Annotated in this window: 52 protein-coding genes and 1 tRNA gene (2 of these 53 only partly in view); 34 read left to right on the forward strand and 19 right to left on the reverse strand. The window is 42.7% G+C overall.

Annotated features, from left to right (window positions below; translation table 11 throughout):
- The 3 genes from BMX56_RS09125 to BMX56_RS09135 all read left to right on the forward strand — a co-directional run.
- Positions 1 to 140, forward strand: partial view of an HAD-IIB family hydrolase gene (locus BMX56_RS09125; protein ID WP_090644895.1) — the final stretch only. 610 nt of this gene lie to the left of the window's left edge; only the last 140 of its 750 coding nucleotides appear in the window; its start codon lies beyond the left edge, outside the window; its stop codon occupies positions 138 to 140.
- Between the two features lie 164 nt (positions 141 to 304).
- Positions 305 to 1,189, forward strand: a complete 885-nt coding sequence (locus BMX56_RS09130) for an oxidoreductase (RefSeq protein ID WP_090644898.1) — start codon at positions 305 to 307, stop codon at positions 1,187 to 1,189.
- Positions 1,190 to 1,255: 66 nt separating this feature from the next.
- Positions 1,256 to 2,062: an AraC family transcriptional regulator gene (locus tag BMX56_RS09135; RefSeq protein ID WP_090644901.1), complete on the forward strand. Its 807-nt coding sequence runs from the start codon at positions 1,256 to 1,258 to the stop codon at positions 2,060 to 2,062.
- 207 nt (positions 2,063 to 2,269) lie between these two features.
- On the opposite strand, the gene BMX56_RS09140 is transcribed toward BMX56_RS09135, so the two are convergent.
- A complete protein-coding gene (locus BMX56_RS09140) occupies positions 2,270 to 3,034 on the reverse strand; it encodes an SDR family NAD(P)-dependent oxidoreductase (RefSeq protein ID WP_090644903.1) in 765 nt (254 codons plus the stop codon).
- A 283-nt stretch (positions 3,035 to 3,317) separates the two neighbouring features.
- Between BMX56_RS09140 and ccsA the strand changes: the two genes are divergently transcribed.
- From ccsA to BMX56_RS09160, 4 genes are all read left to right on the forward strand, one after another.
- The gene (gene ccsA, locus BMX56_RS09145) at positions 3,318 to 3,992 is read left to right on the forward strand and encodes a cytochrome c biogenesis protein CcsA (protein ID WP_090644907.1); all 675 of its coding nucleotides are present in this window, start codon (positions 3,318 to 3,320) and stop codon (positions 3,990 to 3,992) included.
- Positions 3,992 to 4,201 (forward strand): CcmD family protein, encoded by a 210-nt coding sequence (locus BMX56_RS09150; RefSeq protein ID WP_090644910.1) that lies wholly within the window; start codon positions 3,992 to 3,994, stop codon positions 4,199 to 4,201. The genes ccsA and BMX56_RS09150 overlap by 1 nt, the downstream gene beginning before the upstream one ends.
- A 152-nt stretch (positions 4,202 to 4,353) precedes the next feature.
- Positions 4,354 to 5,790, forward strand: coding sequence for a Glu/Leu/Phe/Val family dehydrogenase (locus BMX56_RS09155; protein ID WP_090644913.1), 1,437 nt, complete (start codon positions 4,354 to 4,356; stop codon positions 5,788 to 5,790).
- Between the two features lie 371 nt (positions 5,791 to 6,161).
- On the forward strand, positions 6,162 to 8,567 hold the full coding sequence (locus BMX56_RS09160) for an ABC transporter permease (protein ID WP_090644916.1): 2,406 nt from the start codon (positions 6,162 to 6,164) through the stop codon (positions 8,565 to 8,567).
- A gap of 444 nt (positions 8,568 to 9,011) precedes the next feature.
- Here the strand turns inward: BMX56_RS09160 and gap are convergent, their stop codons facing one another.
- The 3 genes from gap to pfkA are packed head-to-tail and all read right to left on the reverse strand — an operon-like array spanning position 9,012 to position 11,855.
- Positions 9,012 to 10,007, reverse strand: a complete 996-nt coding sequence (gene gap, locus BMX56_RS09165) for a type I glyceraldehyde-3-phosphate dehydrogenase (RefSeq protein WP_090644921.1) — start codon at positions 10,005 to 10,007, stop codon at positions 9,012 to 9,014.
- A gap of 6 nt (positions 10,008 to 10,013) precedes the next feature.
- Positions 10,014 to 10,862: a hypothetical protein gene (locus tag BMX56_RS09170; protein WP_090644924.1), complete on the reverse strand. Its 849-nt coding sequence runs from the start codon at positions 10,860 to 10,862 to the stop codon at positions 10,014 to 10,016.
- 6 nt (positions 10,863 to 10,868) lie between these two features.
- Positions 10,869 to 11,855 (reverse strand): 6-phosphofructokinase, encoded by a 987-nt coding sequence (gene pfkA, locus BMX56_RS09175; RefSeq protein ID WP_090644927.1) that lies wholly within the window; start codon positions 11,853 to 11,855, stop codon positions 10,869 to 10,871.
- Between the two features lie 128 nt (positions 11,856 to 11,983).
- On the opposite strand from pfkA, the gene BMX56_RS09180 reads away from it, so the two are divergent.
- Positions 11,984 to 12,676, forward strand: coding sequence for an NUDIX hydrolase (locus BMX56_RS09180; RefSeq protein ID WP_369829634.1), 693 nt, complete (start codon positions 11,984 to 11,986; stop codon positions 12,674 to 12,676).
- Between the two features lie 158 nt (positions 12,677 to 12,834).
- On the opposite strand, the gene BMX56_RS09185 is transcribed toward BMX56_RS09180, so the two are convergent.
- A complete protein-coding gene (locus tag BMX56_RS09185) occupies positions 12,835 to 13,695 on the reverse strand; it encodes an N-acetylglucosamine kinase (protein WP_090644932.1) in 861 nt (286 codons plus the stop codon).
- Positions 13,696 to 14,017: 322 nt separating this feature from the next.
- Positions 14,018 to 14,953, reverse strand: coding sequence for a Nif3-like dinuclear metal center hexameric protein (locus BMX56_RS09190; RefSeq protein ID WP_090644935.1), 936 nt, complete (start codon positions 14,951 to 14,953; stop codon positions 14,018 to 14,020).
- Positions 14,954 to 15,057: 104 nt separating this feature from the next.
- Between BMX56_RS09190 and BMX56_RS29840 the strand changes: the two genes are divergently transcribed.
- The 4 genes from BMX56_RS29840 (at position 15,058) to BMX56_RS09205 (ending at position 16,672) form a co-directional block, all read left to right on the forward strand.
- Positions 15,058 to 15,252, forward strand: coding sequence for a hypothetical protein (locus BMX56_RS29840; protein WP_143065409.1), 195 nt, complete (start codon positions 15,058 to 15,060; stop codon positions 15,250 to 15,252).
- A gap of 4 nt (positions 15,253 to 15,256) precedes the next feature.
- Positions 15,257 to 15,994 carry a DUF4184 family protein gene (locus BMX56_RS09195; protein ID WP_090644937.1) on the forward strand — a complete coding sequence of 246 codons (738 nt, stop codon included), beginning with the start codon at positions 15,257 to 15,259 and terminating at the stop codon, positions 15,992 to 15,994.
- A gap of 306 nt (positions 15,995 to 16,300) precedes the next feature.
- Positions 16,301 to 16,492, forward strand: a complete 192-nt coding sequence (locus BMX56_RS09200) for a hypothetical protein (protein WP_090644940.1) — start codon at positions 16,301 to 16,303, stop codon at positions 16,490 to 16,492.
- A gap of 106 nt (positions 16,493 to 16,598) precedes the next feature.
- Positions 16,599 to 16,672: transfer RNA gene (locus BMX56_RS09205), tRNA-Arg, on the forward strand.
- 54 nt (positions 16,673 to 16,726) lie between these two features.
- Here BMX56_RS09205 and BMX56_RS09210 read toward each other — a convergent pair.
- The gene (locus BMX56_RS09210; protein ID WP_090644943.1) at positions 16,727 to 19,447 is read right to left on the reverse strand and encodes a PAS domain S-box protein; all 2,721 of its coding nucleotides are present in this window, start codon (positions 19,445 to 19,447) and stop codon (positions 16,727 to 16,729) included.
- A 515-nt stretch (positions 19,448 to 19,962) separates the two neighbouring features.
- Between BMX56_RS09210 and BMX56_RS09215 the strand changes: the two genes are divergently transcribed.
- Together BMX56_RS09215 and BMX56_RS09220 are read left to right on the forward strand one after the other, a co-directional pair.
- On the forward strand, positions 19,963 to 21,525 hold the full coding sequence (locus BMX56_RS09215) for a hybrid sensor histidine kinase/response regulator (protein WP_090644946.1): 1,563 nt from the start codon (positions 19,963 to 19,965) through the stop codon (positions 21,523 to 21,525).
- 20 nt (positions 21,526 to 21,545) lie between these two features.
- Complete coding sequence (locus tag BMX56_RS09220) at positions 21,546 to 23,363, forward strand: PAS domain S-box protein (protein ID WP_090644949.1); 1,818 nt, start codon at positions 21,546 to 21,548, stop codon at positions 23,361 to 23,363.
- Positions 23,364 to 23,498: 135 nt separating this feature from the next.
- Here the strand turns inward: BMX56_RS09220 and BMX56_RS09225 are convergent, their stop codons facing one another.
- Both BMX56_RS09225 and BMX56_RS09230 read right to left on the reverse strand, forming a co-directional pair.
- The gene (locus BMX56_RS09225; protein ID WP_090644952.1) at positions 23,499 to 23,858 is read right to left on the reverse strand and encodes a response regulator; all 360 of its coding nucleotides are present in this window, start codon (positions 23,856 to 23,858) and stop codon (positions 23,499 to 23,501) included.
- A 49-nt stretch (positions 23,859 to 23,907) separates the two neighbouring features.
- Positions 23,908 to 24,318 carry a response regulator gene (locus tag BMX56_RS09230; protein WP_090644955.1) on the reverse strand — a complete coding sequence of 137 codons (411 nt, stop codon included), beginning with the start codon at positions 24,316 to 24,318 and terminating at the stop codon, positions 23,908 to 23,910.
- A gap of 308 nt (positions 24,319 to 24,626) precedes the next feature.
- Between BMX56_RS09230 and BMX56_RS09235 the strand changes: the two genes are divergently transcribed.
- Both BMX56_RS09235 and BMX56_RS09240 read left to right on the forward strand, forming a co-directional pair.
- Positions 24,627 to 25,139 (forward strand): hypothetical protein, encoded by a 513-nt coding sequence (locus tag BMX56_RS09235; protein WP_090644959.1) that lies wholly within the window; start codon positions 24,627 to 24,629, stop codon positions 25,137 to 25,139.
- 399 nt (positions 25,140 to 25,538) lie between these two features.
- Entirely contained in the window at positions 25,539 to 28,004 is a 2,466-nt protein-coding gene (locus tag BMX56_RS09240; RefSeq protein ID WP_090644963.1) for a TonB-dependent receptor, read from the forward strand.
- Positions 28,005 to 28,018: 14 nt separating this feature from the next.
- On the opposite strand, the gene BMX56_RS09245 is transcribed toward BMX56_RS09240, so the two are convergent.
- The gene (locus BMX56_RS09245) at positions 28,019 to 28,777 is read right to left on the reverse strand and encodes a hypothetical protein (RefSeq protein ID WP_090644966.1); all 759 of its coding nucleotides are present in this window, start codon (positions 28,775 to 28,777) and stop codon (positions 28,019 to 28,021) included.
- A 327-nt stretch (positions 28,778 to 29,104) separates the two neighbouring features.
- On the opposite strand from BMX56_RS09245, the gene BMX56_RS09250 reads away from it, so the two are divergent.
- Positions 29,105 to 29,995 (forward strand): ankyrin repeat domain-containing protein, encoded by an 891-nt coding sequence (locus tag BMX56_RS09250; protein WP_143065410.1) that lies wholly within the window; start codon positions 29,105 to 29,107, stop codon positions 29,993 to 29,995.
- Positions 29,996 to 30,148: 153 nt separating this feature from the next.
- Positions 30,149 to 33,232: an AsmA family protein gene (locus BMX56_RS09255; protein ID WP_177183761.1), complete on the forward strand. Its 3,084-nt coding sequence runs from the start codon at positions 30,149 to 30,151 to the stop codon at positions 33,230 to 33,232.
- Between the two features lie 209 nt (positions 33,233 to 33,441).
- Here the strand turns inward: BMX56_RS09255 and BMX56_RS09260 are convergent, their stop codons facing one another.
- Both BMX56_RS09260 and BMX56_RS09265 read right to left on the reverse strand, forming a co-directional pair.
- The gene (locus BMX56_RS09260) at positions 33,442 to 33,702 is read right to left on the reverse strand and encodes a (2Fe-2S) ferredoxin domain-containing protein (protein WP_090644975.1); all 261 of its coding nucleotides are present in this window, start codon (positions 33,700 to 33,702) and stop codon (positions 33,442 to 33,444) included.
- Positions 33,703 to 33,794: 92 nt separating this feature from the next.
- Positions 33,795 to 34,943: a DUF3095 family protein gene (locus BMX56_RS09265; protein WP_090644978.1), complete on the reverse strand. Its 1,149-nt coding sequence runs from the start codon at positions 34,941 to 34,943 to the stop codon at positions 33,795 to 33,797.
- A 211-nt stretch (positions 34,944 to 35,154) separates the two neighbouring features.
- Here BMX56_RS09265 and BMX56_RS09270 point away from each other — a divergent pair, with 211 nt between their 5' ends.
- From BMX56_RS09270 to BMX56_RS09290, 5 genes are all read left to right on the forward strand, one after another.
- On the forward strand, positions 35,155 to 35,511 hold the full coding sequence (locus BMX56_RS09270) for a glyoxalase superfamily protein (protein ID WP_090644981.1): 357 nt from the start codon (positions 35,155 to 35,157) through the stop codon (positions 35,509 to 35,511).
- 208 nt (positions 35,512 to 35,719) lie between these two features.
- A complete protein-coding gene (locus BMX56_RS09275) occupies positions 35,720 to 36,289 on the forward strand; it encodes a thermonuclease family protein (protein WP_090644984.1) in 570 nt (189 codons plus the stop codon).
- 39 nt (positions 36,290 to 36,328) lie between these two features.
- Positions 36,329 to 38,770 (forward strand): penicillin acylase family protein, encoded by a 2,442-nt coding sequence (locus BMX56_RS09280; protein ID WP_090644986.1) that lies wholly within the window; start codon positions 36,329 to 36,331, stop codon positions 38,768 to 38,770.
- A 4-nt stretch (positions 38,771 to 38,774) separates the two neighbouring features.
- Positions 38,775 to 39,122, forward strand: a complete 348-nt coding sequence (locus BMX56_RS09285) for a hypothetical protein (protein WP_090644989.1) — start codon at positions 38,775 to 38,777, stop codon at positions 39,120 to 39,122.
- 1,024 nt (positions 39,123 to 40,146) lie between these two features.
- On the forward strand, positions 40,147 to 41,145 hold the full coding sequence (locus BMX56_RS09290; protein WP_090644994.1) for a fumarylacetoacetate hydrolase family protein: 999 nt from the start codon (positions 40,147 to 40,149) through the stop codon (positions 41,143 to 41,145).
- A 79-nt stretch (positions 41,146 to 41,224) separates the two neighbouring features.
- On the opposite strand, the gene BMX56_RS09295 is transcribed toward BMX56_RS09290, so the two are convergent.
- The 3 genes from BMX56_RS09295 to BMX56_RS09305 form a co-directional block, all read right to left on the reverse strand.
- Entirely contained in the window at positions 41,225 to 41,899 is a 675-nt protein-coding gene (locus BMX56_RS09295) for a lipid-binding SYLF domain-containing protein (RefSeq protein ID WP_090644997.1), read from the reverse strand.
- A gap of 245 nt (positions 41,900 to 42,144) precedes the next feature.
- Complete coding sequence (locus BMX56_RS09300) at positions 42,145 to 42,816, reverse strand: lipid-binding SYLF domain-containing protein (protein ID WP_090645001.1); 672 nt, start codon at positions 42,814 to 42,816, stop codon at positions 42,145 to 42,147.
- An 88-nt stretch (positions 42,817 to 42,904) separates the two neighbouring features.
- Complete coding sequence (locus BMX56_RS09305; protein WP_090645004.1) at positions 42,905 to 43,384, reverse strand: DUF1203 domain-containing protein; 480 nt, start codon at positions 43,382 to 43,384, stop codon at positions 42,905 to 42,907.
- Positions 43,385 to 43,594: 210 nt separating this feature from the next.
- Between BMX56_RS09305 and BMX56_RS09310 the strand changes: the two genes are divergently transcribed.
- Both BMX56_RS09310 and BMX56_RS09315 read left to right on the forward strand, forming a co-directional pair.
- Positions 43,595 to 44,581, forward strand: coding sequence for a LuxE/PaaK family acyltransferase (locus BMX56_RS09310; RefSeq protein ID WP_090645007.1), 987 nt, complete (start codon positions 43,595 to 43,597; stop codon positions 44,579 to 44,581).
- 59 nt (positions 44,582 to 44,640) lie between these two features.
- Positions 44,641 to 45,345 (forward strand): PH domain-containing protein, encoded by a 705-nt coding sequence (locus BMX56_RS09315; RefSeq protein ID WP_090645009.1) that lies wholly within the window; start codon positions 44,641 to 44,643, stop codon positions 45,343 to 45,345.
- A gap of 148 nt (positions 45,346 to 45,493) precedes the next feature.
- Here BMX56_RS09315 and BMX56_RS09320 read toward each other — a convergent pair whose 3' ends face one another.
- From BMX56_RS09320 to tyrS, 3 genes are all read right to left on the reverse strand, one after another.
- Entirely contained in the window at positions 45,494 to 45,949 is a 456-nt protein-coding gene (locus BMX56_RS09320) for an RES family NAD+ phosphorylase (protein WP_090645011.1), read from the reverse strand.
- A complete protein-coding gene (locus BMX56_RS09325) occupies positions 45,949 to 46,443 on the reverse strand; it encodes a type II RES/Xre toxin-antitoxin system antitoxin (RefSeq protein ID WP_090646173.1) in 495 nt (164 codons plus the stop codon). Before BMX56_RS09325 ends, BMX56_RS09320 begins: the two co-directional genes overlap by 1 nt.
- A 133-nt stretch (positions 46,444 to 46,576) precedes the next feature.
- The gene (tyrS, locus tag BMX56_RS09330; RefSeq protein ID WP_090645014.1) at positions 46,577 to 47,860 is read right to left on the reverse strand and encodes a tyrosine--tRNA ligase; all 1,284 of its coding nucleotides are present in this window, start codon (positions 47,858 to 47,860) and stop codon (positions 46,577 to 46,579) included.
- Between the two features lie 169 nt (positions 47,861 to 48,029).
- Here tyrS and BMX56_RS09335 point away from each other — a divergent pair, with 169 nt between their 5' ends.
- The 9 genes from BMX56_RS09335 to BMX56_RS09385 all read left to right on the forward strand — a co-directional run bounded on the left by BMX56_RS09335 (position 48,030) and on the right by BMX56_RS09385 (position 56,372).
- Positions 48,030 to 48,701 (forward strand): hypothetical protein, encoded by a 672-nt coding sequence (locus BMX56_RS09335; protein WP_090645017.1) that lies wholly within the window; start codon positions 48,030 to 48,032, stop codon positions 48,699 to 48,701.
- A gap of 190 nt (positions 48,702 to 48,891) precedes the next feature.
- A complete protein-coding gene (gene rpsA, locus BMX56_RS09340; protein WP_090646178.1) occupies positions 48,892 to 50,871 on the forward strand; it encodes a 30S ribosomal protein S1 in 1,980 nt (659 codons plus the stop codon).
- Positions 50,872 to 50,991: 120 nt separating this feature from the next.
- Positions 50,992 to 51,207, forward strand: coding sequence for a hypothetical protein (locus BMX56_RS09345; RefSeq protein ID WP_090645020.1), 216 nt, complete (start codon positions 50,992 to 50,994; stop codon positions 51,205 to 51,207).
- Complete coding sequence (locus BMX56_RS09350) at positions 51,186 to 51,578, forward strand: type II toxin-antitoxin system VapC family toxin (RefSeq protein ID WP_090645023.1); 393 nt, start codon at positions 51,186 to 51,188, stop codon at positions 51,576 to 51,578. Before BMX56_RS09345 ends, BMX56_RS09350 begins: the two co-directional genes overlap by 22 nt.
- A gap of 73 nt (positions 51,579 to 51,651) precedes the next feature.
- Entirely contained in the window at positions 51,652 to 52,197 is a 546-nt protein-coding gene (locus tag BMX56_RS09355; protein WP_090645026.1) for an RNA 2'-phosphotransferase, read from the forward strand.
- An 8-nt stretch (positions 52,198 to 52,205) separates the two neighbouring features.
- Positions 52,206 to 52,601, forward strand: a complete 396-nt coding sequence (locus BMX56_RS09360; RefSeq protein ID WP_090645029.1) for an ACT domain-containing protein — start codon at positions 52,206 to 52,208, stop codon at positions 52,599 to 52,601.
- A gap of 171 nt (positions 52,602 to 52,772) precedes the next feature.
- Positions 52,773 to 53,318 (forward strand): bifunctional pyr operon transcriptional regulator/uracil phosphoribosyltransferase PyrR, encoded by a 546-nt coding sequence (gene pyrR / locus BMX56_RS09365; protein ID WP_090645032.1) that lies wholly within the window; start codon positions 52,773 to 52,775, stop codon positions 53,316 to 53,318.
- Between the two features lie 138 nt (positions 53,319 to 53,456).
- Positions 53,457 to 54,383: an aspartate carbamoyltransferase catalytic subunit gene (locus BMX56_RS09370; protein WP_090467170.1), complete on the forward strand. Its 927-nt coding sequence runs from the start codon at positions 53,457 to 53,459 to the stop codon at positions 54,381 to 54,383.
- A 558-nt stretch (positions 54,384 to 54,941) separates the two neighbouring features.
- Positions 54,942 to 56,372, forward strand: coding sequence for a serine hydrolase domain-containing protein (locus BMX56_RS09385; RefSeq protein WP_090645041.1), 1,431 nt, complete (start codon positions 54,942 to 54,944; stop codon positions 56,370 to 56,372).
- 123 nt (positions 56,373 to 56,495) lie between these two features.
- Here the strand turns inward: BMX56_RS09385 and pruA are convergent, their stop codons facing one another.
- Positions 56,496 to 57,671: the 3' portion of an L-glutamate gamma-semialdehyde dehydrogenase gene (gene pruA, locus BMX56_RS09390; RefSeq protein WP_090645044.1), read on the reverse strand. 462 nt of this gene lie beyond the right edge of the window; only the last 1,176 of its 1,638 coding nucleotides appear in the window; its start codon lies beyond the right edge, outside the window; the stop codon is at positions 56,496 to 56,498.

Consider the following 57,671-nt stretch of genomic DNA (forward strand, 5'->3'; position numbering starts at 1 on the left):
TGCTGTTTATGGGCGATGCCTTGTTTGATGGCGGTAACGATTACCCGGCCCGCACTACCGGCGCCGATTGCATACAGGTGCGCGATCCGGAGGAAACAAAAAGGGTGATTGAGGGTGTGGTGGCCTGTTTGAAAAAATAGGATCACAAGTTTAATTCAACAGCTATTTTGATCAACTGGCAATTTTTGCAGATTTGATATGCCCGGACATTCTGCACCTTTCAACAAAGCAATTTGAGCTTTACAACAAAATGTGGCCCCGGTGTTCTCCCGATATTTGTATTAACAAACAAATAAAAAGAGACATGGAAAAAATATGGTTTATAACAGGCAGTTCCCGCGGATTGGGGCGCAGCCTTACAGCAGCAGTATTAGCCAAAGGCGATAAGGTAGCCGCCACAGCACGCAACCCCGAACAGTTACAGGATTTTATAGATAAATACCCAAACCAGCTGCTCCCTATTCAATTGGATGTAACAAGCCAGCAACAAATAAATGCCGCTATTGAAAGTACTATACAGCATTTTGGCCGCATAGATGTATTGGTAAACAATGCCGGCTTCGGTATTACCGGTGCTGCCGAAGCTTATACCGATGAGCAGGTGCACAGCCAGCTGGATACCAACCTGTGGGCGCCTATAGCAATTACCCGCGCGGCGTTGCCTCATATGCGTAAACAACGGTCGGGGCATATTTTGCAAATAAGCTCCATTGGCGGCAGGGTAGGCAGCGGTGGTGTAAGCATTTACCAGGCAGCAAAGTTTGGCTTGAGCGGCTTTAGCGAAGGCCTTGCACAGGAAGTGGCCCCATTGGGTATCAAAGTAATTGTGATTGAACCGGGTGGTTTCCGCACAGATTGGGCCGGCGACTCGATGACCTACGCAAAATCAATTGAAGGGTATGAGGCTACAGTTGAAAAAAGGGCTGCCTTTTTCAAGAGTGGCAATTTTAAACCGGTTGGCGACCCTGATAAGGCAGCAAAAGTAATGCTTGAAATTGTTGATCATCCGCAGCCGCCATTGCATTTAATATTGGGCAGCGAAGGCCTGGCTATTGTAAAAGCATCCGACACCGCAAAAATGGCCGAGCTTGACAAATGGGCCCCATTAAGTATTTCAACCGATCATGATGAATCGGAGAACTTCTTTGAATCAGAACAAGGCAAAGCATACCTCACGCTCAAAAAATAAGGATCACGAATAATAGCTGCGCAGGTTTATTTTACAGGCGCAGCTATTATTGTAAATTTGAATGATATGCTTAAACAGGATAAGGAACCCATTTTACAGCAAATAAAGCACTCCTGCTACATTGCCAGAAGCAGGGAGGGCGAACAGTTTGTGCCCGAGCATGTTTTTAGCTACCAGATAGCCGGCTCTATCCAGATAACCGACGGAGAGCATACTTATCATGTTAAAGAGGGGGATTTTAGGTTAAGCAAGCGCAATCATCTTATCAAATTTATAAAGTCGCCGCCACCCAATGGCGAGTACAGGGCTTTATCCATCTATCTCGACCAGCAAACCTTGCGTAATTTTAGTATGGAATACGGCCTGAAATCGGAAAAGCATGATACCGACGGCCCTTTTATTACTTTAAAGCCTAACGCCTTGTATAAAAGCTTTATGGAATCACTGCTGCCTTACCAGCAAAGCGGACATACCATTAGCAACGAGTTACAACGGTTAAAACTGCGCGAAGCTATATTGATATTATTGCAAGGCAATCCCGAACTTAAAGATGTACTGTTTGATTTCAGCGAGCCAGGCAAAATAGACCTGGAAGGCTTTATGAACAAAAATTACCAGTTTAATGTAGAGCTAAAACGCTTTGCCTACCTAACAGGACGTAGTTTGGCCACGTTTAAACGCGATTTTGAAAAAACCTTTCATACAAGCCCCGGCAAATGGTTACAGCAACGCAGGCTGCAACAAGCCCACTACCTGATTAAGCAGAAAAAGCAAGCCCCATCTGAGGTTTACCTCGAACTGGGTTTTGAAGACCTTTCGCACTTCTCGTTCGCGTTTAAAAAAGCATTTGGAGTAGCGCCTTCTAAAGTTTAAAATATGCGTTCGGCAGCCAAAGTAACCGGTGGGTAATCAATTTGTATTGAGTTGTTTAAATAAATAAAAAAACTAATTTTTAACGTAACCATTACGTTTAGGTTCACGTACAAAAAGATGTAAAAGGTTAGTTATTTATTGGTTTGAATTTTTGTTTAGAAACTCCCGGCTGCCAACCGGGAGTTTTTTTTGTGATAGTAAATCACATTAAACGTTCATACCGCCTGATATCTCAATGCGTTGCGCATTTATCCAACGCGCATCCTCTGTGCACAAAAACGCTACTACACCGCCAATATCATCGGGCACGCCAACACGGCCAAGGGCGGTTACACCGGCAATCATTTTGTTTACCTGCTCATTATCGCGCACCACGCCGCCGCCAAAATCAGTTTCAATGGCGCCAGGGGCCACGGTATTTACCGCTATGCCGCGGGCACCCAATTCTTTGGCCTGGTAACGGGTTAATACCTCAATGGCGCCCTTCATGGCTGCGTAAGCAGCGTATCCAGGGTTACTGAAACGCGCCAGCCCGCTTGATAGGTTGATAATGCGGCCGCCATCATTAATCAGGGGCAGCGCTTTTTGGGTTAAAAAGAAAACCCCTTTTAAGTGTACGTTAACCAGCAAATCAAAGTCTTCTTCATTGGTATCGGCAAAGGGGGCATGTATACCAATTCCGGCATTGTTAATCAAAAAATCAAAATTGGCGGTGTTAAACTTATCCGTTAAAACCGTTTTTAATTGGTCGAAAAAGCTATCGAAGCTTTTAATATTTCCGGCATCTAATTGCAGGGCAGCGGCTTTAACGCCCAGGTTTTCGACCTCGGCTACTACGGCCTGTGCTTCATCTTGTTTGCTGTGATACGTGAGTATTACGTTGATGCCTTTTTTGGCCAGGGCAAAAGCCATGTTTTTACCCAAACCACGGCTGCCGCCGGTAACAAGGGCTATTTTATTTGTTGGTTCCATTTGTGTGTTTTAATTTAACAGTACAAAGGTAACGCGCCAAGTTACGCCCGGTTTGCGCAATTCAATCCGAAGTTTACCAATATCAAATTTTATTAGTTTATTGGTTCGCTGGTTCATTAGTTCATTGGTGGTTGGCGGCTAATTAGCTTGTTTGATAAGAGTGGTAATGTGTTTTATTTGGGCTATTTATCTCCAGCTATTCCCGTAACCAACTATGCCACCAATCAACAAATGAACTAATGAACTAATAAACTAATTAATTACCTTTGCCCATCCGAATAATATGAAGTTTATTTATCAAACCTGGTGGAAGGTAGTAACCGTAATTGTGATTGTTTACACACTTATTGCGGGCTTATTACTTGGCGTGCCAACCATGCCCATCCTGCACGAAACTATCCGTAATACTTATTTCCACGTACCTATGTGGATGGCCATGTTTACCGTGTTTACCATATCGGTTTACTACAGTATCAAGTACCTGCAAACAGGTAAAGAGGAGTACGACCTGATAGCCGTAGAAAGCGCTAACACGGGCCTTTTCTTTTTTGTTATAGGGCTTATAACCGGCATGCTATGGGCCAGGTACACCTGGGGCGCTTTCTGGAGTAACGATCCTAAGCAAAACAGCGCGGCCATTGCGTTCCTGTTGTACTGTGCCTATTCGGTATTGCGCAACTCTATTGATGAGGAACAAAAGCGGGCCAAAATTTCGGCCATTTATAACATCTTCGCGTTCCCTATCATGATTGTGCTCATTATGGTATTGCCCCGGATGACAGATTCATTGCACCCCGGCAACGGCGGTAACCCCGCATTCGGTAAGCTGGATATGGATAACCGCATGCGTATGGTATTGTACCCGGCATTTATTGCCTGGAGCGCTATGGGCGTGTGGATAGCATCGGTACGGTACCGCATCCGTTTAATTGAATATAAAAAGAACCAAATAAATTAATGAAAAAGTTAACATTAATGTTAATGTTGTTGCTGAGCTTTGCTACTGCTTTTGCACAACAAAATGGTCCGGTTGAAATGGCCGACGTATTGCGCAGTTCGGGGAAAATATACGTTGTAGTGTGTACTATCGTGATCGTTTTTTTAGGCCTGGCCATTTATCTGTTTTCTATCGACCGCAGGCTTAGAAAAATAGAAAAAAATCAATAATAAAAAAGATAGCCCTATTTCGTTTAAACACTGATTTTGCTATGCATGCATAGTGTGTACCTGAAACACTAACTATAATATATTTGCAATATTGATAAAAATTGTACCAAATTTGCACACTTTTTTAAGAGTTTAATATTTATACAATAATTATGGATACCAATATTTTAGTTGCCGACCAGGAGACCCACTTTTTTGGCGACGTATGTAAAAACTTTGATTACGCAGCACAGTTTACTAAACACGACGCTGGTTTGCTCGATCAGATTAAGTCGTGTAACAGCGTTTACCGTTTCCGTTTCCCCATCCGCAGGGGCAATGGTTTCGAAGTAATTGACGCCTGGCGCGTTGAGCACTCGCACCACCAATCGCCAACCAAAGGCGGTATCCGCTACAGCGAAATGGTGAACGAGGATGAGGTAATGGCCCTTGCTGCCCTCATGACCTATAAGTGCGCTATCGTAAACGTCCCCTTCGGTGGTGCAAAAGGCGGTATCAAAATAAACCCTAAAAACTACACTGTAAGCGAACTGGAAAATATTACCCGCCGCTATACTGTAGAACTCATCAAGAAAAACTTTATAGGCCCCAGCATTGACGTACCCGCACCGGATTACGGCAGCGGCGAACGCGAAATGAGCTGGATAGCCGATACGTATGCCACCATGAACCCCGGTCAACTGGATGCTATGGGCGCTGTTACCGGCAAACCCATTGCTTTGCATGGTATTGCAGGCAGGAGGGAAGCAACAGGTCGCGGTGTGGCTATCGCCGTTCGCGAGTGTGTTAGCTTTGGCGATGATATGCAAAAAATTGGTCTGTTGCCCGGCTTATCGGGCAAAAGGATAATTGTGCAGGGTTTAGGTAACGTAGGTTACTACTCTGCAAAATTCCTGGCCGAGTTTGGTGCCATCATAGTTGGCCTTTGCGAATTTGAAGGCGCCATCTATAACGAAAACGGTCTCGACGTTGAAGCCGTTTTCCAGCACCGTAAAGCAAGCGGATCTATTTTAGGTTACGCAGGCGCGGCACAGGAATTTAAAAACACCATGGAAGGCCTGGAACAGCCATGCGATATCCTGGTACCGGCGGCTTTAGAAAACCAGATAACCGAAAGCAACATCCGCAACATACAGGCAAAAATCATTGCTGAAGGCGCAAACGGCCCAACATCGCCCGAGGCCGAAGCTATATTTTATGCCAACGGCGGTATCATTATCCCGGATATGTATGCCAATGCGGGCGGTGTAACGGTATCGTACTTTGAGTGGTTAAAAAACCTGAGCCACGTAGCCTTTGGCCGCATGAACCGCAGGTTCGAGGAAAACTCAAACCTTAACCTGGTAAATATGGTAGAGGGTATTACCGGTACATCATTAACCCCGATGCAAAGGTCGACCATTATTAAAGGCGCATCTGAATTAGAGTTGGTAAACTCCGGTTTGGAAGATACCATGATCCGTTCGTACTACGAGATCAGGGAGATTTACAAAAACAACCCGGCAATTGATACCTTGCGCAGCGCTGCCATGGTAGGTGCAATTAATAAAATAGCGGTGAGTTACCAAAACTTAGGTATCTGGCCGTAAATATTTGGTCGTTGGTAATCAATGTTCTAAACTACCGTCATTGCGAGGAACGAAGCAATCCCAAACTACGTGGGACTTAGCATGTAGAGGATTGCTTCGTACCTCAATGATGGATGTTCGATATTGGTAATCATGTGCTTAAAAACACGTCATTACCTGTTTTTCTTAACTTAAACTTAATGACACTGTGCTAATGCCCTGTACAGTATGAATGTATTGCCCGGGCACAACAGGTATTGCCGTTCGCACACGTACTATGCTGTATCATATTCGTACGTTTTTATGGCGTTACTTTTTAATAAGTGATTGATTTTTAGGTGTTTAAAATGATGGCACAATGATGGTGAAATCAATAGGTAAAAACCATCGATATGCTTAAAAATTACTTGCTGGTTGCTTTTCGTAACCTCACTAAAAACAAAGCTTTTTCGTTTATCAATATTGTGGGGCTGGCCATTGGGATGGCTGCCTGCCTTTTAATTTTGCAGTATGTTACGTTTGAACTGAGTTTTGATAATTTTCAGGCGAAGAAAGACCGTATTTACCGCATTAACCAGGACCGCTTCAATAATGGCAAATTAAGTACCCGCTGGGCCGGCGGAGCTTTTGCACCGGGAACTGAGTTTAAAAACGATTTGCCCGAGATTGAAGATATGGTAAAATTATCGCCGGCCGGCGATATCCTGCTCAGTTATAAGGATCAGAAAATGACGGTTGCCAATAACTACTTTGTTGGCAATTCGTTTTTCAACATATTCTCGTATAAATTACTACGGGGCGATCCTAAAACCGCCCTGGCCGAGCCTAATACGGTAGTTATATCAAGCAGCGTGGCCAAAAAGCTGTTTCACAACCAGGATCCTGTTGGCCAGAATATTATCATTTATAACGATAAGGGCATGAAGGTTACAGGGGTAATGGAGGATATGCCCGAAAATACACACATGAGGCTCGATTTTTTACAGTCATGGGCTACGCTGTCAAAAATTTACGCGCCGGGTATTGATAACCAGTGGATGAATGATGGCTGTACTACCTATTTGCTGCTTAGGCCGGGTGTTAACCCTAAGGTCTTAGAGGCTAAATTTATTCCCATTGTAAAAAAGGCGTATGATAAATATAAAGGCTCGGGCGAAAGCGGTATTTATACCCTGCAGCCGGTAGGCAGCATTCACCTGTACTCCAACCTGATGTTTGAACTGCAGCCCAATGGCGATGGTAACTCTGTTTACCTGTTGTTGGGCATAGCCATATTTGTAATTATTATAGCCTGGATAAACTATATTAACCTGGCTACCGCCAAGGGGATAGGCCGGGCCAAAGAAGTTGGTGTACGTAAAACGTTAGGATCGGCAAAAAAGCAACTTATTGTACAGTTTATGCTGGAGGCCGGGTTGCTTAACCTACTGGCGCTGCTGCTGGCGGTTATATTGATAATTGTTTTTTTGCCTGTTTTTTCCAATATATCGGGCCTGCATGTCAGCTTTAGTTTGTTTTTAAACCCGGTATTCTGGATAACGGTAGGGAGTATATTGCTGGTGGGCGCGTTCTTTTCGGGCTTTTACCCGGCGATGGTGCTGTCATCTTTTAAGCCTGTTGAGGTGATGAAGGGTAAATTGTCGGCATCGCCGCGGGGTATAATTTTGCGCAAGGGGATGGTGGTTTTTCAGTTTGCAGCATCAATTTTCCTGCTGATTGGTTCGCTAACGGTATTCAGGCAAATTCAATATATGCAAAACCAAAGCCTGGGTATCAATATTGATCAAACCATTGTGGTTAAGCCGCCAATAGCCAAAATAGATTCGTTTTACCGCAATATGAAGGCGTTTAAAAACAACATCCTTACTAACCCGGCTATTAAAGGGATGACAGTATCGACCACGGTGCCGGGCGAGCCGGTGTCATGGAACGCGGGCGGCATTAAGCCCCACGGTGCCGATCAGTCGCAAGGCAAGCAATACCGTGTTATTGGGGGCGACCAGGAATACCTCACTTTTTACGATATGAAGCTTCTTGCGGGCCGCAGGTTTTCGCCCCAGTTTACTACCGATACGGCTTCGGTAGTGTTTAACGAAAAGGCCATTCACCAAATGGGTTTTGATAAGCCCGAACAGGCCATAGGTAAGCAAATTGATTTTTGGGGCAAAACCTATACTATTGTTGGTGTTGTTGAAAATTTTCATCAGCAATCACTACGGGATGATTACGACGCTTTGATTTTTAGGTGTATACCAGATTTGCGCAACCAGGTATCAATTAAAATAAGCACAGCCAACATACAGCAAACATTAGCTGGGTTGAAAACAGACTGGAAAACATATTTCCCCAATGATCAGTTTGATTATTTTTTCCTGGACGAGCATTTTAACAAGCAATACCAGGCCGATAAGCGTTTTGGCCAGGTGTTTGGCATATTTACATTCATAGCCATTTTTGTTGCCTGCCTTGGGTTATTTGGCCTGGTATCATACACCATTGTACAGCGTACCAAAGAGATAGGCATCAGGAAGGTACTTGGTGCCACCGTTAGTAATATTTTACAGTTGCTTTATAAAGATTTTGCCGTGTTGGTAGTTGTTGCTTTTGTTGTATCGGCACCGCTGGCCTGGTATGCCATTAACAAATGGCTGCAAACCTACTCGTTCCGGCTCAGTATCAGTTGGCTGTTGTTTGTTATACCGTTTATAGTGGTGTTTATCATTGCTTTTGTTACAGTATCATTATTAACGGTAAAAGCCGCATTGATGAACCCGGTTAAGAGTTTGAAAACGGAGTAGTTTCTGTAAGGTTGCGAATTAAGCAAGGCGGCTATGGATGGTTTGCGGTGGCTATATTACAGAGTCCGCTTGTCCGAACATGGCGGGATGGATGCCGGGCGGACACTTTGCAGCGTAGCAATAGGGATGGAAATGGATACCGGCCTATGTGGCTAAGGCCTGTGCAGTATGAATGTACAGCCCGGGCCGCAGGCATTGCCATGGTTAGTATCAAGTAGTAAGAATCAAGTAGCAAGATGTGTTTGAACATGCAGAGAGAACGCCGACAAACACACCTCTGCCACTGCTCAATCTATCGCGCCCCCCTCTCGAGAGGGGAATAAAGAAATCTTGCTACTTGATACTTACTACTTACTACTTACTACTTGATACTATTTTTAAACCACAAAGCCCCGGCTATTGCCAGGGCTGTTGTTAGTATAAATTAATGTTGGGAAAGGGAAATTAGAATTTACCTAATTCCTGAACAAGGTCGATCAGTTTGTTTGAGTAACCCCACTCGTTATCGTACCATGATACAACTTTAACAAAGTTATCATTAAGGCCGATACCTGCTTTTGCATCAAAAATTGATGTACGTGCATCGCCTTTGAAATCTTCAGATACCACTTCATCTTCAGTATAACCTAAAATTCCTTTTAATTCGCCTTCAGATGCTGCTTTCATAGCTGCTTTGATGGCTTCGTATGAAGCACCTTTTTTCAAACGTACGGTTAAGTCAACAACAGATACGTCGGCAACTGGTACACGTAATGACATACCGGTTAATTTACCTTTTAACTGAGGTAACACCAAACCAACTGCTTTAGCAGCGCCGGTTGATGAAGGGATGATGTTTTGGTAAGCACCACGGCCACCTCTCCAGTCTTTAGCACTTGGGCCATCAACAGTTTTTTGAGTAGCTGTAACGGCGTGTACGGTGGTCATTAAGCCTTCTTCGATACCAAAGTTATCATCCAATACTTTAGCAATAGGTGCTAAACAGTTGGTAGTACATGAAGCGTTTGATACAATGTTTTGATCGGCTTTCAATTCTTTATGGTTAACACCCATTACAAATGTAGGGGTATCATCTTTTGCCGGTGCGCTCATTACTACTTTTTTAGCACCTGCATCGATATGTTTTTGAGCAGTTTCCTGTGTTAAGAACAAGCCTGTTGATTCGATGATCACTTCAGCACCTATTTCGCCCCATTTAAGGTTAGCAGGGTCTTTTTCGGCAGTAACACGGATGGTTTTACCGTTTACAACCAAATGACCGCCTTCAACAGCAATAGTGCCTTTGAATGGTCCGTGAGTTGAATCGTATTTTAACATGTAAGCCATGTAATCTGGCTCAACCAGGTCATTAATACCAACAACTTCAATGTCGGATCTTTCAATTGCGGCCCTGAATGCCAGGCGGCCAATACGGCCGAAACCGTTAATTCCTATTTTCATGATTTTTTAATTTTTATTTGAATAGTAGGTTAATAAATTATTTATGGGTTCTTTTATAATGTTGGTTATCTGCAAATTGGCTTCGGCAGCGCTTTCATATAAAAGTTCCTGAAAATTGGCAGCAACCGTGCCCACAAAGTAGATAGGGGTATCGGGATGTTGCTTATGTAAAGGTACTAAATATGTGGAAATTAGACTGCTAAATCCTTTTTTTATGACGTTTTGGAGATGATTGTCGGTGCGGTTTTCCAGGTAAAAATCGGCAAACGAACTGAGGAATAAAGCCGGTTGTTTTTGGCGGTAAACCTTCTCTAAAAGCGTTTTGCGGTCGGCGTCGTATTTATGGATAAACTTTTTGCGGATGTTTGGTGGCAGGGTTTGGTTCATAAACCCTTTAATAAGCTGCCTGCCCAACCAGTTGCTGCTGCCCTCGTCGGCCAGTATATAACCCAGGCCGTAGTTGTTGGGGGCCACTTTTTTACCATCGTAATAAGCGGCGTTTGAGCCGCTGCCGCAAATGCTTACAATACCGGGCGAGTTTTTACAGCAGGCAATAGCTGCCGCGGTAATGTCGTGCTCAACAGTTACCTTGCCAAATTTAAAAAATGCCGAGAGCGCGTTATATACCACCGCCTTACGTTCAACTGACGATGCCCCGGCACCAAAAAAGTAAATACGTTTTATCTCTTCGGCGTGGTGAATGAGGTTGATGTTTTTATTGAGAAGTTGCAGAATGTGCTTTTCGTCGTTAAAGTAGGGATTGATGCCGTTGGTTTTAAAGGAAGCAATAGTTCTTCCTTTATCGGCCAGGCGCCAATGTGCAAAATACGAACCGCTATAAACTACTGCAATCATTAATTATTATATCGATAATATATCAACCATTTGTAAAAGGTCTGCTTCCAGCTTAAACTCATGGTGGTTAAGCGCTTCCTCCAAACTGGTTAGCACAATGTTATTGGCCTGCAAACCTACCATTTTTTGTGATTCTCCTGCTATCAAAGCGTTAACTGCTGCAAAGCCCAAACGACTGCCCAAAATTCTGTCGAAACTGGATGGGCTGCCCCCTCTTTGCAAGTGGCCTAATATAGTTACTTTAATGTCGTAGTTTTTAACTTCTTTTTGTACGGCTTTTGCCACGTCGTACACGCCGCCATTCTTGTCGCCTTCGGCCACAATTACGATGCTTGACGATTTTTTGTTCATGTGGCCCGTTTTAAGGTTTTGGATCAAATCCTCAATAGCGGTTTGTTTTTCGGGCAGTAAGATGGCCTCTGCACCACATGAAATGCCCGCCCGCAGGGCAATAGCGCCCGAGTCGCGACCCATTACTTCGATGAAGAAAAGGCGGTCATGCGCATCGGCTGTATCACGAATTTTGTCGATCGCTTCAATAACTGTATTAGTAGCTGTATCAAACCCCAGGGTATACGTTGAACCGCAAAGGTCGTTATCAATGGTGCCCGGAACGCCCATTACAGCAATATCCGGGTATTTTTTTGAAAAACGCAGGGCGCCGGTAAATGTACCATCGCCACCAATTACTACCAGGGCATCAATGCCATGCTCTTTTAGATGCTTGTAGGCGGTGGCCATGCCTTCCTCTTCTTTAAAAGGCAGGCAGCGGGCAGTTTTTAAAATGGTGCCTCCTAAATTCAATATATTACTTACCGAACGCTTGTTCATATCGTACATGTCGTTCTCGATAAGCCCTTTATAGCCCTGGCGTATGCCTACAACCTCGAGGCCATTATATAATGCTGTGCGAACAACCGCGCGGATACATGGGTTCATGCCCGGTGCGTCGCCGCCTGAGGTTAAAACAGCAATTTTTGAAATTTTCTGCATCTTTACACTACTAAATTTGTGCTACGAAGATACAGTGTGTAAATTACACCATTAAATTTATTTGTTTTTTTTTAGATTAGGAATTAAGGTCATATATTTAAACTGTAAATTAAATCCCGATAAGTATTTTGGAACTAATGCTGCCTAAATTTGATTCCGTATTCTCGATAGACTGCGTAATTTTTGGTTTTGAAGCCGGCGAACTTAAGATTTTATTAATTGAGCGTAACGAAGAACCATATAAAGATTGGTTTGCATTACCCGGCTACATTGTTGAGCAGGACGAAAGCATAGACGATGCCGCCGAGCGGATCCTGTATGAGCTTACCGGTTTGCGCGATTTGCATATGCAACAATTTCACACCTTTGGCGAGGTTAACAGACACCCGCAAGGCCGTGTAATTACGGTTGCCTATTACGCGCTTATTCGTATCAACGGGCAAAAGGAGCTGCGCCCGGTAACCCAGTTTGCCAAAAAAGCCATCTGGCACCCGGTAAACGATTTACCTAAGCTGGCATTTGACCACAGCGAAATTTTTAATACCGGCTTTAATAAAATCCGCCGCAGGCTGCATTACCAGCCTATAGCGTTTGAGTTGTTACCTGAAAAATTTACGCTTACCCAGTTACAATCATTATACGAGGCTGTGCTTAACAAAAAGCTGGATAAACGTAACTTCCGCAAAAAAATGCTCAGCTACGGCTTTTTAAAAGAGCTGGACGAGAAGCAAAAAGGGGTAAGCTACCGTGCAGCCAAACTGTACAAGTTTGATAAACGCAAGTACGGGAAGATATTTCAGGGTGAAATGAGTTTGGGATAGGGAGGAGTTGGAAAGACCGGAAGTAAGGCAGCACTTGTTTAGTGTTGTTATCAGTCATAAAGTAATATATAGAAAAGGCCAGGAGAAATTCCCGGCCTTTTCTATATATGCTTTTCAACTTTCGGACTTTCCGGACTTCCGGACTTTCCGACAAAAAACTACAAGCTGCTCGGCGATAACTCTAAATGGTATTTAACCAGGTTATCTATAGGCGAGCGGATGATGTTACCAACAACCATTCCGTTTTCGGTAACTACTTCTTCCAGTACGTTACGGAAGTTGTACCCTACCGAGCCTATGCAGTTAAAGGTATATTTTTGATAGTCGGGGTAGTGGGTAACCAGGTTACGGAAAAAATCTTCGAACGAGGTACGTACTAAATTACGTGAGTATTCAATGTGCACATTGTTATCATAAACAAACTTGCTGAAGCTTGCGCAAAAGCGGTTGGCGCGTGGCTGGGTATAAACCTGCTCGTTAATATCATCGGGCGTAAGTTTAAAGGTTTCCCAAAACAGGTTGCGCACAGGCTCGGGCATGTAACCGCGCAAATAATCAACTAATAATTTTTTGCCGATGTAGCAGCCGCTGCCTTCATCGCCCAGGATATAAGCGCCCGAATCGATATTATGTACAACATTTTTACCATCGTAAATACAAGAATTGGTACCTGTACCTAAAATAGCCGCAAAACCTTCGGTATTGCCTAACAGGGCGCGTGCCGCAGCAAGCAAATCATGGCCTATGTATACCTTAGCTTTAGTAAAAACAGCTTCCATCGCAACTTTTACAAGGTTGCGCATATCATCTGTTGAGCAGCCGGCCCCGTAATAATTAACCTCGGTTATTTCGTTTTTATCAAGGTCGGTAGGCAAGCTTTCGTTTAACGATTGGATGATGTACTCTGTACTTGAAAAATAGGGGTTATATCCCTCAGTGTTGAAATACACTTTTTTACCTTCTTCGGTAACCAGACACCAGTTTGTTTTAGTTGAGCCACCGTCAGCAATTATGATCATAAATAAAGTTTTATTAGAAAAATTGGGTTAAAAGTATGATTAACTTATTGTAAAAAAAACACTTTGTAACCTAAATCATAAAAATTGCCATTTTTATGCTAATTACACTTTCTTTTTACACAAAATCTAACGTTACTGGCTTAAAGTATCATTATCAACAACACATTTTCATTACCTTGGGGCATTATAATAAATGTAAAATCAACATGTAATTGAGGATTAGGCCATTGCGGTCAATTTTTTTGCAATTGTACGTAATGTTAAATTATTTAGCAACATCTATCAATAATACTTGTATATAATTACACTAAGCCGGTAACGTTTACATGAACGACAATGAATTATTTGCCGGAATATGTACCGATTTAATTGCCGCAAAATGCTGTTTTAACCAACCCGCCATAAACTCCGATCCGGGTTCTTCGCTGGCGATATGGCCTAATACAATCAGCGATAAGTTATCCCCCTTTGCCTGCGCGTCGCGCACATATTCGGCAGTTTCCCATTCCTGTATTTCGCCAACAATTAATACATCGGGTTTTACTTTGCCGGCTTCGGTTATGTGCCTTTTGCCGCCCGCGGCGCCGGGTAAAAACAATACCTTTTGGCAGTTTTGCGCCGGGTTGCCAATGTAGCGCACTTTGTTAATGGATAGTTTGTTTTTCAGGTAATCAATTAAAGCACCTAAGCTGGTAGGAGGGAGCACCAGCACGTTGCCCAGGTCGGGCCGGTAATAGGCCGCCCAGCTTAATTGGGTTAGTACGCCCATGCCTACGCCGTCGGGCTTAAGGCTATGAATATAGTCGTGGTTACGCCATACGGCAATGTTGTTATCTTTAAGTAGTTTGGCTTTATATTGGTATACATCATCATTGGCCAGCCAGTCGGTTTCGTCGGTATGGTTATAAAAAGTGGGCTCATGGGCTATAATAAAGTTGGCATTTAAGGCTATAGCCCGTTTTATCACATCAACAGTGGCAAACATGGTAGTAACAATGCCCGTAACTTTAATATCCAGATTGCCCGATTTAAGCGTATCTACCGTTTTAGGGAAAGGTGCCCCGGCTATCTGGCTGATGAATTTATCGATGATCTGGCCGACTGTTACATCCTCTTTAACCTCAAAAAAAATGGCAGCCCGGCTCACAAATGGAGCGCTCAGCAATGCCGAGGCGGCGGCCACTTTGCCAACATTAAAAATAAATTTACGGCGGGTATAATCCTTATTTAAGGAAAAAAGTTTTTTTGTTGTATTCATGATAGTTGAATGGTGATTGATCAAATATATAGAATAGGCGCGCAAATAAGTAAGGTGCCTGGTTTACATTCCAAGATTCATGTTATCTTCGTGAAAGAACATCTATGAACAGAAATACAATCGACATACTGCCTGGCTGGTTGCTAGCTTATGAAGAAGTATCTAATGGCGTTTTTAGATTTTTGGCTTCAGATAGATCCGGAAGACAGGTTGGAACGACAGATACCGAGTTTGAACGCGGGCTTAATACCTGCAAGGAATATGCACTTGATATTGAAAACAACTTAAGGCATAGTTAAACATATGCCCTTCACCTTCGCCCACCCCGCCATCATTTTACCTCTAAAACATCTGCCTAAACGATGTTACTCAATAACCGGTTTAATAATTGGCAGCATGACACCCGATTTTGAATATTTTATCAGGATGCGGGTAAAAGCTATTTACGGACATTCGGTGGTCGGGTTATTTTATTTTGATTTGCCCCTCGGCTTATTGCTAACATTCATTTACTTGTTTGTGGTAAAAGATAAATTGATTGATCATCTGCCTATTCAACTGAATAGCCGGTTTTTGGCATATAAAAAGAAGCTGTTAAAAATATCCTTTGCTACCGTGTTTATAATAGGGTTATCGGTTATAGCCGGCGCTGCTTCCCATATTTTATGGGATAGTTTTACCCATTCTTCCGGCTATTTTGTAAGGCTTTTTCCATTCTTTTCTGTAGTGGTTGTTCAATTGGGCCGACAACCTATTTACTGTTATTCATTGTTACAACATGGCAGTACACTTGCAGGGTTCGCGTTTATTGGGTACACAATATGGCGATTGCCAAAAAGTGCTGTTACCGGTACATACAATGTGTTTAAATACTGGCTCATTATATTTCTGACCTCGGTATTTACAATAATTGCAAGGCTGTCATTCAAAAGCCACGATTCGTATTTGTTTGGTAATTTATTGGTAACAGCTATAGCAGGAGGCTTAATTGGATTAGTTATAGCGTCGGCTTTTGATTCGGGCCTACAAAAAAAACTGTAATATTTCTGTTAATTTTAGCATTGTGCCCAAATTTAAGCCTCCGGATTTGCAACATATACTTAAGAATTCTATATTTGCTACCTCATAAGGTAAGTGTTTCACACTTATTAATTGTGATAAGGTTTAGGTTTAAAGCCCCAAGCAGCGAGTGCAAGGGGCTTTTATTTTGCCTTGTTTTTTCTGCCGGTAATTATTTTCCCTTTAATTTTTCGGACTAATGCGCAATAATTTCATTTCAACTACAATTTTAAAAAAAGTATAACCTTTACAATTCGTTTGCGTAATAATTATAAAATACTAATTAAGATGGACTTTGTAATTACCTTTGGAGCAATATTGCTCTCGCTTTGTTTGTTGCTGATGATAGGTGTGCTATTTGCCGGAGTTTTAAAATACATTAAAAAACAATATCATCCCAACCCGAAATTCTCTGATTATGTAAACGTGGATTCCGCCGAATACGCTTATAAAAGAATCGAAAAAAGGACAGTTCGTTAATCAAATCACAAATTTGTGATTGATAATTCAGCATAATTTTGCATATTTGCACCGCGAAAAACACGATGGCATGATACTTTGCCGTAAAGTCGTTGATTTTATCGATGGTCCTATAGCTCAGCTGGATAGAGCAACAGATTTCTAATCTGTAGGTCTTTGGTTCGAATCCAAATGGGATCACAGATAAGCCTCTCTAAACAAACGGAGAGGCTTTTTCATCTGATCAATTCGCCATCACGAAATTAAATCAGTATCCAATACGGGCATTTCTATTGTAAATTTTGTGCCTTTGCCCGGGGTGCTTTGCACACTAATGCGCCCACCGAGGCTTTCAACCTGTGTTTTTACCATAAAAAGCCCCATTCCCTTGCCCTCGGTATGCCTGTCAAATCTTTTGTACAGGCCAAATATTTGATGGCCGTGTTTTTCAAGATCAATCCCCTTGCCATTGTCTTCAAAAGTTAGCGTTACTATATTTTTTGTACGCACACTTCGTATGGTAATAACAGGGTCATGACCTTCCCGCCTGTATTTAATGCCATTGGTTATTAAATTCAAAAATATGTTGTGTAAAAAACTTTTTTGGCTCCATAATTTATCAATTCCGCTAAAATTGTTTTTTATGGTAACCCTATTGGGGGCTATTATACCGCAGATATCTTCCCGGATATCTTCAATAACCGAAGCAAATGATACCCATTCAAATTTGTCGTTAGCCCGCCTGGTAACCTGCAGTATCTGATTCAAATCAATAACAACCTTATCCAGGTTATTTGCCGAGACCGAGAGGGCATGTAGCGGGCCTTTTATATCGTCGATGTCGGGCTCGGCGGCGCTTAATATATTTGACAGCCCCATGATGTTTGCCACCGGCGCCCTTAAATTATGTGAAACAATATAAGCATATTCTTCCAGGTCTTTATTGCGCTGTACAAGGTCTGCTGTTATCTTGCTGCGCTCTTTCTCATACTGCTTCTTAGCGGTAATGTTTTTAAAAGTAAGCACCACGCCCACGTTGTCGCCTTTTTCGCCTACAACGCCTATCCATTTTACATCAAACCATTCCGTCGAGCCATCTTTCATACTATAAAATGCCTCGTAGGTAACTATTTCGTTGTTTTTAATAACACGCCCTATGCTTTCCTCAATAAGAGCCCTGCGCTCTTCAGGTAAAAAGGCCGGACCTTCGCTCCCAACCTTTAACTTTTTACCAAAATGTTTTATGGCAAGGTTTTGCGCGTTGGTGTTGAACGATGCTATTTTAAGCTTAGTATCCAGTAACACAATCGAAAGATCGGTGTTTTCAAATATCGACCGAAGGTTAGCTTCTGACTTTATCAATGATTGTTCGGCAGTTTTTTGATCTGTGATATCAATATGCATTACAATTGCATTTTTACTGCTTTTGTCTTGTAACGGCGCTACCAGGAGCTTAAACCAATGCCTTTTGCCTGTTAAATCTTCGTAGTGTTCCAGTCCAAACTCTTTCGCCTCACCCAATAAAACGTTTTTTATACCCCGGGCTGCTTTATCTATATAAACACTATCAAAACCTATCGCTTTTTCACAAATAGCCAAATAGCTATATCCTACACCATCGTCGGTAATATCGAGCTTATTTTCAAGTATGAATTTTTTCCATGAATCATTTACTGCAATGATCTTACCTTCTTCATTAAGCAAAGCAATTAAAGGTGGCAACGCATTCAATATTGCCGACTGCATTTGCTGGGCTTTCTTTAGCTCTTCCTGCTTTTCCAATACCTGCTGTTCGGCCTTTTTTTGTTCGCTTATATCTTTAATAAAAACAGACAGGCCTGCTTCCGACGGATAAATAGTATCTTCATACCAAAGGCTTAACGGTGCGTAATAATCTTCGCTTCGTACAAATTTTTGTTCATTAAAAGCTTTGTGAAAAGCTTTATACGTTTCAGAACCCACCGATTGGGGAAACACATCCCACACACATTTGCCAATGAGCAATTCGGCCGGGAGGCCAACTGACTCGCAGAATTTTTTATTTACATAAATGTAGCAGAAGTTACTATCCAGCGAAATAAACCCGTCTGTAATGCGGTCCAAAAAAAGGTCAATCTGTTCGGTTCTTTTTCTTAATAAATTTTCTGCATTCTTTCTTTCGCTAACATCCCTGTAATTGCAAACAATGGCATTCACGTCGGCATCGTGGAGCATGTTGGTATAAATGGTTTCTGCCCAAATATAATGTCCTTGTTTATGCATGGCACGTATGGTTGCAAGCACAGACGAGCCGGGTTTTAACAATATTTCCTGCAGTGTTTTTTCAATAACAGGTATGTCGTCCGGATGAATCAAAGCGATGAAATCACGCTCGCGCCTTTCTTCTTCGCGCCAGCCACTTATGCGTTCGGTTGAATGGCTTCTGTAAAATACTTTAAACTTGCTATCCATCAGGGCAATGCCATCATGACTATTCTCAATAAGTTTCTGGAAATTTAGTTGAGGTATTGCTTTTTTTTCGTGCTTATTTTTTGCTGTATTTACATTGGCTATACTTAACTGGTCGCTTTTATCCTTCTGGTTTATAACCCTCGTGAATTTAGCAAACCCCAAAAGCTTTTTATCGTCATCATATATCGGGGTGAAAATAACATTGGCCCAAAACCGCACCCCATCCTTTTTTATCTGCCAGCCTTCGCTTTCATGCTTTCCGTTCCTCAGCGCCTTTTTCAGGTGGTTTTGCGGTTTGTTTTTCAGTACATCTTCGGAGGGGTAGAATATGGAAATATTTTTTTCCAATATTTCTTTTTGGGTATAACCTTTAAGGCGTTTTGCTCCTTCATTCCAGGTGAGGATATAGCCATCAGGATCCGTCATGAATATGGCGCATTCATCTACATTTGATACAAACAGATCGAAAAGTGTATTGCCGATTTGATTCGTCAATTTTAAATTGGTTGTGTCTTTACCGGGCATTTTATTTATTAATTAATCATAACCTGCGTTATGATCTGTTGATCCGGGACAAGTATATGATAAATTGTTACAGCGGGTTACAATCGACTTAAATATAGAAAGATACAAAATTGAAACGTACAAGAAATCAATTTGCTATACGGCGAATACATTATGTGAGTTTCATTTTTTGAAAATACATTTAATTATTACCGTACTCAAAAAATAGCTTATTTAACCTTACCTGTTTGGGGTAGCCTTATATTATAAATTAAGTATCGATGTCAACAAGGTTTTTTCGCGAGACGCCAGGTGATTTGCTCTTTTTTCTAATCCCCTGGCATTTTTGCACGAAATCAGGATTTTAATATTATCCCTGATTTAAAGATATTGCAGGTATTATAACACGTTTTTTATGCAATAAAGCCCCTTTTAATATATATTCCGGCAGTTTTCATAATTCAACAACCTAATCCAAATTCTACCGTAAAAGCCTATAATTGAAACCACCTAAGTTAAATTAATTTTAAAGAATTATGAACAAGCCTAATACCGCTGTATTGGTCATTGACGATGAAGAATTAGTCCGCGATAACATCGAGGATATATTGATGCCGAATTATAATGATGAGGAACAGGAAAATATCGATCAGGCATTTAATATTCTTTTTGATGTTCCAAAGCCGTTATTAGGAACGCGCGCCCGGGGCATTCCGGAGTTTACCGTTGCAAAGGCTTCCAATGGTATGGAAGGGGCCAGGATGGTGAAAAAAGCTGTTGAAAACGGCACCCCATACGCCGTTATATTTTTGGATATGCGGATGCCGGGGTGGAGTGGCCTGGAAACTGCCATGGAAATCCGGAAATATGATGTGAAAGCCGAAATTATTTTTATTACTGCTTTCAGCGACCGGTCTATTGATGAAATTGTTGAACAGGCCGGGCAAAACGTTGGCTACCATTGTAAGCCTTACGCCCCCGAAGAGATTATTCAGCTGGCTACAAAAGCGGTAACCGATTATAATAAATTAAGGAACCTTGAAAAACTGATAGAATCTATCTCTTCTATCGGCTTAAATAAAATGCAGCTGACATCGCTGCTGAAAAATATTCTTGACCAGCTGGCAGGCTCGTTAGATACCGACCTGGCTTTGATAGGTAAACTTGATGACGATTTTGCCTACGAAAAAATAATTTCTATAGGCGCGATAGAGGAAAGAATAAATCTTCAGGAGCTGATTGCACGTGTTAAAAGTATACAGATAGAAAAGGATGAAGTAATACAGGTAGATGAGCTTGTGCTTGCCCGCCTTGATACTTATTCGGTATTCGCGGTGCTTAAAAAACAGGAAAGGCTTAAAACCGAAAAAATGTATATGTTAAAGCTTTTTGTGCAAAACGCCGCCCAGGCTATCAGGAATGCCGAATTAAATGAGAAGCTGATACAAAAAGAAAAATTATCGGCCGTAGGGCAGGTAATTGGTATGGTGATGCATGACCTGCGCACGCCTGTTAAAAATATAAAATTGATGACCGAAATGATGCGCGAGGACGGCCTTGAAAGCGATTTGATCGACCTGATTGATAAATCGGCCGAGCAGGCATCGTTAATTTTTGATGACTTTTTGGATTTTATAAAAAACACCCCTGTTAAAAAGATACCTGTTAACATCAACAAAGTTGCATGGGATGCGGTGAAACAGGTAGAGATAAGGGACGGGGCGGCTGATATTATTATAAATGTTAACGTACCCGACCCTTTATTTGTAAATGGCGATGAGAGTAAATTACGCAGAACGTTAAGCAACCTGGTAAATAATGCGGTTGATGCGCTTCACGATCATAAAACCCCCAACGCCACGCTCAACATCAGTGCCGAAATACAGGACGATTATGTTATTATACGCGTAGCCGATAATGGCCCGGGTATCCCCGATGAAATAATGAGCACCCTATTTGAACCCTTTGTTACCCGGCAAAAGAAAAACGGCACAGGTTTGGGACTTGCCATTGTAAAACAATTCATGACCGCGCACGGCGGTGATATTACCGTAAAAAACGATCAGGGCGCTGTGTTTTCTATAAGCTTGCCATTATAACACCATAACGATATACTAAGATGATTGACATTGCATTGAACGATAGCCAACAGGTTATTAATGCTTCCAATTCGCCGGAAGTTATTGAAGAGCTCACAAAAACAATTGAAACTTACCGGGAACTTATGGTGGCATCTGATATAGGCGCCTGGGAGTATTTTACCGAAACGGGTTTTTTGAACTGCAATGAGGAATACTTTTTATTATTAGGCAGGTCAATTAACGAGTTTGACGATTCGGGCAAAGGAAATTTAAATGAAACGTGGACCAATTTGTTACATCCCGAAGACCGGGAAATGGCCACTGACCGTTTTGAAGAGTATGTAAACAATCCCACAGATAAGATCTATGAAAGCTTTTTCAGGATGTCCCATGCCAATGGCAGCTGGGTGTGGATCTGGTCGCGCGGGCGCTATGTAAATAATAAGCAAGGGAGTAATACAAAACGGATAATAGGTACCCATACCGATGTAACTGCATCAAAAAAAGTAGAGGAACAATTGCAGCTTGAAAAAATATTACTTCGAACACTTATTGATAATTTGCCCGATCCTATCTATGTAAAAGATAGCACTGCCCGAAAGATATTAGCTAACATTGCTGATGTAGCCAACATTGGTGCAAAATCAGAAGCTGAGGTTATTGGCAAAACCGACCTTGAGTTATTTAGCAATGAAATTGGCATGCGCGGTTACCAGGATGATTTAAATGTAATCAACGAAGGTAAAGCGATAGTTAATAAAGAAGAGTTGTTTTTTGACAAAGCGGGCAATAAGCATTGGCTGCTAACTTCAAAAGTGCCGGTGCGAAATGAGAAAGGGCAGGTTGAACGTATATTGGGCATTGGCTATAACATTACGGAGCGGAAAAAGCACGAGGAAGCTTTAAATAAGCTTAACGAAGAATTAAACCTGCAATCGGAAGAGCTCCGCCGCCAGGCAGAAGACCTCAGGCTTGCAAATGAACAGTTGATACTGCAAAAAGAGCATGAACTGGAAAAAGCGATAGCCCAGGGTAAATTTGAAATCGCATCAGAAGTATTACATGATATAGGCAACGCGCTGGTAGGTTTTGGCTCATACCTTAACCGCATTAACCGGGTTATGGACAGGTATAACGTTGATACCATTAAAAGCCTGGCGTTGTTTATAAAAAGCCAGCAAAGCGCACTTGAGCGCGCAATTGGTGCAGATAAGGCAAATGCCCTGGTATCGCTTACCGATAGTATTTACAAATCGCAGGCCGAAAACAAAGGCGAAATTTCAACCGCGGTTACCGAATTATTGAACATTCTTTCGCACATCCAGGATATTTTAAGTATCCAGCGCCAGTTTGTTAAAGGGCACGGAGGTTCGCATGATCGTAAAATGGTAAACCTGGTAAATATTATTGATGATTGTAAAGCTATGCTTTTGGCATCTGCAGATAAGAAGGGCATCCAGTTAAAAATAGCTATTGCACCAGGCGAATATGTTTTAAAAGGCGATCATACTAAATTAATGCAGGTTATTTTAAATGTACTTAAAAACAGCATTGAGGCAATTGATCTTGAAAAAGACGAAAAAACAATTGAGATTAACTTAAGCTCTGGCAACGGATTTTATGAACTAAAGATGGCCGACAATGGTAAAGGCTTTGATGCCGAAACGGGAAATAAATTCTTTAAAAGAGGCTTTACAACCAAAGAAAGCGGCACCGGCCTGGGTTTATATAATTGCAAATCAATTATCGACAGCCATGATGGTTCATTTCAAATAGAAAGCGATGGCCCCGGCCTTGGTGCTGTTACAACAATAAAATTGCCTTGCAATAGTGTGGCTATACAGGCAGCTTCATAGTGCTGATAACAAAACCATGAACTCATGTTATGTTGATGGTGTAACGATGGACTGTCTTTAGCCGAAAGTCTTAAGTTCTGAGTCAAAAAAATAAAGCTAACTTTTTACTCAAGACTTAGTATTACTAAGTTACCCCTAATTTAAAAGCTTATTGATAGCCTGTACCAGTTTATCAATGTCAAAAGGTTTGGGAATATAAACATCGTAATTAAAATTGGCTAACGATATAGCCTGCCGGTGATAGGCAGATATCAGGATAACGGGGATATGGTTGGTTTCCCTGGTGCTTTTAATGGTTTGGCATATTTTACCGCCATTCATACCAGGTAACATATAATCGGTTAATACAAGGTCGGGTTTATAGGTTTTTATAGATTCAATAATGTCCTCTGTATGGGTTAAACCCGTGACCGCAAAATTGTTGTAAACCAAAACATTTTCAATTGTACTTAAAATGTCGGTATCGTCCTCAATTACCAAAATGCTTTTCAACATGGATAAAGAAGTTTAGTTTCGTTCATATTTATATGTATAGTTCTGAAGCTTAGGAAACTTCAAAAATGGCCTCGGCCTTTTGCCTGTTCATTGGTTTTGAAATAAAATCGAACACCAAGGGGTTCATGCGCGACCGGTTGATATCTTTAATTGATATCGACGAAGATAAAAGATATATTTTACTTTGCTTAAGCGGATCGATATTTAATCTCCTAAATTCATCCAAAAAATCCCATCCATCCATAACCGGCATTGTCAAGTCCAAAAATATGTAATCAGGAAAAAGATGGGGGGCGGTATTGCTGATATGCATTAGTTTATCAATAGCGCTTTTGGCATCATAACAGGCATCAATATTTGAATTTGACATCACCCTTTTTACTACTTTTTCAAAAATAATATTATCAATCTCGCCATCATCTATTACCAATATATTGGAAGTTATGTTTTTTTGATCCATCGAAATTAAACTAATATTCTGTGAAAATGTTTGTTAGGGAAAATGTTTTCCTATAGGCTTTTACTGCTTTTAACTATAATGATAAATACAGAGTTGTACGAAAGCTAATTTAATTATTTAATATTAATAAAAAAAGTCGGCAGCCGCCAAAATACCCCGTATTTTAACGGGGTGCCGGGTAGGTGTTTTAACGGGGTGCGCCAAAGCTGTTTAGGCGCTAAAAGGCTCCTTACGATGCCAGTTTTTTATCACGCCCCCTTATCGGCTTTGTCAAAATAATGATGTACATTTATTGTTATTAAAACAAAATGAAAAAAACCTATTACCTATTGCTATTTGTGCTGATGTCTGCATCAGTTAAAGCCCAAACCGGTTGGATAACACAAAACCTTGATGAAAAATTGTCGATAAAATTTCCGGCCCAACCCCAAAAAACGACTAAGAATGGTGTTGATATTTATACTGTAAGGGAACCGGACAGTATGGCATACAGCGCTACAATTATAGATTATAAAGTTGTTCTTCATTTAGACTCGGCCGCCTTAGCGCCAATGAAGGGTAACCAGCAATTCGCTAATCAATTGAGGGCTGGTATAGCGTCTAAAAAAACAAACTATACCTTTGGGGGTATTACAATTGGCAAATGGAACACCTATGCTACTTATAGTATGTCTGCATCCGAAAATATCAATAAAAATACTTTATTGATTCAAATGATATTGATTGGTAGCAAAATGTACTCACTTTCATGCAGGATACCCGCTAATATGACCACCAAAAACAACGAGGTTTTTTTTGGTTCCTTCGGGATATTAAAGTAATAAAAGGGCCTTACGCTGTCGCTGAAAAGGGGCTTGAATTCTGAAGATCAAAATGTTGTAAAAAAAACGGGTAATAAACTTCCAAGCCCCTCTTTCCGGCGAAGCCGAAGAGAGGGTGGCGGGCGCAGCCTCGCCGGGTGAGTCTTCGCCGCCATGTAATATGCATCATCGTCCCTTCATTAAAAGCATAAAAACATTAGCAAACCAAATTTAAACAGCTTCTTAGAACTTAAGACTATCCGTCAATTTATCGTTAACACGACTTAATAATATGGTTAGCCATGCCATATTGTTAAGTCGTTTAAAATTAGTAATTAGATTTATTTATACAATAAAATTAGGTTAGACTAATTATTTTTATTTGTTTTGTATCTGAAATTAAAATCGGTCTGCATACAAATGAAAATATTATACCTATTTTTAATACTCTTAATGCCATCAGTAAGCGCTTTAGCCCAATCCGGGCTTTTAAAAGGCCGCCTCACGGCCGGTAGCGAACCGTTGGCTTATGGCTCCGTTACCATAACAGGCACAACTATAGGTACCACGGCCAATGAAAAAGGGTATTATCAACTGCAAAATATTGCCCCGGGAAATTACGAAGTATCTTTTTCGGCAATTGGGTACCTGCCCGAGAAGGCCAGGGTAACTATTGTTAAACAACAAGCTACCATTTTAAACGGCAACCTGAAAGAGAATTACTCAAAACTGAACGAGGTGGTTATAACCGGCGTATCACGGGCTACCGAACTTCGGCGCAATCCCGTGCCTATTGCCGTGATGACTAAAAAGGAGATGAACGAGAATGTAAACAACAACATTATTGATGCCATAGTAAAAGGCGTGCCCGGCGTAAGTGCGGTTACCACGGGGCCTAATATCTCCAAACCTTTTATAAGGGGACTGGGGTATAACCGGGTATTAACCTTGTATGATGGCATCAGGCAGGAAGGGCAGCAATGGGGCGATGAACACGGCATCGAGATAGACCAGTATGGCATTGGCAGGGCCGAAGTGATTAAAGGCCCGGCCAGCTTAACCTACGGTTCCGACGCTATTGCAGGTGTTATTAACCTGATACCGGCTGTACCTAACGGGGCGGATAGCGTATTGAAAGGCGACTATGTGGCCGATTACCATACCAACAATGGCATGGTTGGCACATCACTTGGATTGGCCTACAAAAATAAAGACTGGCAATACACCTTCAGGGCTACAGCTAAGGCAGCGCATGATTACCGGGATAAAATTGACGGTTTAGTTTACAATACCGGTTTCCGGGAATACAATTTATCGGGTATGGCCAGGGTTGATAAAAAATGGGGGTACTCCCAAATAGCCGCAACAATATATGATAACCGGCAGGAAATTCCAGATGGCAGCCGCGATTCGCTCACCCGGCGGTTTACCAGGCAAGTAAAGGAGCTTGCTGCAGATAATATTAAAAACCGGCCCGCGGTTAGTAACGATGATTTAAACTCATACGCCATAGCACCACTTCACCAGCGCATTCAGCATTACCGCATTTATAGCCATAACCAGGTAAAGTTGGGCAATGGCAGCCTGGATGCCACCATTGGCCTGCAGCAGAGCACCCGAAGGGAATACAACCACCCTACTTTAGCGCAGCAGGCCGGTTTGTATGTAGTGCTCAATACCCTTAATTACGACCTGAAATATAACCTGCCCACATTTGCCGGTATTGAAAGTACCGTGGGCATTAACGGCATGTACCAGGCCAACCGCAGCAAGGCGGCTACCGATTTCCCGATACCTGATTATAACCTGTTTGATGCCGGCGCTTTTATTTTCGCTAAAAAAAGCTTTGGCAAGCTGGATCTTTCCGGAGGCTTAAGGTATGATAACCGCCACATCAGCTGGAATGATTTTTATGTTGGGCCTAATGTGGCCAACGGCTTTGAGCAGCAGGTTAAACTGCCTGATACAGCAGGCGCACATTTGCAGTTCCCGGCATTCAAGCACGTTTACAAAGGCATCTCGGGCAGTTTGGGGCTTACTTATAACGTTAATGAAAGGCTGTTGCTTAAAGCCAATATCGGCAGGGGCTACCGGGCACCCAACATCACCGAAATTGGCTCCAACGGCCTCGACCCGGGCGCGCACATTGTTTACCTGGGCGACAGGAGTTTTAATCCCGAATTTAGCTTACAGGAAGACCTGGGTGTAATTGCTTACCTGAAAGATGCTGACCTTATTGCTGAGTTTTTTAATAACCAGATTGATAATTACATTTACCAGGCCAAGCTAACCGATGCCGCCGGCAACCCGGTAATAATTGTTCCAGGTAACAGCACGTACCAATACCAGCAGTCGAGGGCCCGGCTTTATGGTGCGGAGTTTACGGTTAACCTGCATCCGCAAAAATTGAAGTGGCTGGCATTTAATAACAGCATAGCGTATGTTACCGGTATTAACCAAAACCAACAGCTTATCCAAAAGTCAAACGGCGCGGCAAAGTATCTGCCTTTTATACCCCCGCTGCATTTGCGCAGCGAGATAAAGATTACCCTGCAACAGGCTTATGGAGCGTTTTCAAAAATCTGGTTTAAAACGGAAGCTGATGCCTATGCCACTCAAAACCGGTTTTATGCCCTGGATAATACCGAAACCGCCACGCCCGGCTATACACTTATCAACATCGGCGCGGGTACAACCATAAAACGAAGATCGGAAAAAACTTTTTGCGAGGTTTTTTTACAGGTAGATAATTTGTTTGATACGGCCTATCAATCTAACCTGAACAGGCTAAAGTATTTTGAATATTATACAGCTTCGCCTAATGGTCGCCTGGGTATTTATAACATTGGTCGCAATGTGAGTTTTAAGGTGATATTTCCTTTTTGATAAAATAGAGGCTGTTATTTAACCACCTTCAGCCTGGTTGATGATTTTTCAACATTTTTAAGGTTGAGGCGAAGGAAATAACCGCATTGGCTTGCTGTTTCGCACATTTCAACATCATCTATTACATAGGTCCAGTCGCCATTTTTAAAGGTATACGTCCAGCCGCCCTGGGTACCTTGGGCTTCTTCAACACCATTGATTAGTACCAGGTCGGGTTTTGACGAGGTTGGGCGGCCCTGGCTCCAGGATACATACCTCAGTTTTTGGCCAACCCTGTCAATACGGATCAGTAATTTGGGCGATTGTAATACCAATAAATTCTCGTCCCAATGGCTTACCGTTGGATATATTTTGCTTTGAATTTGTTTAGTAAGTTGGTTTCTAAGAGTTGTTTCGCGTCTTGAAATAACACTGATGCCAGTGATATTACCACGATCGTCTAACCACATGTCTCCGTGAAAATCTCCTCCAACCAAACCATAACCGCCGTGGTGTTCAAATACAACTGTGTCATTAAAGCGCTCAAACTTTTTCTTGAAGGAGGCATCAAACAATACCGGAAAATAAGCTACAAATTCGTTGGCATTGGTAATGTCTTTTAGCGGGTTTTGCCGTATTAAGGGATAGGCCACCAATTTTGATAATTCCTGCGCTTTATCGGCCTTTATCAACTTAAATATTTCCTTGTATCTTTTTATAATTGAAGCTGGTGCCTGGGCCTGGGCACTTGGGATAATAAATAAAAACAGGGCTGCACAGATGATGTTTTTCATTGGTTTAAGGCTAATTAATGCCGTGATTGTGCATATCAAATTGTCGCTACGGACTATTTTGGCTAAAGCCATTAACTTCCAATTTATGCTTGTCCGTCCCTTAAAAGGGACGGCAATGGATTATTTAATTCATTGCCGTTGGCTTCAGCCAACGGACAAAGATTCAACAGGAATGGGGCTTTAGCCCAATTCACCTATATAAACGGCAACCTTAAGCAATATTCGTTTAGCAACAATTTGATTTGCACCCTGCCGCGATGGACGGTTTTCAAATATACATTTGTATCTTTAATTGGCAATGGCAATTTAATATTTCAATTAACGACGATGAAAAATTCTGACATTACTAATCCGCTTTTCCGGCAGGCTGTAGAAGCTATTGAAAATGGTGATATTGAATTATTAACCACTTCAGTAACGGAAAATCAACGGTTGGTACAGGATAAGCTCGACCTTCCCGAGCCCGGTTATTTCCAAAATCCTTACCTGCTTTGGTTTGTGGCAGATAACCCAATCCGCAATGGCAAGCTGCCTCCCAATATTGTGGATGTTACCCAACTGCTCATAGGCTTTGTAAAAGTATTTGCCGCAGGTACCATGCAACAACAGCTGGATTATGCCCTTGGCCTGGTAGCAACCGGAAGGATCCCCCGCGAATGCGGCGTGCAAATAGCCCTGATGGATGCACTGATTGATGCCGGTGCAAACCCCGGCGGCGGTTTGGGTGCATTGGCCCACGGCAATTTTGACGCCGCCGCACATCTCATTAATCGCGGAGGCAAACTTACCCTGGCTGCCGCCATCGGGCTGGATAGGATGGACGACGTGATCCGTTTTACAGCAGGGGCTGATAAAGCCGAATTGCTGGTGGCCTTAACCGTTGCCGGCTTTTACGGTAAGCCCCCAATGATAACCTACCTGCTAAATTTAGGTGCCAATCCGAATGGCTATCCGGAAAATGATGCCGGTTTTCACAGCCATGCCACACCACTGCACCAGGCCGTATATTCCGGCTCATTGGAGTGCGTAAAGCTATTGGTTGAAGCAGGGGCAAAGCTGGATATCACAGACAGTGTATATAACGGTACACCGCTTGGCTGGGCCCTGCACATGGAAAATGATGAAAGTCCGAATGAAGAAGCCAGGAGAAATTTTGCAGAAATAGCGGATTATTTAAGGAAAGAAGCCCATTCAAACTCCCGCCAGGGAGAGCTTTAAATTAAAAGTCCCCATAACCGGGAGAGATTTAGAGGCCGCCGTTCTCTTTTTATAGCTAAACGCTACCAAGGGCACAACTTTTTGCTCTATCTTTATGGCACCCGATCATCTATTATTTTTATGCCCATCCCAATAAAAAAAATACTCGTTAAAATGCTTAAAATTACAGGTATTACCTTGGTGAGCCTGTTGGCATTAATGTTTTTACTGCCATACCTGTTTCCGCAAACCGTTACCAATAAAATAAAGCAATGGGCGGGCAGCAGTATTAATGGCAAGCTCAATTTTTCGGGCACAAGCCTGTCCTTCTTCAAAAAATTCCCGGCGCTTACGCTTACATTGAATGATTTTTCACTCAATGGCAGCGCCCCTTTTCAAAACGATACGCTGGTAGCAGCAAAAGAGGTATCGCTGGCAATTGACCTTTCCTCGGTATTTAAAAGCAAAATAAACATTAACCGCGTTTATCTGAGCAAAGCTACTATCAATATCCAGGTAGATAGCGCAGGGCATGCCAATTACAACGTGTACAAAGCCAAGCCAGCCCAACCGGCACAGGCAACGGATACCGCAAGTGCATCATTGGGTATCGAGCAGATTTTAATTGAAAAAAGCCACCTGGTTTATAACGATAAATCGATGCCATTGCTGGTTGATGCCCGCGATTTTAACTACCAGGGCAGGGGCGACCTGAGCAAAGATGTGTTTGACCTGTATACCCATACCGAAATTGGCTCTGTCGATTTTACTTATGGCGGTCAAACCTACATCTACCATAAAAAAGTAAATGCCGATTTAGTTACCAGTATCAATACCAAATCGCTGGCTTTCGTGTTTCAAAAAAACAACCTGATGATTAATCAGCTGCCGGTTGATTTTAAAGGCCGGTTTGAGTTTTTGAAAGATGGTTACGATATGGATTTCAGGATAAAATCCGATCAGCAAGACCTGAGCGATATTTTTACCGCCCTGCCCGCCCAATACGCCAAATGGACGGATGATACCGAGCTAAACGGCAACGGGAAAATCACGATGTCGCTTGTTGGTAAGTACATTGCCGCCACCAAACAAATGCCCGACCTGGATTTTAGTATGAAAGTACGCGATGGCTACATCGCCAATAAAAAAACGCCCGAGCCAGTAAAAAACCTGTACCTGAATATGGAGGCCAAAGTGCCGGGCTGTAACCCCGATAGCCTGAACCTTAATATCGACTCGATTTATTTTAATATCGGGAAGGATTACTTTGGGTCGGTTATTAAAGTGAAGGGCGTTAAATCGCCGCAGATCTTCGCCAAAATAAATACCGAGATTGACCTGGAAAAATGGAACAAAGCTTTTGGGGTAAAGGCATTTGATGTAAAGGGACGCTACTCGCTGCACATGGTAGCCGAAGGTAAATATGCTACCGGGATAAAGAAAACAGGTATCAGGCATCATATTGATACCGTGATTACCAGTATCCCTAAGTTTACGCTGCATTCTGCTTTCAGGGACGGATATTTTAAATATGCCAACCTGCCTGAGGCCATGAAAAACGTAAGCTTTAACCTTGATGCCAACTGCCCCGACCAAAACCCGGCCCATGCCACTATGGCCATGACCAACCTGAACATTAACGCGCTGAACAACTATATTAAAGGCTATTTAAAACTAAGCAACACCGCAGGTGCCTTAATTGATGTCAACCTGAAAGCAAAATTTGATCTTGCCGATATCAAAAAGTTTTACCCGGTTGATAGCATCGGTTTGCGCGGCAACCTGGATGCCGATGTACAAACCAAAGGCAGGTATATCCCGGCCAACAGGATTTTCCCGGTTACCAACGCGCAGATTGATTTGCACGGCGGCTACATCCAAACCAAATATTACCCGCACCCGGTTGAAAACCTGGAGATCAGCACAGCCATCAGCAACAGCACCGGATCATTAAAAGGCCTGAAGGTGAATATCAAACCGGTATCCTTCACCTTCGAAGGGCAGCCTTTCATGTTGAAAGCCAACCTCAAAAACTTTGATAACCTGGATTATGCCATCAATTCGCACGGATCGTTGGATGTTGGTAAAATTTATAAGGTTTTTGCCATGGCAGGTTACAATGTAAAAGGGCTTATCACCACTAACCTATCCTTAAAAGGCAAGCAAAGCGATGCCATCGCCGGCCGGTATGATCAATTGGCCAACTCGGGTACCATGAAGGTGAAAGATTTAATTTTAACATCCGAATTGTTCCCCAAGCCATTCCTCATTAAAACGGGCCTGTTTAGCTTCAACCAGGATAAAATGAAGTTTGATCAGTTTACCGCCAATTACGGTAAATCGGTTATTGTGCTTAACGGCTCGTTATCCAATGTGATAGATTATGCCGTAAAACCCAATTCACCATTAAAAGGAGAGTTTAACTTAAGCAGCGGCTTGATCATTGCCGATGACTTTACAGCTTTTGCCAGCGGCCCCTCTACCCCAAAAGCGGCCAAATCGGGCGTTATCCTGGTACCCGCCAACCTCGATCTGAATTTTACTGCCGATGTTAAAAAAGTAAAATATAACGGCCTGGACATTAATGATGCCAAAGGGCAAATGAGCGTAAGCAAAGGCCAGATAGTTTTAAAACAAACCGGCTTTACCCTGATAGGTGCGCCGGTAGTAATGGATGCTACCTATGGCAGTATCAGCCCGCAAAAAGCTTATTTTGATTACCATATTGATGCCAAAGATTTTGACATTAAAAAGGCTTATAAAGAAGTGAAATTATTTCACGACATGGCCTCATCTGCAGCAAATGCCGAGGGTATCGTATCGTTGGATTACAAATTAAGCGGTAAGCTTAACGGCGATATGAAACCCGTTTATCCATCGCTGAAGGGCGGGGGAGTGCTCTCAGTTAAAAAGGTAAAAGTAAAAGGCTTTAAATTATTTAGTGCAGTAGGTAAAACAACCGGGCGCGATAGCCTGGGCGGCAAAAATGATGTAAGCAAGGTTGATATTAAAACTACTATAGCCAATAATATCATCACCATTCAGCGTACCAAAATGAGGATGGCCGGCTTCCGCCCGAGGTTTGAGGGGCAGGTAAGTTTTGATGGCAAGCTAAACCTGCAATTCCGCCTTGGCCTACCGCCATTGGGTATCTTTGGTATCCCGATGACCATTACAGGCACCCAGGAAAAACCAATAGTTCATTTAGGCAAAGGCAAAAAAGAAGACGAGCTAAAGGAGACGCCGGAAGGGGAGTAGGGGGAGGATTTCGGAATAAGGATTTTCGATTTCGGATTTTTGCTTAAATCATCCACTTTGAACGGTGGCTACGACTCGCCCAGGCTACGCTGCGCTGAAATAAAGAGCAACGGAAAACTTTTCAAGCCCCTCTTTCCTGCGCAGCAGAAGAAAGGGTAACGGGCGTAGTCTCGTCGGGTGAGTCTTCGCCGCCTTGATATGCCAGTTTACTACGGTATCAAATCCATCAGCTTCAACACATCCTTAGCCTTATACTCGCTTAACCAGGTATTACCGGGCTGGATGCTGCATACAGGGGCAAACTTGCAGCGGTCGGTACATTCGGTTTCTATTACTTCAATTTCGCTATCGCCGTGGTAATGTTTGGCGTATGATCGGGCCAGCTTGTACATATCTTTTCCACCCCTTTTGCCGCATTTGCTACCGGTGCACACATACAATACTTTGTCGGGAATGGTAAATTTACTCATAGCGGGTTTTATTAAGGTATGTTGATAATAACAAAGTTAGTACAATTATGTTGTACCCGGTTTGCAAGATTAGGCAGGGTTGCAGGATGATCTTACTTATTCAACTTCGCCTTTATTACTTTGGCAGCCTGCGTATAGCCGCCTTCGGCACCGTCGACAAAATGAATGTGGCCATCGTCGAGGTCACGTACGTAGCACGACATTACAGATTCGCTACTTACATGCAGGCCATAGCATAGCTCGCTGTCGGTTTCCATTTTGTCCAGCCTGTTTTGTAGATTCCTTCGCTGCGATGAGGTACCACTTATTACGGTATTTATCTTACCGTCGATTACCAGCGTGTCCGACATTTCTACAAGTTTTTCCAGGTAGTGCTTACCTTTCCTGGTAGTAAAAAAGATAAAGCCATATAAATTGGTCAGCCAGGCTATTATCAGCTTAAAAAACGGCACCTTTCCTATACTCACCCGCATCTCGGTACCAATACGGTTAAAGGTGGTTTTAAGCTTCAGTTGGGGTACCGATATAGGAGTCCGCTTTTTCTCATCGCCATAAACCTCATCTATATGGCACATTACTTTTCTGAAAGCTTCCGGTTGCCGGTCTTCATCCGAAGCGATAACCAGTAGCGACAGTACTTCGTTGGTGTTTTCGGGCGGGGCTATTTTATCCCAGCGGCATTGCATCCCGGTAAGGTCAAGTTCGTTTAATTGGGCCTCATAATTTAACAATCCCTGGCGCCCTTTAATAACCTTTTCGGCATAGCTTAACCCATTGCCCAAAACAACGGGGATTGAAAACGCTTCGGAAATGCGATGTTTGGCTATCCGGAGCTTGTATCCCTCGTGATAAACCTGTTTTACCGGCAGGGTGCCGGTACGCAGGTCAATCTGAAAATTAGTTAGGGTGTTTTCGCTGTACAACACAAGCGCCTGCATTGCTTCACCCAAAATAACCGGCGGCACCATAAACGTTGCGCCGTCGCCACCAAAAAAGAAGGGGACGGTAACATTAGCTTTTAAAGCAATGTTAAGTACGGCGACTATACTGCCGGTAGCAATGAGGTTTACATTTTGCGATCCGCCTGCAAGCACTGCCTGTGTTGAGCCCTTAATATCGGTTAGGACGACATGCCAATCATCAGGGACATCCCTAAATAAATCTTCTCTAATAAAAAGATTGCCAAGCGGGATGTTGTTAACCGGCAGGCTGCTATAAAATTGATGTTGATTTGCTGACATGAATGTATAAATATACCAACCATATTAAATTAAACCGACTGGTTTTTGCCAACATGCTTTTTTATTGTTTTTGGCCGGTTTAACCGAATTACGAAAAAGCGTGCGGCAGCGATTAAGAAAATAAAAATATTATTTGCGTAACTCATGGGTTAGCCATAAACTTGATTAACGCATAATTAACCCTTAAAGCCACTTAATCTGAAGATATAGTATGAAAGCAATTGAAATTATCTCCATTCCGGTAACCAACCAGCAGGCCGCCAAGACATTTTACCAAAAACTGGGCTTCGAAGTTATTGTGGAAGCGCCATTTGGGCCAAACGGTTCGCAATGGATCCAGATGGGATACCCGGATTCGGCTGTTACTATCACCCTGGTAAACTGGTTTCCTGATATGCCCGCCGGCAGCGTGCGCGGCTTTGTAATTAAAACCGACGACCTGGATGCCGACATTGCCGATCTTACCGCCAAAGGCATCCAATTAGGTAAAGTTGACGAAACCCCATGGGGCAAATTCCTGAACATCAAAGATCCGGACGGAAATGTGATGAGTTTGCATGGGGAATGAGCTTCAGATGTGCAGATATCAAATTTTAGATGTGCAGATTTTTGTCTGAACTCGGATTAAGCAGATTTGTCAGATTTTTTGGATTTTGATTTGCAAAATCAGAAAAATCCTTTAATCTGTTTAATCCGAGTATAGAAAACATTCAAAACCGATGAAAATTATGCTCTCAATCTGCACATCTGAAATCTAAAATCTGCACATTTGAAAAATGTTCAAAAAGTATTCCTCGCTACTCCTTATCATCATTCTCCTGCTCTGGGCTTGCAACCCCAAGCCAGAATACCTTTATAAAGTGGTAAAAATAAAAGATGGCGATACCATTGGCCTGCTTAGCAGCGATAACCGGCAAATGACTGTAAGGCTGGCCGAAGTGGATTGTCCCGAAAAAACACAGGCCTTTGGGCAGGCAGCTAAAAAGTTTACTTCGGATTTGTGCTTTGGCAAGTATGTAAAACTGGTAGGTAACGTGCATGACCGTTATGGCCGCACCGTTGCATTGGTTATTTTGGAGGACGGCACCAATGTAAATTACCAGCTGGTAAAAAGCGGTTACGCCTGGCAATACAAGCAATACTCGCAAAATGCCCAGCTGGCAGGGTATGAGCAGGAGGCCCGCCAAAGCAGGCTGGGCCTTTGGGCCGATGCCAACCCGACACCGCCATGGGAGTACCGGCGGGAGAAAAAGCCGGCATACCACATCGGCCAAACCGACAGCCTGCAGCACAAACCAAAAAAACATTACCACAAGCGTAAACCAAAGCTTGAAGAAGTATATTAAAACCTTAACTTTATAGTCGATATCCCCCTCATTTGACTGATGAAATTTATAAAAGCGTTTTTTTCCATAACCTTTACCCTTGCTCTCATCTGGGTGCTGCAAACCAAAATTGGCCCGGTACCGCCGGTTGGCAGGTTTTTAAGCCCGGCGGATGGTTTTTGGCAAAATGCCGAGAGTAAGCATATTTTAGCTTCGCGTACATTAAATCTTCCAGGGCTTACCGGCAAGGTTGTTATCAAATATGATGAAAACCGCATCCCCCATATATTTGCCGAAAACGAACACGATTTGTACTACGCTCAGGGTTATGTAACCGCAACGGAGCGCCTTTGGCAACTGGACATACAAACCCGGAGTGCTGCAGGGAGGCTTGCCGAAATTGCAGGCCCGCAGGCTTTGGAGATTGACCGTTACCACCGCCGCATGGGCATGGTTTACGGCGCCGAAAATTCGTTGAAAGAAATGATGGCGGCCAAACCCATCCGCGAAATGATTTTGGCTTATACAGATGGCATCAACGCCTACATACACCAGCTTGGCCCGCGCGAATATCCGCTGGAGTTTAAATTACTGGATTATGCCCCCGAAGATTTTAAACCTATCAATTGCGCCTTTTTATTAAAGCTGATGTCCGAAACGCTGGCGGGTGGCTCCAACGAGTTTGCCATGAGTAATGTGCTGAAAAAGTTTGGCGCCAATGCTACTAACAACCTGTTCCCGGATTATCCTATGCGCGAAGATCCTATTATTCCCGCAGGTACCAAATGGAACTTTAAGCCATTGTCTATCCCAAAACCATCCGGCAGTTTTTTGGCAGCTATGAATGATAGCGCCAAACGAGTAGTAAAAGAGGAAGGCATTGGCAGTAATAACTGGGCGGTTGCAGGCAGCAAAACTGCTAATGGTTACCCTATTTTGGCTAATGACCCGCACCTGAATTTAACCTATCCATCCATCTGGTTCCAGCTGCAGCTTTCGGCGCCGGGGGTAAATGTGTATGGTGTAAGTTTGCCGGGAGCGCCCAGCATTATATTGGGTTTTAACAACAACATTAGCTGGGGCATTACCAACGTAGATGCCGATGTGCTTGATTGGTACCAGGTTAAATTCAAGGATGATAAAAAGAACGAATACTGGTATAATAACCGGTGGAATAAAACCACCCGCAGGATAGAGGTAATTAATATCCGCGGCCAAAAACCTTTAATTGATACTGTTATTTACACCCATCACGGGCCGGTAGTTTACGAAGATAAAAGTAAAGCCACCGCGCATACCCCCGGTTTTGTGCCCATTGGCGATGCCCTGCGATGGATAGCGCACGACAAATCAAACGAGTTGATGACGATGTACATCCTGAACCATGGTAAAAACTACGACGATTACCGCAAGGCGCTTACTTATTTTAATGCCCCGGCTTCCAACTTTGTATTTGCCAGCAAGGATAAAGATATCGCCATAACCCCCAACGGTAAATTCCCGCTGAAATATAAAGACCAGGGCAAGTTTATACTGGATGGCACCGACCCGGCCGACGACTGGCACGGCTGGATCCCGTTTGATCAAAACCCAACGGTTAAAAACCCGCCGCGTGGGTTTGTAAGTTCGGCCAACCAATCATCAACAGATCAAACGTACCCGTACTATATCAACTGGCAGTTTGCGCCCTACCAGCGCGGCAAGCGCATTAACGACAGGCTTAGCGTGATGCACAACGCTACTGTAGATAGTATGCGGATATTACAGACGGATGTATACAGCATCCGTGCCCGGGATGTGATGCCTGTGCTGCTAAAATATCTTGATGCCAGCAAGCTGGATAAAACCCAAACTGTAGCTTATAATACCGTGAAAAACTGGGATAAAAACTTCGCAATAAGTTCAGTTGGTGCAACCATTTTTAATGCATGGTGGCTTAAAATATATAATATGATATGGAATGATGATTTTGCCGCCAAAAAGCTGCGGGATAATTACCCATCAATGGACCGTACCGAAAAACTGATAGCCAAAGAGCCCAATTCAAAATGGTTTGATGATACCCGTACCCCGGTTAAAGAAACCTGTACCGAGATTATAAATGCAGCGTTTACCAACGTGGTTGATGATATGGTACACAAATACGGTCAGCCCGGCAAAGCCTGGCAATGGGGGATGGTTAAAAAAATGGAGATAGCCCACCTTACCAACCAGGAAGCCCTAAGCTCCGGCAATTTTGAATCGGGCGGAACAGGATCAACCATCAACGCCTTAAATAACGGGCACGGCCCATCGTGGCGCATGGTGGTACAAATGGGGCCTACGGTAAAAGGCTACGGCATCTTCCCCGGTGGCGAAAGCGGCAATCCCGGCAGCTTTTATTACGATGATATGCTCAAAACCTGGCAAAACGGCGAGCTGAAAGAATTGCTGTTCATGCAATCGCCAACCGAAAAATCAAGCCGTATTAAAACGACCTTAACCATCAGCAATCAAAAATAAGCTTATGTTATTCCTCATCATCCTCATATTATCTTTTGCAAGCGGTTTCTTTTTACCCTGGTGGGTTGTGGCCATAGCCGCGTTTTTGGCCGCGTTGTTTGCCGGTAAAACAGCAAGGCAGGCATTTATCTCGGGCTTTGGCGCTGTGTTTATTGTATGGGTGGTGCTGGCCCTGTTTAAAAGTATCCCTAACGATCACATTTTGGCCAAACGCATAGCCGCATTGTTTCATTTGCCGTCGTGGTGGTTAATACTGGTTATTACTGGTGTAGTTGGTGGTTTGGTGGCGGGATTTGCGGCCTTATCAGGGCTTTTGGTTAAGAAAGCCTTTGAAAAGGAAGAGGTGGTTTAATAAACAGATACCAGATAAATGGGCCGTTCCTACGGAACTTTAAACAGGTATGGTTGCGTTGTCCACGGGTTGAAACCCGTGGCTAATAAATGCCCCGTCCGCTATGCGGACTTTGGTGCGGGGGACAGAATACATTATATGTAAGGTGAGAAGCTATCTAAAAACGAGATTTATTCATTGCCGTTGACTTTAGTCAACGGTAAAAGAAGGTATCATTGCTGGCTTTAACCAAATTATTCAGTGGAATTTGGCTAAAGCCATTCTCTTCTTAGTCATTATTCCGTTGACTAAAGTCAACGGAAATGATTTATATCTGATACATAAATAATCTAAATCAAATTTAGGAGGTTCTTAGAACTGGAAACTTTCGGCTCAATTCTGAATGAATTGTATTATCGGGCATCTGTCCTTAATTCATCAAGTTTTGCGCTTGCAGTTCCCCAAGGGCGTAGCCCTGGCACATTTTGTAGCAACGGGTTTCAACCCGTTGAATACATAAACAATAACAATTTAGTGCCATCGGCACGGTTCATTTTAATTGTCCCGCATCATCAAGATGGAAACCAATTATATATAAATTATCTACCCAAACCCGCTACACAAGATTGTGCTAAAATTTAGGGGGGGCCAAATTTTGTTTACCATAAAATTTATCAAAGCGACACCACTTTCCAAATCCCTCATTAAAATTCATTAGCTTTGATATAACCGTTTATAAAATCAGCCAAACATGAGGATAAAAGTAATACACACGTTACTTGCCATCTTAGTTTTTGTTTTTTTGACCGTATTTTACTGCAAAAATGACGCTCCTGTTGATGGTGTAATATCAGTGTGCTTCCCCTGGCTTGCTTATTGGGACCTTGGTGGGAAAACAGCCGACCATCGGCGCCATGAATATTTTTCTTCTCTTTGCTTATTGAATTTAGGCATTGCCTCACTCAGCATAGTAACCTGTAACGTGATGTTTCATTTACTATACCTCCGAAAGAACTATCTAACCACTTATAAAACCAGCTAAGCCATGAAATTAGTATCCTACAAAACCGAAGACCGGGAGCATTTGGGCGTTTTTGTAAACGGCCATATTTATAACCTCAACTCCTGCGATAAGCTGATACCCGATAATATGAACGAGTTTTTGTGGGGCGGCGATGAACTGATGGATCACGCACGCAGGGTACACGCCGCAATCAGCAGTGGTAGCATGGAAGCTAAAGAAGAGTTGTTTTTTGAGTTAATGGCCCCCGTGCCTCACCCATCATCATGTCGCGATGCCTACGCCTTCAGGCAGCATGTAGAAACCGCCCGCCGTAACCGTGGTGTTGCCATGATCCCCGAATTTGACCAATACCCTATATTTTATTTCACCAATCATAACGCCATACAAGGCGCCGGCGAAATTGAATGCATGCCCGATCATTTTGATAAGCTTGATTTTGAACTGGAAGTAGCTGTTGTACTTAATAAAAAAGGCCGCAACATCAGGGCGGTTGATGCGGATAATTTTATTGCCGGGTTTATGATCATGAACGATATGAGCGCCCGCACCCTGCAAAGGGAAGAGATGCTGCTAAACCTTGGGCCTGCAAAAGGAAAAGATTTTTCGACGGTGATTGGCCCCTGGCTGGTGACGCCTGATGATCTGGAAAAATATAAGGTACCGGCCAAACCGGGCCATACAGGCAATGCCTATAACCTGGACATGAAATGCGTGGTAAACGGTAAACAGGTATCTGCCGGCAATATGGCCGATATGGAATGGACCTTCGCCGAGATCATCGAGCGTTGCGCCTATGGATGCGATGTATTGCCCGGCGATGTGATAGGATCCGGAACGGTTGGTACGGGTTGTTTCCTGGAACTAAACGGAACGGGATTATCAAACGACGCAACTTATCAGCCCCAGTGGCTAAAAGATGGCGACTTGGTAGAAATGGAAGTTACCGGCCTGGGTATGCTTGGTAATATAATTACAAAGGCAAAAGACGATTTTTCGATACTAAGCTTGAAGAAGAAATAGTTCGAAGTCTAAAGTTCGAAGTCTTAAGTTTTAAGTCACAACCAAATCAGACTCAAAACTTAAGACTTCGGACTTTAGACTATTTAAAGGCTTTTAAAGCATCTTTCAAGTCCTTAACCTCTTCCGAGTCGTTTTTGGCGCTTGCAAAAATATCCTGCGAAGAATCGGTATTGCCATAATAATTTTCGTCGGCGTTGTTATCAATATTCAGGCCCGAACCATTCAGGCTGATGCCCGCAAAAAGGCCGCGGCTGCGCGAATAGGAATAAATTTCGGCCTCCAGTTTGTAATCGGTAGTGGCCGATTTATTGCGGTTAACAGGTCCCGCTGCTGCCGATATATCGCCACCGATAGTGAAATTGCCTTTTTTGATATCAGTTAACACGCTTTTGTGACGGAAAACCAGGATCAGATCAACAGATTGTACACCTATCTGGAAACCAACGCTGCCACCTGTAAGGGTAACAAAAACCGGGTCGCTCCATTTACCATCGGCAAGCTTCACCATAGCCACTCCCTTGCCGCGTTTACCGCCAATACCCAGGCCGGCATTAATCAATTTAGGGATGATTACGATGCCTTCATATTTTTTCATCAGTTCGGCCGGGATGCTTTCTTTCATCTCAGCAAAGTTTTTCAGCACATTGGCCGAATTTTGGATCCGCTCCGTTTCCTTATCGTCGGCTTTGGCCGATATCAGCACAAAAAAAAGGCTTAATATTAACGGGAATTTTAACAGTTTTAACGTTTTCATGGGGTGTATAAATTAAATGCAATGTTAGCAATTAACGTAAGCAACTCATAAAACGTGCAGTTGTTTGTGTTATTTATTAACCTTTGTGTGACTTACGGGAGAATCGCGGTAAATAAACCTGTAACTTAAATCAATGGCGATGAAGTTAAATAACTCATCGCCATTGATTTGTTTAGGCTAAAGCCTAACCCGGTTGCTTTTTTTAAGCGGAAAAAACAAGCGGGTATTTGCTGGAATTGCAATGCTTAGAACGCATTTAACGTTTCCTTTAACCCAATAACCGACTCTTTTTTACTGGTAGATATGGCGAAAATATCCTTTGACGAATCGTTATTTCCGTAAAAACTGGCATTAGCCTTTTTGTCGATACCAAGGTTCGAGCCATTGATGGTAATGCCGGCAAATAAGCCCCGGCTGCGCGAGTACGAGTATATCTCGGCCTCCAGTTTGTGATCGGTACTGGCTGTCGAACTGCGGCCAACCGGACCGGCTGCTGCCGAGATATCGCCACCAATGGTAAAGTCGCCGTTTTTAACTTTGGTTAACACGCCCTTATGGCGGAACACCAAAACCAGGTCGACTGATTGTACGCCAACCTGCAAGCCAAAGCTGCCACCGGTTAATGTAACAAAAACGGGGTTGCTCCACTTGCCGTCGGGCAGCTTAACCATAGCCACGCCTTTGCCGCGTTTACCACCAATGCCTAAACCGGCATTGATTAGTTTGGGTATAATTACAATGCCCTCGTATTGTTGAAGCAATTGGCGCGGGATGCTTTCTTTCATCTTGCTAAAATCCTTCAATACATTTGTGGCGCTATGCACACGTTCGTTTTCCTTGTCGCCGGCTTTGGCCGATACCAATACAAAGAACAGGCTAAGCATCAATGGGATAGCCAAAAATTTTAACGTTTTCATGGGGTATGATATTTAATGTAATAGTTGATATAGAATTAACCCATAAATCCCATCGGTTGTTTTTAAATTAAATTATTTAACTGTATTGTTATCTCCGTTCAATTTTGCAGATAAAACAACAGGCCTGGGCGTTGCGCGCATGCAGGTATTCGATATCGGGATGCTGGTCAAATAAATCGTTTATCAAGTCATCTATGTCAGCATCGCCAACCAAACGGGTCACCGCCATCATCTGATCTTTATTGTATCCAATAAGTGATAGCGGGAAGCTTTGTTTATTCGCCTTAATTTCCGGCGGGAAACGGAATACATCGGTGTATTCTTCAACGTCTTCGGCATTCACAAACACTGGCCCAGGCTGGTTGTATGCATTCTCAAGTTCAAAGGGCGAGTGTTTAAATAACAATCGCTTGTCAACACCTTTGTTAAATGGTTTTAACGAGATGCGGCAGGGGCCCAGGCCGGTTGCCAGTTGTTCAACTACGGGGTTGCCAAAGTCGTCGGTCATGGTTGTTTTTATTTTTTGGACGAAGGCTTTGGATAGCGGGACGATTTTAAAATTGTTCATGATATTGTTTTTTATATAGATCAAAGGTGGCGCAAGGGGGAATGAGTTCAAACCCGGAACTTGCGGAAATCGATTTGCAAGTGTGCAGATTTCAGATGTGCAGATTATTCTTCCCATTTTGTTGGGCAGTTCAAAGATTATAGATAGATAAAAACATCTACACATCTTGAATTTGAAATCTGCACATCTGATTCCATATCTTTGCACCCGATGACGATGCCCGGTAAACAACATGTTTTTTCGATAAATAGTAAAGAGCAGTTTGAACAAACAGCTCTGCAGGTTTTTAAATACCAGGCACAAAATTGCGCCATATACAGGCAGTTTATTGAGGGTTTAAAAATCGATTTAGCAAAAGTTACTACCGTTGAAAAAATCCCTTTTTTGCCCATTGAGTTTTTTAAATCGCATGCCATTGTTAGTTCAAATGACCCGATTGAGGTCACCTTTACCAGTTCGGGTACTACGGGTATGATAACCAGTAGCCATCATGTAACTGATAAAACGTGGTACGAAGATAGCTTCAGGAATGCCTTCAGTTTGTTTTATAGCGATATTAAGGATTATACGGTATTAGCGCTATTGCCTTCTTATTTGGAGCGTGAAGGCTCATCGCTTATTTATATGGTTGATGATTTGATAAAACAGTCTGATAACCCGGATAGCGGCTTTTTTTTGTATAACCACGACGAACTTTACCAACAACTTATAAAACAACAGGAAGCTCAAAAGCCGACTTTATTAATAGGGGTTACCTTTGGGTTGCTTGACTTTATTGAGCAGTACAATATTCATTTCCCCGGATTGATAGTAATGGAAACAGGGGGAATGAAAGGCCGCCGCAAGGAAATGATCCGCGAGGAATTGCACCAGGTTTTGTGTAAAGGGTTCGGGGTAAGTACTATACATTCCGAATACGGGATGACGGAGCTGTTATCACAAGCTTACTCAAAAGGCGATGGCATTTTTGAGTGCCCGCCCTGGATGCAAATCATCATCCGCGATACTAACGATCCTATCACTACGTTAAGCAATGGAAAAACAGGTGGAATTAACGTGATCGACCTGGCTAATATCAATTCCTGTTCGTTCATAGCCACGCAGGATTTGGGTAAAACCTATGCCGATGGCTCGTTTGAGGTGTTGGGCCGGTTTGATCAAAGCGATATTCGTGGATGTAATTTGCTGATTGCTTAAAACTTATAGCCAACTTAAGTATTATTGTTATTTTTGCACGCATCATAAATGCTGAAAACATGATTGAGAAATTTTTAAACGAGGAACAAGATCCAAAAACGGTTGAGAAAGTTTATTTCCGCCTGGTCGACCTGCTTTCTTCTGGTGAAGAGATCATTTACATAGCGGTTCAGAAAAAGCCATTGGTGAATTTATTTCCGGATTGCATTGCCATAACCAATAAGCGTATCTTATTTTTTACCCCGGCCAACCTGGGCCTATCCATCAAATTTGTTGATTTTGTATGGAAGGATATTGTTGATGTATATACAAAAGAAGAAATTATTGGCGCTATATTCAGCGTAAAAACTACCAACGGAGCCGAAATGGCTGTTGATTACCTGCCTAAAGTGCAGGGCCGTAAGCTATACCAATACGCCCAGGAACGTAAAGAAGTTGAGCGCGAAGCCCGCCGCCAGCGCGACCTGGAACAAAAACGTGCCGAATCTGGCGCTGTTCAGTTTGATAATGCGGGTCGCACAACGCCGGCTCAGCAGGTGTTTGCTGCCCAGGCACCGGTAGCCCCTTCACAAATACCAACGCCAGCACCTGTTGCTCCTCCGGTTCCAACTCCGGCCCCCGAACCTGTTGTACAACAGGCTGCAGCCCCAAAACCTGATGAACTCACTGAAAAGTTAAAGAGGCTTAAAATGCTTTTTGATAACGGCCTGATATCGCAGGAAGAGTACAATGCCAAAAAACTTGATTTGTTAAGCGATTTTTAGATTGGTCATTAGTCATTGGTCATTGGTGAAAATGGCTATAGGAGTTCAAAATAGCGATTCTTGGGGTTTTAGCCTTTGATGTTTGGATTGCAGAAATTCAATGACTAACGACAGCGTAGTGAAATGACCAATGACGGCGTAGCCAACTCTAATTTAAAAGCCGTTCATCAAAGCTAAATGCTTCTGTGTTCGTTAGTTTTATCGCCCATGCAGCGGGATGTAAGGGATTTATAAGGTAGTTGTATTCGGCAGGTACAATGGATGAAGGAACTTTCATGGCCAGGCATTCACGTTTCTTCAAAAACTCATCACCTAATTGGCGCAATGTAACCGGGGCAGGTATCTCCCGCCAATTTGCGGGTAACAAAGCAGGGTTCAGCACATAGATGTTATCTTCGGGGATCTCAATTTCTACAAGGCAAAAATTATCAGGTACTAATAGGGGAGGCAAATGGACTAATACCTCAAGTACCGCCAGCGCCCGTGATGACGCCGTGTAAAGCATCGATTTACCTTCACTATTCCAGCGGCCTCCATATAAGCGGGCCCCTGTGCCTGTTAAATCACCGGCATAGTTGCAGTTGGCAATGCGGTAAACTGTCATCAGGCAAAAATACCATGCTCAATCCGGCCCAGTTCTTTAAAAACCATATCAAAACCTGCAGATGTATCCAGGATGGTAACAGGGGCCTCGCCTTTAAAAATAAGTGATGGCGTTTTTATCCAGGTTTTGAATTTATCCATCGAACCAAAAACTTCCTGCCCACGGGTATAAAGGCGGGCAAGCTCAACGGCTTTTTCGGCGTATTCAGTTTTAATAATGGCATCATCTTCGTAGCGCTGTAAAGTACGCTCGCTAATGTGTAAGATGACGGCTAACTCCTGTAGGGTTAATGATATTTTTTTTGCCAGTGAAAGTAGCGCGCTTTTGGGGAAACCCTGACGAGCCAGGTTAATGATGTCAAAATCGGAGTTGAGGGTTAATGCTTTTGTACCTCCAAGCAAGTTGTAAAATGAAGGCATAGTACCCATGTTGCCATAAGCAACCATAGGCTCATGGAGTACACTTTGTGCTTCTTTTTTTGTTTTGTACGACATATATACAAATATAATTACCATATGTCGTATTTGCAAGTATTAATCAATAAAAAAGCGATGAGTTTTAGGCTCATCGCTTCTTTGATTTCAAGACTTGCGAAGTTTCAAAAACTTCGCAAGTATAATAACGTGTTTATTCTGCTACTATCAAAAAGTAGTTCTTTTTTCCTTTTTGTGCTACTATAAATTTCCCGTTTATCAGAGCATCTGCATTATAAACGTCATCGGCCGTTGCAATCTTTACTTTGTTTATCGACGCGCCACCACCAACAATCGTTTTCTTTGCTTCACCCTTTGATGGGAAGATGGTGGTTTTAACAGCTAACAAATCGGTAATACTGATGCCCTCATGTAATTCAGTTAACGAAATTGCAAAGTTGGGTACACCGGCAAATAACGCCAATACCTCGGCATCGTTCAGTTCGCTTAAAAACTCTATGCCAACATTCCCAAATAAAAACTCCGATGATTTAATCGCTTTTTCATACTCGGCTTCGCCATGCACACGGATAGTGATATCTTTTGCCAATGCTTTTTGTAACACCCTTGTATGTGGTGCTGCATCGTGATCGGCCTCCCAGGTTTCAATTACTTCGCGATCATACAAGGTAAAAATCCTGACGTATGCCTTCGCGTCAACATCGGTGGTGTTTAACCAAAACTGGTAAAACTGGTAAGGCGATGTGCGCTCTGCATCCAACCAAACGGCGCCGCTTTCGGTTTTGCCAAATTTAGTACCATCTGCTTTTTTTATTAGTTGGGTAGTAAGTGCAAAAGCCTCACCCGCATCTTTTCTGCGAATCAGTTCGGTACCGGTAACAATATTGCCCCATTGGTCGCTGCCACCCATTTGTATGGTGCAATTATGGTGTTTCCACAGGTAATAAAAATCGTATCCCTGAACCAACTGGTAAGTAAACTCGGTGAACGACATGCCGGTATCACCTTCCAAACGTTTCTTAACCGAATCTTTGGCCATCATGTAGTTCACAGTGATATGCTTACCAACATCGCGGATAAAATCAAGAAAAGTAAAACTTTTAAACCAATCGTAATTGTTTACCATTTTGGCACTATTCATGCCGCTGTCAAAATCCAGGAAACGGGTAAGTTGCGCTTTCACCGCCTCCAGGTTATGCTGCAAAACATCCTCTGATAGTAAATTGCGTTCCTGCGATTTGCCCGAAGGGTCGCCCACCATACCGGTAGCCCCGCCAACCAATGCGAATGGTTTATGGCCCGCGCGCTGAAAGTGGATGAGCGTCATGATCTGCGTAAGGTGACCTACGTGCAGCGAATCTGCAGTTGGGTCAAATCCTATATATCCCGAAGCCATGCCTTTATTAAGCATTTCTTCGGTGCCCGGCATAATGGTATGCAGCATACCGCGCCAGGTTAGTTCTTCAACAAAATTCATATTAAGTGTTGTTTCAAAGGTTGCAAAGATATAAAGCTAAAGCAGAATATGCGTGAATGGATGGCAATTCATGATTTGTAACATAGTTAACTACAGGTAAATTCTATTTCAAATAATTACTTATTCTTTGTATCTTGAGCAAAACGGGGTATTTTGCAACTCGAGGCTTATGAATTTTTTATCGCATTATTATTTCGACAGGGATACCAGCAACTGTTACCACGTATTGGGAACGGTGCTGCCCGACCTGTTGAAAAATGCCGATAAACGCGTTGTTCTGCACCCCGAAAAGCTGCAACACCCTGATAACGATGTTAATTCAATTATAGTCGGCTGGAATAAACACCTGGCTGTCGACAGGTATTTTCACTCTTCTGATTTTTTTATCACACACTCGCATGAGTTAAAAAAACTCCTGCGCCCTGCAATCGAAGGCTCACCGGTTAAGCCATTTTTTTTAGGTCATATCGCATTGGAGCTTATTATAGATAATTTGTTATTAACCACGGGTATGGTAAAGGTTGATGAGTTTTATGATCACCTATCCGGCTGTAAAACAGAAACGATAAACGCGTTTTTAACTTTTTCGGGCCTGAAAAACACCGAAGTGTTTTTCAGATTTTATGAAAAATTTAAGGAGAGTAAATACCTGCATACCTATGCCGAAACCCACCAGATAGCCTATGCACTTAAGCGCATTTGCATGCGCATTTGGAAAGATCCTTTCACGCCGCGGCAGGAAGCGCAGATGAATGATGTGCTGGGCATCTACCGCAATTATTTGTTGGATAGCTTTATGTCGATTTTTGAGGAGATCGGTGATAAATTATCCGGTATATAATAGGTTGATATTGAGCTGATCCGCTATTTCAAAGGCCATTATTAATGCATTCCGCTTCTTAAAACGCTCCTTCTGCCTAAAAAGCCTTAATTATCAGCAATTAACATTAAATAATTCTTTTTTTAATAAAATTATGTCCTTACCTTTGCAGTCCCAATTAACAAATTGGGAAAAGGAGATAAATTATTTAATGGCAAAAAAACAAGAAGCAGAAAAAGAATTAAAAGCGAAAGAAGCTGAACTGGGTACAGTTACCGCATCTGGCGAAAAAGAAACTATTGAATCAGAAGCTGATTCAATCTCGATCGAAGAGATCAAATCTAAAATTGCAGCTACACCGAGCGAAGATTTCGACTGGGATGCAGATGACAAAAAGTTTGGTAACTACAGCGATAGCGACCGTGAAAAATTTGAGAAATTGTATGATGGAACTTTCAGTTCTATCACCAAAGGCGAAATCATCACCGGTACTGTTGTTAATGTTAACAACAAAGATGTAGTATTAAACGTAGGATTTAAATCAGACGGTTTAGTTTCAGTATCAGAATTCCGTGATACACCTGATCTGAAGATCGGTGACACAGTTGACGTATTTGTAGAGTCACAAGAAGATGCTAACGGTCAGTTAGTACTTTCACGTAAACGTGCAAAAACTCAAAAATCATGGGAGCGCATTAATTCAGCACTTGATAATGATGAAATCATCACTGGTTTTGTTAAGAGCAGAACTAAAGGTGGTTTAATTGTTGATATCATGGGCGTTGAAGCCTTCTTACCAGGTTCACAAATTGATATTAAACCTATCAGGGATTACGATGTGTACGTTGGTAAAACAATGGAATTCAAAGTTGTTAAAATCAACCACGAGTTTAAAAACGTAGTGGTATCGCACAAAGTGCTGATTGAAGACGATTTGGAAAACCAAAAAACAGAAATCGTTGCCCGCCTTGAAAAAGGTCAGGTATTGGAAGGTACTGTTAAAAACATTACAGACTTTGGTGTATTTATTGACCTTGGTGGTGTTGATGGTTTATTACACATTACTGATATTTCATGGGGCCGTATTGAGCATCCGCGCGAAATTCTGGCATTGGATCAAAAAATCAACGTTGTTGTGCTTGATTTTGATGACGAGAAAAAACGTATCGCTCTGGGCTTAAAGCAATTAACTCCACACCCTTGGCAGTCGCTTGACGAAAACATCGTTGTAGGCTCGAAAGTAAAAGGACGTATTGTTACTGTTGCTGATTACGGTGCATTCCTTGAAATCATCCCTGGTGTTGAAGGTTTGATCCACGTATCAGAAATGTCATGGTCACAAAACCTGCGTAACCCTCAGGAATTCCTGAAAGTTGGTGACGAGATTGAAGCACAAGTGTTAACACTTGACCGCGACGAACGCAAAATGAGCTTAGGTGTTAAACAATTAACTCCTGATCCATGGCAAAACGCTGGCGAGAAATACGCTATCGGCACAACTCACGTTGCTACAGTTAAAAACATGACCAACTTTGGTGTGTTTGTTGAACTGGAAGACGGAATTGACGGCTTAATCCACATCAGCGACTTATCATGGTCTAAAAAAGTTAACCACCCTAATGAATTCACTAAAGTTGGTGAAAAATTAAACGTGGTTGTTTTAGAGCTTGATATCGATAACCGCAAATTAAGCTTAGGCCACAAACAGCTTGAAGAAAACCCTTGGGATACTTTTGAAACCATCTTCACTATTGATTCAATACATGAAGGTACCGTGTTAAAAGTAACTGATAAAGGTGCTATCGTAGCTTTACCTTACGGTGTTGAAGGCTTTGCGCCAACCAAACACCTGGTTAAAGAAGACGGCAAAAGCGTTAAAGCTGAAGAGGCTGCTGAATTCAAGATCATTGAATTTAACAAAGAAAACAAACGTATCGTAATTTCACACTCACGTATATGGGAAGAAGCTCGCGCCGACGCTCGTGTTCAGGAATTTGAAAATCGCAAAAAAGAGGCAAAATCAGCCAGCAATGCGGTTAAAAAAGTGAAAGAATCAGTTGAAAAATCAACTTTAGGCGACCTTAGCGTATTAGCTCAGTTAAAAGAGCAAATGGAAGGTGCTGAAAGCAAAGCCCGTAAAGCTGCGCCAGCCCCTGCTGCTAAAAAAGAATCTGAAGGCGAAGAAGCATAAGCTTAACTGACGTAATATTCTTAAGCCCTTCCGAGAAATTGGAAGGGCTTTTTTTATATGATCAAAAAATAAAAGAATTTGTTTACAGAATATTGTAAATTTGATTAACACAATACAATAATGACTACACTCACCATAAAAGTAAAAGATGATAAAACGCTTAAGCTCATAGAAGATCTTGAAGCGTTGGATCTGATACAGGTAGTTAGCCACGATGTAAAGAAAACTTCAAAACTGTCTGCTTTGTTAAAAGGCAGTGTTTCTCCCGAAAAAGCTGATGCGATGCAAGCTGAATTGAATCAAATACGTAACGAATGGGACAGGAATACCTATTAGATACAAACGTAATAATCGATTTTTCGGCATTAAAACTTCCTGAAAAAGCTTACGAACAATTATCCGCTATTATAGATTCATTCCCTCAAATCTCGATAATCAACAAAATTGAACTTTTAAGTATTTCGGAAGTACCGGAACAAATACTTGCATTTGTTGATGAGGCATATGTTATCAAACTTGATGATGATATCGTTTCAAAAACAATTGAAATCAGAAGAAAATACAGGATTAAACTTCCCGATGCAATTATAGCAGCTACTGCTGTAATAATGAAGCTTCATTTAATAACTCATAATGTAAGCGACTTTAAGGGTATCAAAGGATTAAAACTTATTGATCCGTATACTCAATTTAATAAATACTTCTAATAATTAACCTTGATAACTCTTTAGTATTCACTGGCAGATATGCCCTTTGTCTACTATCGTATAATAAAATACCATGCAGGATACAAAACAAACCAGTAAGCTCATTAGCTATTGGCTCAGACATCATCCCGAAGACGGGAACCTCCAGCTTGATGATTTTGGCTGGGCAGCGGTTGATGAACTGATTAAGGCACTCGCCACAAAGGGGCAGGTTTTTACTCATGCCGAAATTGAGGAACTAAGCAAATCATTTGATAAAGTGAGGTGGGAATTTAGTGAAGACGGCAGTAAGATAAGGGCAACACATGGCCATTCCATTGAAGTGATTTTAGATGAAAAGGCTGTTAAACCGCCTGCTTTGCTTTATCATGGCACATCGTCAAATAAAATAGATGCCATAAAAGAAAATGGCTTGCTTGCCATGCAGCGACAGTTTGTACATTTATCAACAGAGAGCGAAGTAGCTATTTCGGTAGGCAAAAGGCACGGCGAGCCTTTGCTTATAGAAATTGATGCTGCGGCCTTAGCGGCCGATGGGTGGGTGTTTTATCAAACAAGCGAAAACGTTTGGCTAACTGCAGATATTCCTGTTAAATATCTTAAAATTGAACAAAAATAGTTTAAGCCATGGCCGGAGAAACCAACCTCGATACGCTATTGAAAAATATGACGCCCTTATTGAATGAGGGGGACTATGTTTATTGTACTGTTACCGATATTGATACTGTTGATATCAAAAACGTCTTGGGCATTTTTAAAGAAGAGGAAGCCGTTACAGTTATCCTGAAAAAGGAAATTGCCGATCAACTGAGTTTGAAATACGAATACATTGCCGCCTGGATTACACTAACCATCCATTCTTCATTAGAAGCCACCGGCCTTATTGCCGCTTTCGCTGCCGCCTTGGCCAAAGAAGGAATAAGCTGTAATGTAGTTGCCGCTTATTACCACGACCATATTTTTGTAGCTAAAAAGGATGCAGAACGGGCAATGGAGGCTTTGAAGCAATTGGCCAAGCAGTAAACAAAGAATAACCCTATCTATCCGCTAAATCCGAATTGGAAAATGTCATGATTGGCTTGTCATGAGTTTAAAACAAAGCAATGACTAATCTGCTGCAGCTACATCCACTTCCAAAACTCATCACTCAAAACTCAAAACTATTTACTATTTTTGCCCAAATCCACCCATACGATGCAAAATCTAACGCTGCTCGACGGACAGAAATTTCAGATCACCATACAACGTTTATGCCGCCAGCTAATTGAAAACCATAACGATTTTTCGGGCTCTGTATTGATTGGTATTCAGCCAAGGGGCATTTACCTGGCCCGTAGGGTTGCCGAAGAGCTCCGCAAGATCCTCCCCGAAAGTAAAATTATGCAGGGCGATTTGGATATCACCTTTTACCGCGACGATTTCCGTCGCCAGGGATCGCCATTGGTGCCCAATCAAACCAAAATAGATTTTATCATCGAAGGCAAAAAAGTGATCATGATGGACGATGTACTGTGGACTGGCCGTACCATCCGCGCCGCCATGGATGCCATGCAGGCATTTGGCAGGCCAGAGAAGGTAGAATTGCTGGCTTTAGTTGATAGAAGATACTCGAGGCATATACCAGTGGCGGCAGATTATGTTGGTATTGAGGTAGATTCTATTGCGAGTCAAAAAGTAGTGGTATCATGGAAAGATACCGATGGCGAGGATAAGATAGTACTTGTATCGGAAGTGCAATAAAGAAAGATAAACCAATATGTCATTGCGAGGAACGAAGCAATCGCGAACTTTGCAGGCCGGACTTGCGTACGGAGATTGCTTCGTTCCTCGCAATGACAAATACTAAATAGAGAAACGGAAATCCGAAATCAAAAAGAAATGGCAGGACTAAGCACAAGGCACTTATTAGGCATAAAAGATTTAAACCGGGCAGATATCGAGTTGATATTTGAAACGGCCGATACCTTTAAATCCGTTTTAAACCGACCGATAAAGAAAGTGCCTTCTTTGCGCGATGTAACCATTGCCAACATATTTTTTGAAAACTCCACCCGCACCCGTTTGTCGTTCGAGCTGGCAGAGAAGCGCCTTTCGGCAGATGTGGTGAACTTCGCGGCATCATCGTCGTCGGTAAGCAAGGGCGAAACCTTGATAGATACGGTAAATAACATCCTGGCCATGAAGGTAGATATGGTGGTAATGCGCCACCCGTACGCAGGAGCCGGCATCTTCTTGTCTAAACATGTAAAGGCCCAGATAGTGAATGCGGGCGACGGTGCACACGAGCACCCTACGCAGGCCTTACTGGATGCCTTTTCTATCCGCGAAAAATATGGAGATGTAGCCGGCAAAAAGGTTGTAATTGTGGGCGATATTTTGCATTCGCGCGTAGCGCTGTCGAATATCCTTTGCCTTAAACAATTGGGTGCCGAGGTAATGGTTTGTGGGCCCACTACGCTAATCCCTAAATATATTGGCTCGTTAGGGGTTAAAGTGGAGCATAACCTGATCAAAGCCTTAAACTGGTGCGATGTAGCTAACATGCTGCGCATTCAACTGGAGCGCCAGGATATCAAATACTTCCCGTCGTTAAGGGAATATACCATGCTATTTGGACTCAATAAAACTATACTTGATTCGTTGGACAAAGAGATTACGGTAATGCACCCAGGTCCTATCAATCGAGGGGTGGAAATTACGAGTGACGTAGCAGATAGCAAGCAATCTATTATATTAGACCAGGTAGAGAATGGTGTGGCCGTAAGGATGGCCGTGCTGTACCTGCTGGCCGGACAAACACCATAAAAAATGAAGATGGAGCTGCTTAAATCATTTATCAGATCGAATTATAAAAGCTCCATTATTATTCTTCCTTTTGTTTTAGTGTTGGCATACTTTGGTCATTCGTTATATATCCCGTTTTTTTTCCTGTTATCTATAGCCCGTGATTATTATCATTACGAAGCAAAGCAATCTTACATCAATCGCTCAAAGCCAAAGGCCTTACGCCGGATGATATTTATAATATCAATTTTGTTAAACAGTGGGATGAGATCCGCAAAAAAGGCTTGTGGTTATATTGCATCACTGATGGCGGCATAATTCTGGGGGCTTATTTATGGTTGGGCATAAGCATCCTGCTGATAGCCACATCTATAGTTAAGTTTCAAAACCTTGTTAATGAGCCTGGAAACATGTTTGCGTTTATAGGTTATACGTATCTAACCGGTGCTGTAATCGGTATTATAATAAATAGGATAAGATGGCCGTATAATGAAGGCAGATTTATGAAACTGACCGACCCGCTGAGCGAAGGCTTTCAAAAAATGTTACTTGACGAACAATAGATTAACACTATTAAAGATGAAATCCAAAACACCCCATTGTTTAATTATACTCATCGTATTTTCGGTGATTTCATCTGCCGCATCTGCCCAAAGCATCCAGCAACGCAAAACCGATTCGGTATTTGCCTTGGTAAAGCATCACTTTAATGCCAAACAGGCCGATTCCATATATGCCCTGGCGGGCGATAGCTTCAAAGCGCAGCTAAGCCGCACTGCCTTCGGGAATGTGAGCGAAAAGCAGCTGTTTCCGCTGGGTGTAATCAAGGGATCGTCACTCGTTAGTTTTGTAAATAATAAAGTAGGTACCTATAAAGTCATATTCAATAGCATTACTTTACAATTGCTGATAGGCCTTGACCAGATGAACAAGATTAATATTCTACTTTTTCAGCCATTTAAAGAGGCTACCGCCCACAGGATAGAACGTGCTGCAACGTCAAACAAAATGCTTACCATCATAGATAACGCGGTAGCAGAGTCTGTTTCCCCTTACATTGAACAGGCTAATACCGCTGGCCTGAGTATTGGTGTTTTAAAAGATAATAAAATAAGCACTTACGGTTACGGCGAAACTGTGAAAGGCAAAAGTAACCTGCCCGATGCTAATACCATCTTCGAGATTGGCTCTATCACCAAAACTTTTACATCGGTTATTTTGGCCTATTATGTAAACGAAGGTAAGTTAAAACTGAGTGACCCTATCACCAAATACCTGCCCGATTCTGTGGCGGCTAATCTCGCTTTAAAGGGTATCACACTGCTTATGTTAAGCAATCATACATCTGGCCTGGAACGGATGCCCGATAATTTGCCCGCGAACACCGATCCTCTTAATCCCTATAAGCTATACAATAAAAAGCTCCTGTTTGCTTATCTAAAAACCTGTAAGCTAAACAGTGTTCCGGGCGAACAATACGCTTACTCCAATTTGGCGGTTGGCCTGTTGGGCACCATACTCGCGCAGATGAGTGGTAAAACTTATGATCAGCTGGTAGCCGATATTATTTGCAAACCATTGAAAATGGAGAGCACAACACAATATTTAGCCGCTGCATTGCAGGCCCGTGAAGCGATTGTTTACAACGCTGAAGGCAATGTAACACCTCTATGGGATTTTGATGCGCTGGCGCCCTGTGGGGCTTTACATTCATCGGTTAATGACTTGCTGACCTATGTTAAAGCCAATATGGATCCGCCTGACGATAAATTGGGTAAAGCGATGGAATTAACCCACCAGCTAACGTTTAAAAAAGATGCTAAACTGGGCCTGGCCTGGCATATTATCACCGTTAACGGCGTAGAGTACATTTTCCACAATGGCGGTACGTTTGGCAGTAGTTCGTTTTTAGCTTTTAACCGCGATAAAAATCTTGCCGTAGTGGTGCTATCAAACTGCGGTGAGACAGTAGATATGGTTGGGATAAATATTTTGAAGAAATTGCAATAAGCGCCTTTCGCCGGCAATATTCAAACGTAATACATAATACAAAAAGAGGCTGCATCGAAAGATACAACCTCTTAGCTTTTTTAAGCCCTCTCCCTTCAGGGGAGGGTTTGGGTGGGGCCTCTTTTATAATTCCTTAGCCAAAAACGGATACCTGTAATCTGTCGGCGGATCGAAGGTTTCTTTGATAGTGCGCGGAGAAACCCAGCGCAACAGGTTAATCATCGAGCCTGCTTTATCGTTAGTGCCCGACCCCCTGGCACCGCCAAATGGCTGTTGGCCAACAACAGCGCCTGTAGGTTTATCGTTAATGTAAAAGTTACCTGCGGCGTTACGTAAGTGCTGGGTTGCTTTGGCAATGGCGTAGCGGTCCTGCGAGATAATAGAGCCTGTAAGCGCGTAGATGGATGTTTTATCTACAATGTTAAGCACCTCATCAAATTGATCGTCCTCATACACGTAAACGGTTAATACGGGGCCAAAAAGCTCTTCGCACATGGTTACATAGTAGGGGTCTTCCACTTTTAGCACTGTTGGCTCAATAAACCAGCCTTTGCTTTTATCATAGCTGCCACCGGCAACAATTTCAACTCCTTCATCAGTTTTGGCGGCATCAATGTATTTAGCGAGCTTATCAAACGATACTTCGGTGATAACGGCATTGATAAAGTTTTCAAAATCCTCAACCGGGCCCATTTTACATGAGGTGATATCGCGCTGCATGTTAGCCTTTACCGCGGGCCATAACGAGGCCGGGATATAAGCCCTTGAAGCCGCAGAGCATTTTTGTCCCTGGTACTCAAAAGCACCACGGACAAGGGCTGTGCTCACTACATCGGCATTGGCGCTTGGGTGGGCAAGCACAAAATCTTTACCGCCGGTTTCGCCTACAATGCGCGGGTAGGTTTTGTATTTGTGGATGTTGGTACCAATAGTTTGCCAGATATTCTGGAAAACTTTGGTCGATCCTGTAAAGTGGATGCCTGCAAAATCCGGGTGGTTAAATATCACCTCGCCCGCAACAGGGCCATCAACATAAATCAGGTTGATAACGCCGGCCGGTACACCGGCTTCTTTGAATATTTTCATGATCACGTTGGCAGCATAGATCTGCGTGTAAGCAGGTTTCCAAACTACAACGTTGCCCATCATGGCGGCCGACGCAGGTAAATTACCGGCAATGGCCGTAAAGTTGAATGGTGTTAATGCAAACACAAAACCTTCCAATGGGCGTTGTTCCAAACGGTTCCAAACACCTTTGCCCGATACGGGTGGTTGTTGCTTGTAAATTTCGGTCATGTA

This window comes from Mucilaginibacter sp. OK283 (genome assembly GCF_900110415.1).
In the GTDB taxonomy this organism is placed as follows: Bacteria; Bacteroidota; Bacteroidia; order Sphingobacteriales; family Sphingobacteriaceae; genus Mucilaginibacter.

Excerpts from the sequence above, each read along its gene's own strand:
- BMX56_RS09190 (WP_090644935.1), bottom strand. The coding sequence starts at position 14,953 with ATGAATACAACAAAAAAACTTTTTTCCTTAAATAAGGATTATACCCGC.
- BMX56_RS09215 (WP_090644946.1), top strand. The coding sequence starts at position 19,963 with ATGAACAAGCCTAATACCGCTGTATTGGTCATTGACGATGAAGAATTA.
- BMX56_RS09325 (WP_090646173.1), bottom strand. The coding sequence starts at position 46,443 with ATGTCGTACAAAACAAAAAAAGAAGCACAAAGTGTACTCCATGAGCCT.
- BMX56_RS09370 (WP_090467170.1), top strand. The coding sequence starts at position 53,457 with ATGGCAGGACTAAGCACAAGGCACTTATTAGGCATAAAAGATTTAAAC.
- pyrR (WP_090645032.1), top strand. The coding sequence starts at position 52,773 with ATGCAAAATCTAACGCTGCTCGACGGACAGAAATTTCAGATCACCATA.
- BMX56_RS09275 (WP_090644984.1), top strand. The coding sequence starts at position 35,720 with ATGTTCAAAAAGTATTCCTCGCTACTCCTTATCATCATTCTCCTGCTC.
- BMX56_RS29840 (WP_143065409.1), top strand. The coding sequence starts at position 15,058 with ATGAACAGAAATACAATCGACATACTGCCTGGCTGGTTGCTAGCTTAT.
- BMX56_RS09385 (WP_090645041.1), top strand. The coding sequence starts at position 54,942 with ATGAAATCCAAAACACCCCATTGTTTAATTATACTCATCGTATTTTCG.
- BMX56_RS09220 (WP_090644949.1), top strand. The coding sequence starts at position 21,546 with ATGATTGACATTGCATTGAACGATAGCCAACAGGTTATTAATGCTTCC.
- BMX56_RS09285 (WP_090644989.1), top strand. The coding sequence starts at position 38,775 with ATGTTATTCCTCATCATCCTCATATTATCTTTTGCAAGCGGTTTCTTT.
- BMX56_RS09345 (WP_090645020.1), top strand. The coding sequence starts at position 50,992 with ATGACTACACTCACCATAAAAGTAAAAGATGATAAAACGCTTAAGCTC.
- tyrS (WP_090645014.1), bottom strand. The coding sequence starts at position 47,860 with ATGAATTTTGTTGAAGAACTAACCTGGCGCGGTATGCTGCATACCATT.
- BMX56_RS09170 (WP_090644924.1), bottom strand. The coding sequence starts at position 10,862 with ATGATTGCAGTAGTTTATAGCGGTTCGTATTTTGCACATTGGCGCCTG.
- BMX56_RS09280 (WP_090644986.1), top strand. The coding sequence starts at position 36,329 with ATGAAATTTATAAAAGCGTTTTTTTCCATAACCTTTACCCTTGCTCTC.
- BMX56_RS09250 (WP_143065410.1), top strand. The coding sequence starts at position 29,105 with ATGAAAAATTCTGACATTACTAATCCGCTTTTCCGGCAGGCTGTAGAA.
- BMX56_RS09265 (WP_090644978.1), bottom strand. The coding sequence starts at position 34,943 with ATGTCAGCAAATCAACATCAATTTTATAGCAGCCTGCCGGTTAACAAC.
- BMX56_RS09315 (WP_090645009.1), top strand. The coding sequence starts at position 44,641 with ATGATTGAGAAATTTTTAAACGAGGAACAAGATCCAAAAACGGTTGAG.
- BMX56_RS09155 (WP_090644913.1), top strand. The coding sequence starts at position 4,354 with ATGGATACCAATATTTTAGTTGCCGACCAGGAGACCCACTTTTTTGGC.
- BMX56_RS09235 (WP_090644959.1), top strand. The coding sequence starts at position 24,627 with ATGAAAAAAACCTATTACCTATTGCTATTTGTGCTGATGTCTGCATCA.
- BMX56_RS09320 (WP_090645011.1), bottom strand. The coding sequence starts at position 45,949 with ATGACAGTTTACCGCATTGCCAACTGCAACTATGCCGGTGATTTAACA.
- BMX56_RS09260 (WP_090644975.1), bottom strand. The coding sequence starts at position 33,702 with ATGAGTAAATTTACCATTCCCGACAAAGTATTGTATGTGTGCACCGGT.
- BMX56_RS09195 (WP_090644937.1), top strand. The coding sequence starts at position 15,257 with ATGCCCTTCACCTTCGCCCACCCCGCCATCATTTTACCTCTAAAACAT.
- BMX56_RS09185 (WP_090644932.1), bottom strand. The coding sequence starts at position 13,695 with ATGATCATAATTGCTGACGGTGGCTCAACTAAAACAAACTGGTGTCTG.
- BMX56_RS09135 (WP_090644901.1), top strand. The coding sequence starts at position 1,256 with ATGCTTAAACAGGATAAGGAACCCATTTTACAGCAAATAAAGCACTCC.
- BMX56_RS09300 (WP_090645001.1), bottom strand. The coding sequence starts at position 42,816 with ATGAAAACGTTAAAATTTTTGGCTATCCCATTGATGCTTAGCCTGTTC.
- BMX56_RS09225 (WP_090644952.1), bottom strand. The coding sequence starts at position 23,858 with ATGTTGAAAAGCATTTTGGTAATTGAGGACGATACCGACATTTTAAGT.
- BMX56_RS09295 (WP_090644997.1), bottom strand. The coding sequence starts at position 41,899 with ATGAAAACGTTAAAACTGTTAAAATTCCCGTTAATATTAAGCCTTTTT.
- BMX56_RS09350 (WP_090645023.1), top strand. The coding sequence starts at position 51,186 with ATGGGACAGGAATACCTATTAGATACAAACGTAATAATCGATTTTTCG.
- BMX56_RS09140 (WP_090644903.1), bottom strand. The coding sequence starts at position 3,034 with ATGGAACCAACAAATAAAATAGCCCTTGTTACCGGCGGCAGCCGTGGT.
- BMX56_RS09160 (WP_090644916.1), top strand. The coding sequence starts at position 6,162 with ATGCTTAAAAATTACTTGCTGGTTGCTTTTCGTAACCTCACTAAAAAC.
- BMX56_RS09230 (WP_090644955.1), bottom strand. The coding sequence starts at position 24,318 with ATGGATCAAAAAAACATAACTTCCAATATATTGGTAATAGATGATGGC.
- BMX56_RS09150 (WP_090644910.1), top strand. The coding sequence starts at position 3,992 with ATGAAAAAGTTAACATTAATGTTAATGTTGTTGCTGAGCTTTGCTACT.
- BMX56_RS09245 (WP_090644966.1), bottom strand. The coding sequence starts at position 28,777 with ATGAAAAACATCATCTGTGCAGCCCTGTTTTTATTTATTATCCCAAGT.
- BMX56_RS09200 (WP_090644940.1), top strand. The coding sequence starts at position 16,301 with ATGGACTTTGTAATTACCTTTGGAGCAATATTGCTCTCGCTTTGTTTG.
- BMX56_RS09310 (WP_090645007.1), top strand. The coding sequence starts at position 43,595 with ATGACGATGCCCGGTAAACAACATGTTTTTTCGATAAATAGTAAAGAG.
- BMX56_RS09355 (WP_090645026.1), top strand. The coding sequence starts at position 51,652 with ATGCAGGATACAAAACAAACCAGTAAGCTCATTAGCTATTGGCTCAGA.
- gap (WP_090644921.1), bottom strand. The coding sequence starts at position 10,007 with ATGAAAATAGGAATTAACGGTTTCGGCCGTATTGGCCGCCTGGCATTC.
- BMX56_RS09210 (WP_090644943.1), bottom strand. The coding sequence starts at position 19,447 with ATGCCCGGTAAAGACACAACCAATTTAAAATTGACGAATCAAATCGGC.
- rpsA (WP_090646178.1), top strand. The coding sequence starts at position 48,892 with ATGGCAAAAAAACAAGAAGCAGAAAAAGAATTAAAAGCGAAAGAAGCT.
- pfkA (WP_090644927.1), bottom strand. The coding sequence starts at position 11,855 with ATGCAGAAAATTTCAAAAATTGCTGTTTTAACCTCAGGCGGCGACGCA.
- BMX56_RS09290 (WP_090644994.1), top strand. The coding sequence starts at position 40,147 with ATGAAATTAGTATCCTACAAAACCGAAGACCGGGAGCATTTGGGCGTT.
- BMX56_RS09130 (WP_090644898.1), top strand. The coding sequence starts at position 305 with ATGGAAAAAATATGGTTTATAACAGGCAGTTCCCGCGGATTGGGGCGC.
- BMX56_RS09335 (WP_090645017.1), top strand. The coding sequence starts at position 48,030 with ATGAATTTTTTATCGCATTATTATTTCGACAGGGATACCAGCAACTGT.
- BMX56_RS09305 (WP_090645004.1), bottom strand. The coding sequence starts at position 43,384 with ATGAACAATTTTAAAATCGTCCCGCTATCCAAAGCCTTCGTCCAAAAA.
- BMX56_RS09240 (WP_090644963.1), top strand. The coding sequence starts at position 25,539 with ATGAAAATATTATACCTATTTTTAATACTCTTAATGCCATCAGTAAGC.
- ccsA (WP_090644907.1), top strand. The coding sequence starts at position 3,318 with ATGAAGTTTATTTATCAAACCTGGTGGAAGGTAGTAACCGTAATTGTG.
- BMX56_RS09255 (WP_177183761.1), top strand. The coding sequence starts at position 30,149 with ATGCTTAAAATTACAGGTATTACCTTGGTGAGCCTGTTGGCATTAATG.
- BMX56_RS09360 (WP_090645029.1), top strand. The coding sequence starts at position 52,206 with ATGGCCGGAGAAACCAACCTCGATACGCTATTGAAAAATATGACGCCC.
- BMX56_RS09270 (WP_090644981.1), top strand. The coding sequence starts at position 35,155 with ATGAAAGCAATTGAAATTATCTCCATTCCGGTAACCAACCAGCAGGCC.